General features: G+C 71.6%; 51 protein-coding genes (1 of these 51 only partly in view). 24 read left to right on the top strand and 27 right to left on the bottom strand.

Annotated features, from left to right (window positions below):
- Positions 1–309 precede the first annotated feature (309 nt).
- The 5 genes from FXF51_RS33470 to lon form a co-directional block, all read right to left on the bottom strand.
- On the bottom strand, positions 310–1845 hold the full coding sequence (locus tag FXF51_RS33470) for an AMP-binding protein (RefSeq protein ID WP_148438705.1): 1536 nt from the start codon (positions 1843–1845) through the stop codon (positions 310–312).
- 89 nt (positions 1846–1934) lie between these two features.
- A complete protein-coding gene (locus FXF51_RS33475; protein ID WP_148438706.1) occupies positions 1935–2774 on the bottom strand; it encodes a MetQ/NlpA family ABC transporter substrate-binding protein in 840 nt (279 codons plus the stop codon).
- Between the two features lie 9 nt (positions 2775–2783).
- On the bottom strand, positions 2784–3440 hold the full coding sequence (locus FXF51_RS33480) for a methionine ABC transporter permease (RefSeq protein WP_187414703.1): 657 nt from the start codon (positions 3438–3440) through the stop codon (positions 2784–2786).
- Complete coding sequence (locus FXF51_RS33485) at positions 3437–4390, bottom strand: methionine ABC transporter ATP-binding protein (protein WP_148438707.1); 954 nt, start codon at positions 4388–4390, stop codon at positions 3437–3439. Before FXF51_RS33485 ends, FXF51_RS33480 begins: the two co-directional genes overlap by 4 nt.
- A gap of 402 nt (positions 4391–4792) precedes the next feature.
- On the bottom strand, positions 4793–7153 hold the full coding sequence (gene lon / locus FXF51_RS33490) for an endopeptidase La (protein WP_148438708.1): 2361 nt from the start codon (positions 7151–7153) through the stop codon (positions 4793–4795).
- A 176-nt stretch (positions 7154–7329) separates the two neighbouring features.
- On the opposite strand from lon, the gene FXF51_RS33495 reads away from it, so the two are divergent.
- The 4 genes from FXF51_RS33495 (at position 7330) to FXF51_RS61100 (ending at position 12962) form a co-directional block, all read left to right on the top strand.
- A complete protein-coding gene (locus tag FXF51_RS33495; RefSeq protein ID WP_148438709.1) occupies positions 7330–8775 on the top strand; it encodes a sensor histidine kinase in 1446 nt (481 codons plus the stop codon).
- Positions 8772–9428, top strand: coding sequence for a response regulator (locus FXF51_RS33500; RefSeq protein ID WP_148438710.1), 657 nt, complete (start codon positions 8772–8774; stop codon positions 9426–9428). The genes FXF51_RS33495 and FXF51_RS33500 overlap by 4 nt, the downstream gene beginning before the upstream one ends.
- A gap of 36 nt (positions 9429–9464) precedes the next feature.
- Positions 9465–10850, top strand: a complete 1386-nt coding sequence (locus FXF51_RS33505; protein ID WP_148438711.1) for a phenylacetate--CoA ligase family protein — start codon at positions 9465–9467, stop codon at positions 10848–10850.
- A gap of 81 nt (positions 10851–10931) precedes the next feature.
- Positions 10932–12962 carry a hypothetical protein gene (locus tag FXF51_RS61100; RefSeq protein WP_187414704.1) on the top strand — a complete coding sequence of 677 codons (2031 nt, stop codon included), beginning with the start codon at positions 10932–10934 and terminating at the stop codon, positions 12960–12962.
- A gap of 7 nt (positions 12963–12969) precedes the next feature.
- Here FXF51_RS61100 and FXF51_RS33515 read toward each other — a convergent pair whose 3' ends face one another.
- The 6 genes from FXF51_RS33515 to FXF51_RS33540 are packed head-to-tail and all read right to left on the bottom strand — an operon-like array spanning position 12970 to position 19224.
- The gene (locus tag FXF51_RS33515; protein WP_148438712.1) at positions 12970–14538 is read right to left on the bottom strand and encodes a fused response regulator/phosphatase; all 1569 of its coding nucleotides are present in this window, start codon (positions 14536–14538) and stop codon (positions 12970–12972) included.
- The gene (locus FXF51_RS33520) at positions 14535–16217 is read right to left on the bottom strand and encodes an ATP-binding protein (protein WP_148438713.1); all 1683 of its coding nucleotides are present in this window, start codon (positions 16215–16217) and stop codon (positions 14535–14537) included. The genes FXF51_RS33515 and FXF51_RS33520 overlap by 4 nt, the downstream gene beginning before the upstream one ends.
- Entirely contained in the window at positions 16204–17625 is a 1422-nt protein-coding gene (locus FXF51_RS33525; RefSeq protein ID WP_222871579.1) for an ATP-binding SpoIIE family protein phosphatase, read from the bottom strand. The genes FXF51_RS33520 and FXF51_RS33525 overlap by 14 nt, the downstream gene beginning before the upstream one ends.
- Complete coding sequence (locus FXF51_RS33530; protein ID WP_148438714.1) at positions 17622–18023, bottom strand: anti-sigma regulatory factor; 402 nt, start codon at positions 18021–18023, stop codon at positions 17622–17624. The genes FXF51_RS33525 and FXF51_RS33530 overlap by 4 nt, the downstream gene beginning before the upstream one ends.
- Positions 18020–18385, bottom strand: coding sequence for an STAS domain-containing protein (locus FXF51_RS33535; RefSeq protein ID WP_148438715.1), 366 nt, complete (start codon positions 18383–18385; stop codon positions 18020–18022). Before FXF51_RS33535 ends, FXF51_RS33530 begins: the two co-directional genes overlap by 4 nt.
- On the bottom strand, positions 18385–19224 hold the full coding sequence (locus FXF51_RS33540; protein ID WP_148438716.1) for an STAS domain-containing protein: 840 nt from the start codon (positions 19222–19224) through the stop codon (positions 18385–18387). The genes FXF51_RS33535 and FXF51_RS33540 overlap by 1 nt, the downstream gene beginning before the upstream one ends.
- A gap of 456 nt (positions 19225–19680) precedes the next feature.
- Here FXF51_RS33540 and FXF51_RS33545 point away from each other — a divergent pair, with 456 nt between their 5' ends.
- The 3 genes from FXF51_RS33545 to FXF51_RS33555 all read left to right on the top strand — a co-directional run bounded on the left by FXF51_RS33545 (position 19681) and on the right by FXF51_RS33555 (position 22829).
- On the top strand, positions 19681–20361 hold the full coding sequence (locus FXF51_RS33545) for a heme oxygenase (biliverdin-producing) (RefSeq protein WP_148438717.1): 681 nt from the start codon (positions 19681–19683) through the stop codon (positions 20359–20361).
- A gap of 307 nt (positions 20362–20668) precedes the next feature.
- Complete coding sequence (locus FXF51_RS33550; protein ID WP_148438718.1) at positions 20669–21268, top strand: TetR/AcrR family transcriptional regulator; 600 nt, start codon at positions 20669–20671, stop codon at positions 21266–21268.
- Positions 21269–21416: 148 nt separating this feature from the next.
- Positions 21417–22829: an MFS transporter gene (locus FXF51_RS33555; RefSeq protein ID WP_148438719.1), complete on the top strand. Its 1413-nt coding sequence runs from the start codon at positions 21417–21419 to the stop codon at positions 22827–22829.
- Positions 22830–23060: 231 nt separating this feature from the next.
- On the opposite strand, the gene FXF51_RS33560 is transcribed toward FXF51_RS33555, so the two are convergent.
- Positions 23061–24290: a cytochrome P450 gene (locus FXF51_RS33560; protein ID WP_148438720.1), complete on the bottom strand. Its 1230-nt coding sequence runs from the start codon at positions 24288–24290 to the stop codon at positions 23061–23063.
- A gap of 130 nt (positions 24291–24420) precedes the next feature.
- Between FXF51_RS33560 and FXF51_RS33565 the strand changes: the two genes are divergently transcribed.
- Positions 24421–25800, top strand: coding sequence for an FG-GAP-like repeat-containing protein (locus FXF51_RS33565; RefSeq protein ID WP_148438721.1), 1380 nt, complete (start codon positions 24421–24423; stop codon positions 25798–25800).
- Here FXF51_RS33565 and FXF51_RS33570 read toward each other — a convergent pair.
- From FXF51_RS33570 to FXF51_RS33595, 6 genes are read right to left on the bottom strand one after another with little or no spacing between them, the layout of a single operon-like run.
- Positions 25785–27296: a sensor histidine kinase gene (locus FXF51_RS33570; protein ID WP_148438722.1), complete on the bottom strand. Its 1512-nt coding sequence runs from the start codon at positions 27294–27296 to the stop codon at positions 25785–25787. The two genes, FXF51_RS33565 and FXF51_RS33570, sit on opposite strands and share 16 nt — an antisense overlap.
- Entirely contained in the window at positions 27293–27985 is a 693-nt protein-coding gene (locus tag FXF51_RS33575; RefSeq protein ID WP_148438723.1) for a response regulator transcription factor, read from the bottom strand. The genes FXF51_RS33570 and FXF51_RS33575 overlap by 4 nt, the downstream gene beginning before the upstream one ends.
- Positions 27982–28581, bottom strand: coding sequence for a hypothetical protein (locus FXF51_RS33580; RefSeq protein ID WP_148438724.1), 600 nt, complete (start codon positions 28579–28581; stop codon positions 27982–27984). Before FXF51_RS33580 ends, FXF51_RS33575 begins: the two co-directional genes overlap by 4 nt.
- Before the next feature lie 12 nt (positions 28582–28593).
- Positions 28594–29853, bottom strand: a complete 1260-nt coding sequence (locus FXF51_RS33585; protein ID WP_148438725.1) for an ABC transporter permease — start codon at positions 29851–29853, stop codon at positions 28594–28596.
- A complete protein-coding gene (locus tag FXF51_RS33590) occupies positions 29850–30620 on the bottom strand; it encodes an ABC transporter ATP-binding protein (protein ID WP_148438726.1) in 771 nt (256 codons plus the stop codon). The genes FXF51_RS33585 and FXF51_RS33590 overlap by 4 nt, the downstream gene beginning before the upstream one ends.
- Positions 30617–31777, bottom strand: coding sequence for an efflux RND transporter periplasmic adaptor subunit (locus tag FXF51_RS33595; RefSeq protein ID WP_187414705.1), 1161 nt, complete (start codon positions 31775–31777; stop codon positions 30617–30619). Before FXF51_RS33595 ends, FXF51_RS33590 begins: the two co-directional genes overlap by 4 nt.
- A 146-nt stretch (positions 31778–31923) precedes the next feature.
- On the opposite strand from FXF51_RS33595, the gene FXF51_RS33600 reads away from it, so the two are divergent.
- Together FXF51_RS33600 and FXF51_RS61105 are read left to right on the top strand one after the other, a co-directional pair.
- Positions 31924–33870, top strand: coding sequence for an efflux RND transporter periplasmic adaptor subunit (locus FXF51_RS33600; RefSeq protein ID WP_148438727.1), 1947 nt, complete (start codon positions 31924–31926; stop codon positions 33868–33870).
- On the top strand, positions 33867–34043 hold the full coding sequence (locus tag FXF51_RS61105) for a hypothetical protein (protein WP_187414706.1): 177 nt from the start codon (positions 33867–33869) through the stop codon (positions 34041–34043). The genes FXF51_RS33600 and FXF51_RS61105 overlap by 4 nt, the downstream gene beginning before the upstream one ends.
- Before the next feature lie 142 nt (positions 34044–34185).
- Here FXF51_RS61105 and FXF51_RS33610 read toward each other — a convergent pair whose 3' ends face one another.
- From FXF51_RS33610 to FXF51_RS33620, 3 genes are all read right to left on the bottom strand, one after another.
- Entirely contained in the window at positions 34186–35742 is a 1557-nt protein-coding gene (locus FXF51_RS33610) for an alkaline phosphatase D family protein (RefSeq protein WP_148438728.1), read from the bottom strand.
- Positions 35743–35873: 131 nt separating this feature from the next.
- Positions 35874–36482, bottom strand: coding sequence for an HAD family hydrolase (locus FXF51_RS33615; protein ID WP_148438729.1), 609 nt, complete (start codon positions 36480–36482; stop codon positions 35874–35876).
- Positions 36479–37300, bottom strand: a complete 822-nt coding sequence (locus FXF51_RS33620; protein WP_148438730.1) for a hypothetical protein — start codon at positions 37298–37300, stop codon at positions 36479–36481. Before FXF51_RS33620 ends, FXF51_RS33615 begins: the two co-directional genes overlap by 4 nt.
- Before the next feature lie 164 nt (positions 37301–37464).
- Between FXF51_RS33620 and arfB the strand changes: the two genes are divergently transcribed.
- Together arfB and FXF51_RS33630 are read left to right on the top strand one after the other, a co-directional pair.
- A complete protein-coding gene (arfB, locus tag FXF51_RS33625; protein WP_148438731.1) occupies positions 37465–37872 on the top strand; it encodes an alternative ribosome rescue aminoacyl-tRNA hydrolase ArfB in 408 nt (135 codons plus the stop codon).
- Positions 37873–37970: 98 nt separating this feature from the next.
- Positions 37971–39674: a hypothetical protein gene (locus FXF51_RS33630; protein ID WP_148438732.1), complete on the top strand. Its 1704-nt coding sequence runs from the start codon at positions 37971–37973 to the stop codon at positions 39672–39674.
- A gap of 24 nt (positions 39675–39698) precedes the next feature.
- Here FXF51_RS33630 and FXF51_RS33635 read toward each other — a convergent pair whose 3' ends face one another.
- On the bottom strand, positions 39699–40499 hold the full coding sequence (locus FXF51_RS33635) for an SDR family NAD(P)-dependent oxidoreductase (protein ID WP_148438733.1): 801 nt from the start codon (positions 40497–40499) through the stop codon (positions 39699–39701).
- A 69-nt stretch (positions 40500–40568) separates the two neighbouring features.
- Between FXF51_RS33635 and FXF51_RS33640 the strand changes: the two genes are divergently transcribed.
- Positions 40569–41213 carry a TetR/AcrR family transcriptional regulator gene (locus FXF51_RS33640; RefSeq protein WP_148438734.1) on the top strand — a complete coding sequence of 215 codons (645 nt, stop codon included), beginning with the start codon at positions 40569–40571 and terminating at the stop codon, positions 41211–41213.
- On the opposite strand, the gene FXF51_RS33645 is transcribed toward FXF51_RS33640, so the two are convergent.
- Complete coding sequence (locus FXF51_RS33645; RefSeq protein ID WP_148438735.1) at positions 41203–41643, bottom strand: NUDIX domain-containing protein; 441 nt, start codon at positions 41641–41643, stop codon at positions 41203–41205. The genes FXF51_RS33640 and FXF51_RS33645 overlap by 11 nt on opposite strands.
- Positions 41644–41720: 77 nt before the next feature.
- Here FXF51_RS33645 and FXF51_RS33650 point away from each other — a divergent pair, with 77 nt between their 5' ends.
- Both FXF51_RS33650 and FXF51_RS33655 read left to right on the top strand, forming a co-directional pair.
- Positions 41721–42650: an acyl-ACP desaturase gene (locus FXF51_RS33650; RefSeq protein WP_148438736.1), complete on the top strand. Its 930-nt coding sequence runs from the start codon at positions 41721–41723 to the stop codon at positions 42648–42650.
- A 274-nt stretch (positions 42651–42924) separates the two neighbouring features.
- Positions 42925–43458 carry an NADPH-dependent FMN reductase gene (locus tag FXF51_RS33655; RefSeq protein ID WP_187414707.1) on the top strand — a complete coding sequence of 178 codons (534 nt, stop codon included), beginning with the start codon at positions 42925–42927 and terminating at the stop codon, positions 43456–43458.
- Between the two features lie 9 nt (positions 43459–43467).
- Here the strand turns inward: FXF51_RS33655 and FXF51_RS33660 are convergent, their stop codons facing one another.
- The 3 genes from FXF51_RS33660 to FXF51_RS33670 form a co-directional block, all read right to left on the bottom strand.
- Entirely contained in the window at positions 43468–43872 is a 405-nt protein-coding gene (locus tag FXF51_RS33660) for a hypothetical protein (protein ID WP_148438738.1), read from the bottom strand.
- Between the two features lie 155 nt (positions 43873–44027).
- On the bottom strand, positions 44028–44657 hold the full coding sequence (locus tag FXF51_RS33665) for a hypothetical protein (protein ID WP_262380015.1): 630 nt from the start codon (positions 44655–44657) through the stop codon (positions 44028–44030).
- A gap of 62 nt (positions 44658–44719) precedes the next feature.
- Positions 44720–45508, bottom strand: a complete 789-nt coding sequence (locus FXF51_RS33670) for an HAD-IIA family hydrolase (RefSeq protein WP_222871581.1) — start codon at positions 45506–45508, stop codon at positions 44720–44722.
- Positions 45509–45561: 53 nt separating this feature from the next.
- Here FXF51_RS33670 and FXF51_RS33675 point away from each other — a divergent pair, with 53 nt between their 5' ends.
- The 8 genes from FXF51_RS33675 (at position 45562) to FXF51_RS33710 (ending at position 54458) form a co-directional block, all read left to right on the top strand.
- Entirely contained in the window at positions 45562–46752 is a 1191-nt protein-coding gene (locus FXF51_RS33675; RefSeq protein WP_148438741.1) for a M20 family metallopeptidase, read from the top strand.
- A 1-nt stretch (position 46753) separates the two neighbouring features.
- Positions 46754–47719, top strand: coding sequence for a zinc-dependent alcohol dehydrogenase family protein (locus tag FXF51_RS33680; RefSeq protein WP_262380016.1), 966 nt, complete (start codon positions 46754–46756; stop codon positions 47717–47719).
- 145 nt (positions 47720–47864) lie between these two features.
- On the top strand, positions 47865–49691 hold the full coding sequence (locus FXF51_RS33685) for an ABC transporter substrate-binding protein (protein ID WP_148438743.1): 1827 nt from the start codon (positions 47865–47867) through the stop codon (positions 49689–49691).
- A 10-nt stretch (positions 49692–49701) separates the two neighbouring features.
- Positions 49702–50712: an ABC transporter permease gene (locus FXF51_RS33690; protein WP_148438744.1), complete on the top strand. Its 1011-nt coding sequence runs from the start codon at positions 49702–49704 to the stop codon at positions 50710–50712.
- Positions 50709–51608 (top strand): ABC transporter permease, encoded by a 900-nt coding sequence (locus FXF51_RS33695; RefSeq protein WP_148438745.1) that lies wholly within the window; start codon positions 50709–50711, stop codon positions 51606–51608. The genes FXF51_RS33690 and FXF51_RS33695 overlap by 4 nt, the downstream gene beginning before the upstream one ends.
- A 5-nt stretch (positions 51609–51613) precedes the next feature.
- Entirely contained in the window at positions 51614–52600 is a 987-nt protein-coding gene (locus tag FXF51_RS33700) for an ABC transporter ATP-binding protein (protein WP_262380017.1), read from the top strand.
- Positions 52597–53607 (top strand): ABC transporter ATP-binding protein, encoded by a 1011-nt coding sequence (locus tag FXF51_RS33705; protein WP_148438746.1) that lies wholly within the window; start codon positions 52597–52599, stop codon positions 53605–53607. Before FXF51_RS33700 ends, FXF51_RS33705 begins: the two co-directional genes overlap by 4 nt.
- Positions 53607–54458: a GNAT family N-acetyltransferase gene (locus tag FXF51_RS33710; RefSeq protein ID WP_148438747.1), complete on the top strand. Its 852-nt coding sequence runs from the start codon at positions 53607–53609 to the stop codon at positions 54456–54458. The genes FXF51_RS33705 and FXF51_RS33710 overlap by 1 nt, the downstream gene beginning before the upstream one ends.
- A 71-nt stretch (positions 54459–54529) precedes the next feature.
- On the opposite strand, the gene FXF51_RS33715 is transcribed toward FXF51_RS33710, so the two are convergent.
- Complete coding sequence (locus tag FXF51_RS33715) at positions 54530–55642, bottom strand: exo-beta-N-acetylmuramidase NamZ domain-containing protein (RefSeq protein WP_148438748.1); 1113 nt, start codon at positions 55640–55642, stop codon at positions 54530–54532.
- Between the two features lie 58 nt (positions 55643–55700).
- Between FXF51_RS33715 and murQ the strand changes: the two genes are divergently transcribed.
- A protein-coding gene (gene murQ, locus FXF51_RS33720; RefSeq protein WP_148438749.1) for an N-acetylmuramic acid 6-phosphate etherase crosses the window boundary here: on the top strand, positions 55701–56343 show its 5' portion. It continues 257 nt past the right edge of the window; only the first 643 of its 900 coding nucleotides appear in the window; its start codon is at positions 55701–55703; the stop codon falls past the right edge of the window.

The following is a 56343-nucleotide window of genomic DNA, read 5'->3' on the forward strand; positions in this document are numbered from 1 at the left end:
GTCCGGTACCGGAGGGGGGGGGGGGGGGGGGGGGGACGGGCGCGCACCGCCGCGCGGCCGCTCCCCCGCCGGGGGCCCCCCGGGGCGGCGGGGGGGGGGCAGCCGATCCCGCTCCCCCCGCCGGTGCCCTGCTCGCGAGGCTCGTTCGCGTTCATCTTCCATCTCCCTCAAATCCCGTTGACACCAGGGTGTCAACAGGCGCGTAAGCGCTGCTTAAGGGGGAGATTCGCGGGGGGTGGCCCGGCCTGACGACGGCCTTATCGATCGAGGTCGGAGCCGGGCCGCCCAGCCAAAAATGTGTCCAAGATTTTACTTTTTCGCCGGCCAGTACTCGTCGCGCAGCAGCCGCTTGTAGAGCTTGCCCGTGGGATGCCTGGGCAGCTCCTCCCGGAAGTCGACCGACTTGGGGCACTTGTAGTGCGCCAGCTGCTCCCGGCAGTACGCGATCAGCTCCGCCTCCAGCGCGGGCCCCGCCTCGTCCATGGACAGCGGCGCGACCACGGCCTTGACCTGCTCGCCCATCTCGTCGTCCGGCACCCCGAAGACGGCCACGTCCGCCACCTTCGGATGCACCGACAGCACGTTCTCGGCCTCCTGCGGGTAGATGTTCACCCCGCCCGAGATGATCATGTACGAGCGCCGGTCGGTGAGGTACAGGAAGCCCTCCTCGTCCAGGTAGCCGATGTCCCCCAGGGTGGTCCAGCCGCGCCCGAGCGGGTCCTGGGACGAGCGGGTCTTGTCGGGGTCGCCGTGGTACTCGAAGCGGCCGCCGTTCTCGAAGTAGATCGTGCCGTGCTCGCCGGGCGGCAGGTCGTCGCCGTTCTCGTCGCAGATGTGCACGACGCCGAGCAGGGAGCGGCCGACGGTGCCCTTGTGCCGGAGCCAGTCGCCGGGGCCGACGTAGAGGAACCCGTTGCCCTCGGTGCCCGCGTAGTACTCGTGGATGACCGGGCCCCACCAGTCGATCATCCGCTCCTTGACGGGGACGGGGCAGGGCGCGGCGGCGTGGATGGCGTACGTGAGCGAGGAGATGTCGTACTTCGCCCGGGTCTCTTCTGGCAGCTTGAGCATCTTGATGAACATCGTCGGCACGAGCTGCGTGTGCGTCACCTTGTACCGCTCGACCAGCGCCAGGTACTGCTCGGGGTCGAAGCGTTCCATCACCACCACCGTGGCGCCGAGCCGCTGGAAGGTCAGGCAGTAGCGCAGCGGCGCGGCGTGGTAGAGCGGCGCGGGCGAGAGGTAGACGCTGTCGGGCGTGGGTGCGAACAGGCCCTGAATGAGCTTGAACAGCATGCCGGGCTCGTCGAGCGGGCCGTGCGTGGCGGCCAGCTTGACGCCCTTGGGGCGGCCCGTGGTGCCCGAGGAGTAGAGCATGTCGGCGCCGGTGCACTCGTCCTCGACGGGGGTGACCGGCTGCTTGGCCACCGCCTCCTCGTACGGCTCGAAGCCGTCGGCCACGCCGTCCAGCATGAGCCGCAACTCGACGCCGGGGGTGGCGCCGGTGATCGAGGTGGCGACGGCGGCCAGGCCGGCGCTGGAGATGAAGACGCGCGCGCCGCAGTTGTTGACGATGTAGGCCAGCTCGTCAGTCTGCAGCCGCGAGCTGATCGGTGTGTAGTACAGGCCCGAGCGGTGCGCCGCCCAGGCGACGGCCAGGAAGAGAGGGTGGTTGCCGAGCATGAACGCGATGTGGTCGCCCGGCCGCAGTCCCGCCGCGCGGAACAGATGGGCCAGCCGGTTCGACTCCTCGTCCAGTTCGCGGAAGGTGATGATCTGACCGGAGCCCGCCATGATCACAGCGGGCTTGTCGGGGGTGACTGCTGCGATGGCTCCCGGATGCATGAACAGAACAGTATTCGGTTACTTGCCCGCCACGCCAGAACCCGGACGGTGGAGCCGCGGCCTCCCGGCGGGGACCGCGGCTCCGGAGATCACTCGGCCGCGATGACCGAGCCCTCGTACTTCTGCTTGATGAAGTCCTTGACCTTCTGGTCCTGCAGCAGCTTGCCGAGGGTGACGATGTTGGCGTCCTTCTCGTGGCCGGCCTGCACGACCAGGCCGTTCACGTACGGGTTGCCCTCGGTCTTCTCCAGCACCAGCGCCTGCGAGGCGGGCTTGAGACCGGCCTCGATGGCGTAGTTGCCGTTGATCACCGCGGCGTCCACGTCCTCCAGCGAACGCGGGAGCTGCGCCGCCTCAAGCGGCTTGAACTGCAGGTTCTTCGGGTTGCCCGTCACGTCGCGCTCGGTCGCGGCGGTGCCGGCACCGTCCTTGAGCGTGACGATGCCGTTGTCGGCGAGCAGCTTGAGCGCGCGGCCGAGGTTGGTGGCGTCGTTCGGCAGGGCCACGGTGGCGCCGGCGGCCAGGGCGGAGACGTCCGTGATCTTCTTGGAGTAGAGGCCGAGCGGCTCCAGGTGCACCGGGGTGACGAAGCTCAGCTTGGTGCCCTTGGTGGTGTTGAAGTCGTCCAGGTACGGCTTGTGCTGGAAGAAGTTGGCCGTGAGCTGGCCCTCCTCCAGCTGCACGTTCGGCTGCACGTAGTCGGTGAACTCGACGACCTCCAGCTTGAGGCCGGCGGCCGGGGCCAGGTTGTCCTTGACGAAGTTGAGGATCTCGGCGTGCGGCACGGGGCTGGCGCCGACCTTCAGCACGGCGTCGGCGCCCTCGGCCGCCGTGGCACCGGTGGTGCTTTCGGTCGCGGGCTGCGACGTGCCGCATGCGGCGAGCGACAGAGCCAGCGCGACGGCACCCACAAGGCGGTGGATTTTCATGACTTTTCCTTACTTATGTGAAAGGCGCCGAGCGACCCAGTCGCCCAGGCTCTGCAGGAGTTGCACGATCACGAGCAGCAGCACGACCGTCACGATCATGAGGAGCGTCTCGAACCGCTGGTACCCGTACCGGACGGCCAGGTCGCCCAGCCCGCCGCCGCCCAGCGTGCCGGCCATCGCGGAGTAGCCGATCAGCGCGACGACGGTCACGGTGAGGCCCGCCACCAGGCCGGGCAGCGCCTCCGGCAGCAGGACCTTGCGGACGATGGCGGTCCTGCTCGCGCCCATGGCCTGGGCGGCCTGCACCACGTCCGTGCCGACCTCCCTGAGCGCGGTCTCGACCAGCCGGGCGAAGAACGGCACCGCGCCGACCGTCAGCGGCACCACGAACGCGGCGGTCCCGATGGTGGTGCCGACGACGAGCCGGGTGAACGGGATGATCGCGATCATCAGCACGATGAACGGCAGCGACCGCCCGACGTTCACCACGAACCCGAGCCCCGTCTTGAACGCCGGCAGCGGACGCAGCCCGTCCCGGTCGAACACCACGAGCGCCACGCCCAGCGGCAGCCCGAGCAGCACGGTGAACAGCGTCGACCAGCCCACCATCTGCGCGGTCTCCACCGTCGCCGGCCACAGCAGCGGCAGCATCTCTTCCCAGGTCACGACGCCTCCTCCACGATCAGGCAGGTCTCCCGCAGGTACGCCAGCGCCGCGGGCGCCTCGGCGCCGTCCAGCGCCACCCGCAGGCGCCCGACGGACCCGGCGGCCAGGTCCTCGATGGAGCCGCCCAGGATGCTCAGGTCCACGTCGAACTTGCGCACCACCTCCGACACCACGGGCCGGCCCGGCTCGCCGGTGAACGTCAGCGTCACCGAGCCCGCGGGGGCCGGCTCGGGCAGCGGGAAGATCTCCCTGGTCAGGCGGGATCCGGGCGTCCTGATCAGGTCGGCGATGGCGCCGGACTCCTCGATGCGGCCCTGGGACATGATGGCGACCGAGTCGCACACGCTCTTGACCACGTTCATCTCGTGGGTGATCAGCAGGATCGTCAGGCCCAGCTCCGCGTTCAGCCGCTTGAGCAGGGCCAGGATCGACTGCGTGGTGGCCGGGTCGAGCGCCGAGGTGGCCTCGTCCGACAGCAGGACCGACGGGTTGCCCGCCAGCGCCCTGGCGATGCCGACGCGTTGTTTCTGGCCGCCGGAGAGCTGGTGCGGGCGGTCCTTGCCGCGGCCCGCCAGGCCGACCAGCTCCAGCAGCTCGCCGACGCGGCGCTCGCGCTCGGCCCTGGGCACGCCCATGACCTCCAGCGGGAAGGCCACGTTCCCGGCGACCGTGCGCGAGGAGAGCAGCGCGAAGTGCTGGTGAATCATGCCGATGCGCTGCCTGGCGCGGTTCAGGTCGCGGTCGCCGAGCGCGGTCAGGTCCTGGCCCGCGACGGTGACGGTGCCCGCGGTGGGGCGTTCGAGCAGGTTGACGCAACGCAGCAGCGTGCTCTTGCCGGCGCCGCTCTGGCCGAGCACGCCGTGGATCTCGCCTTCGCGCACGTGCAGGTCCACGCCGTCCAACGCGACGGTCGTGCCGTACTGCTTGCGCAGGCCTGAAGCCTGGATCACTGGGATTCCCCATGGCTGAGGGCGGCCGGGGCCGCGGGAACGTACATCACCGGTGGAGGAGGGCTGGAGGTCAGCGCGTGCCGGGGTGGAAGGGCAGGTGACTCAGCCTGCGCAGCACGAAAACGGGTGCGATCATGACGACCTTCGAGGAGAACGGGCGGACGGGTTGCTCTTAACGGGCCGGCATTCGCCCCATACGCATGCGTCGACACGCGGCCCCCGTCAGGGGAGCGCCGCGGCCGGTCACGTATGCCTCGTTCACGCCGTTGCTAACGCCGGAGTGATATCCCGGTATTCCTGATCTGTTTCGTGATCTGCGTCACGACGTGCGAACACCCCGCCGCGCGCCCTGGGAAGGCCGGGCGCGGCGGGGTGTTCGTCCCCGGGGTTCGTCCCCGGGGGTCAGGCCGCCACGGAGGAGGCGACCTTCGCCGGGGTGAGCGCGATGTCCAGGACCTCGCGCACGTCACTGACGGTGTGGATGGTCAGCTCGTCGCGGACCTCCGCGGGCACGTCGTCCAGGTCCGGCTCGTTGCGGGCCGGGATGAGGACGGTGGTGATGCCCGCCCGGTGCGCCGCCAGCAGCTTCTGCTTGACGCCGCCGATCGGCAGCACCCGCCCGGTCAGCGAGATCTCGCCGGTCATGGCCACGTCGCCGCGCACCTGCCGTCCGGACAGCAGCGAGGCCAGCGCCGTCGTCAGCGTCACGCCGGCCGACGGGCCGTCCTTGGGCACCGCGCCCGCCGGGAAGTGCACGTGCACCGAGCGGTCCTTCAGCGCGGTGACCGGCAGCTCCAGCTCCGCGCCGTGCGAGCGCAGGTAGGACAGCGCGATCCGCGCCGACTCCTTCATCACGTCGCCGAGCTGGCCGGTGAGCGTCAGGCCGGTCTCGCCGGTCTCCGGGTCGGCCAGGGACGCCTCGACGTACAGGACGTCGCCGCCGGCCCCGGTGACCGCCAGGCCGGTGGCCACGCCCGGCACCGAGGTGCGCTGCTTGGCCTCGGGCAGCGACGACTCCGGCACGAACCTCGGCCGCCCGATGTAGCCCACCAGGTCGTCATCGCCCACGGTGACGGGCAGCTCGTCCTTGGCCGCGACCTTGCGCAGGATCCTGGCGACCGAGCGCTCCAGCGAGCGGACGCCCGCCTCGCGGGTGTACTCGGCGGCCAGCCTGCGCAGCGCCGCGTCCTCGACCTTGACCTCCTCGGCGGTCAGCCCGGCCAGTTCGAGTTGCCTGGGCAGCAGGTGGTCGCGGGCGATCGCCACCTTCTCGTCCTCGGTGTAGCCGTCGAGCGTGACGATCTCCATGCGGTCCAGCAGCGGCCCGGGGATGGCCTCCAGGACGTTGGCCGTGGCCAGGAACAGCACGTCGGACAGGTCCAGCTCGACTTCCAGGTAGTGGTCGCGGAACGTGTGGTTCTGCGCCGGGTCGAGCACCTCCAGCAGGGCGGCCGTGGGGTCGCCCCGGTAGTCGGCGCCTACCTTGTCGACCTCGTCGAGCAGGACGACCGGGTTCATCGAGCCGGCCTCGCGGATGGCGCGCACGACCCGGCCGGGCAGCGCGCCGACGTAGGTGCGCCGGTGGCCGCGGATCTCGGCCTCGTCGCGGACGCCGCCGAGCGCCACCCGGACGAACTTGCGGCCCATCGCGCGGGCCACGGACTCGCCCAGCGAGGTCTTGCCGACTCCGGGAGGGCCGGCCAGGGCCAGCACGGCGCCGCTGCGCCGGCCGCCCACCACACCGAGGCCCTTGTCCTGGCGGCGCTTGCGCACGGCCAGGTGCTCGATGATGCGGTCCTTGACGTCGTCGAGGCCGGTGTGGTCGGCGTCGAGCACCGCCCGGGCGCCTGTGATGTCGTAGTTGTCCTCCGTGCGCTCGTTCCACGGGATGTCGAGGACGGTGTCGAGCCAGGTGCGGATCCAGCCGCTCTCCGGCGACTGGTCGGAGGTCCGCTCCAGCTTGTCGACCTCCTTGAGCGCGGCCTCGCGCACCTTCTCCGGCAGGTCGGCGGCCTCCACGCGGGCCCGGTAGTCCTCCTCCTCGGTCTCGGTGGAGTCGCCGTTGAGCTCCTTCAGCTCCTTGCGGACGGCGGCGAGCTGCTGGCGCAGCAGGAACTCCCGCTGCTGCTTCTCCATGCCCTCCTGGACGTCCTTGCGGATCGTCTCGGCGACGTCGAGCTCGGCGAGGTGGTCGCGGGACCACTCGATCAGCTTGGCCAGCCGCCCGGCCGGGTCGGCCTCCTCCAGCAGCTCGACCTTCTGCGCCGTGGTCAGCCACGGGGTGTAACCGGAGCTGTCGGCCAGCACGGACGGGTCGTCGATCGTGTTGACCTGGTCGACCACCTGCCAGGCGCCGCGCTTCTGCAGGATGGTGGTGGCCAGCGCCTTGTACTCCTTGGCCAGCTCCTGGGCGCGCTCACCGGCGGCGACGGTGTCGATCGTCTCGGCCTCGACCCAGAGTGCGGCGCCGGGGCCGGTCGTGCCGGTGCCCACGCGCACCCGGTTCACGCCACGCACCACGGCGGCGGGCTCGCCGCCCGGCAGCCTCCCGACCTGCTCGACAACGGCCTGAACGCCGATCGCGCCGTAACGGCCGTCGATGCGGGGAACGAGAAGGACCCGTGGCTTGTTGCCACCGGATGCACGTGCCGCCTCTATGGCGGCGCGCACCTCGGAGTCGGACAGGTCCAGCGGAACCACCATGCCCGGCAGGACGACCTCGTCGTCCAGCGGCAGGACCGGGAGGATCAAGCTCTCACTCATGCGAACTCCAAAGGGTTGAGTTATACCGGCTCAACTCATCGGAGCCTCGCGGTGTTCCCTTCCTTGCCGCTGTTCGCTCACGGCGATCGTAATCTTGTAAGCGGTACCTGAGGGTGACGGGAACGTCAAACCCTGGTGTGACGACCCGCCGCGCTTCCCCTCGTAAGCTTGACCAGGTGATCCGCGTCCCGTTCCGGCGGTCCGACGCCCCCCGGCGCCCGAGTCAGGGGGTGCGGGAGACCGGCCGCAAGCTCCTCCGGCCGTTCGTGCTGGCCCTGTTCGAGGGCGACGCCGATCCCCCGTTCGCCGCCCGCCGCCTCACGTTCAGGACACCCCGGTGGCTGGGCGCGCTGGTGCCCGCCAGGTCCTACGACCTCGTCCGGGCCGCCGACCTCCTGCTGGCCGTCCTCCTGTACGGCATCATGATCAGCACGGGCCTCGACTGGAACGACACCGCGGCCCGCGCCCACATCGCCAATCCGCGTATCCCCGGCCCGGCCCCGCTGATCTTCATGTACCTGATCGCGATCGGCGTCTCCCTGCCCGTCGCGCTGCGCGACCGATGGCCGCTCGCGGCCTGGCGGGTCGCCGCCGTGATGCTTCCCCTGATCGTCTACGTGACCATGACGGTCGGCGACGTCGTGCCGCCCTACCCCATCGCGGCCATCCTCATGTACCTGCTCGTCCTCTACTCGGTCGCGGTCAGGTGCGAGCGGCGGATCACGGTGGGCGTCTGGGCGCTGACGGTCCTGTCCGTCTGGATCGTGCACCCCGACTCCATGTTCCTGGCCACGATCATCGCCTCGGTCGCCGTCCTGTTCGGCTACAACGTGCGCGCGCGGCGCACCGCCACCGCCCGCCTCGTCGAGGAGGAGCAGCGCACGCGGGAGGCGGAGAGCGCGCAGTCGGTGCTGGAGGAGCGCGCCCGCATCGCGCGCGAGCTGCACGACGTGGTCGCGCACCACATGTCGGTGATCGCCATCCAGGCGGAGGCGGTGCCGCTCAAGGCGGCCGGCGACGTCGCCCAGCTCGAAGCCGGGCTGGCCGAGATCAGGGGGCTGTCCCTGGAGGCCATCGCGGAGCTGCGGCAGGTGCTCGGCGTGCTGCGCGACCCGCAGGGCCGCACCGACACCGCGCCGCAGCCCGGGCTCGACCGGGTCGACGAGCTGGTCTCCAACGCGCGCGCCGCCGGGCTGACCGTGCTGGTCAAGCGGTCGGGGGCGCTCGGCGGGCAGCCGCAGGCGGTGGAGCTGTCCGCGTACCGGATCGTGCAGGAGTCGCTGTCGAACGCGATGCGGCACGCGCCCGGCGCCACCGTCGCGGTGGACATCGCCCGGCGGGGCGACGAACTGCGGCTGCGCATCGTCAACGGGCCGGGCGCCGGGCAGGAGGCTGGGTCTGCTTCTCCGGGCGGGCCGGGTTCTGCGGGCGGATCGAGTTCTCCGGGCGGGTCAGGCTCTACGGGCGGGCCGGGTTCTCCGGGGCGTGGGGCCGGGCAGGGGCTGGTGGGGATGCGGGAGCGGGCGGCGCTGCTCGGGGGCAGGCTCGACGCCGGGCCCGTCGACGGCGGAGGTTTCGAAGTGATCGCGACGTTACCCGTCGCGGAGAGGGAGAGCGCTTGATCCGGGTTCTGATCGCCGACGACCAGGGCATGGTGCGCACCGGGTTCACGGTGTTCCTGAGCGGCCAGCCGGACATCGAGGTGGTGGGCGAGGCCGCCGACGGGCGTGAGGCCGTCGAACGGGCCGCCGAGCTGCGGCCCGACGTGGTGCTCATGGACGTGCGGATGCCCGTCATGAACGGCCTGGAGGCCACCAGGGAGCTGATGGCGCGCCAGGACACCGCGAAGGTGCTCATCCTGACGACGTTCGACCTCGACGACTACGTCTACGAGGCGTTACGGGCGGGGGCCAGCGGGTTCCTGCTCAAGGACGCCTCAGCCGCGCAGCTCGCCGAGGCCGTCCGGGTGGTGGCGGCCGGGGAGGCGCTCATCGCCCCGGCCATCACCAAGCGGCTGATCACCGAGTTCGCCCGGCTGGGCGGCCCCCGGGCGGTGACGGGGCGGCGGCTCGACGAGCTGACCGAGCGGGAGACCGAGGTGCTCGGGCTGGTGGCGCAGGCGCTGTCCAACCAGGAGATCGCCGAGCAGTTGTTCGTGGCGGAGCAGACGGTCAAGACGCATGTGGGGCGGGTGCTGATGAAGCTCGGGCTGCGTGACCGGGCGCAGGCGATCGTGTTCGCGTACGAGACGGGGCTGGTGCGGCCGGGCGAGTGAGTTTCCCTGTCACGGCGCGCGTCGTACAGTCGGCGGATGGACCCGGTTGAGCTCTTCCATCAGGTGGCGGCCACCGTGCCCGCCTACGGCAGGTTCCTCACCGAGCACGGCGTGCGGCCCGCCGAGATCACCACCCTGGCGGACTTCGCACGCCTGCCCATGACCACCAAGGAGAACTACACCGGCCGCCACCCCCTCCCCGACCTGTGCAGGAACGGCGTGATCGGCGACATGATCGCCGTCTCCTCCGGCTCCACGGGCGTGCCGTCGTTCTGGCCGCGCTCGGCGGCGGACGAACGGGTGATCGCCGACCGTTTCGAGGAGGTGTTCGCGGGCTCCTTCGCCGCCCGCGAGCGCCGCACGCTGGCCGTCGTCTGTTTCGCCCTCGGCACCTGGGTGGGCGGCCTGTTCACCGTCGCCTGCTGCCGCCACCTGGCCGAGCGCGGCCACCCGATCACGGTCGTCGCCCCCGGCACCGACCGGCGGGAGATCGCGCGGGTGATCCCCGAGCTGGCGCCGCACTTCGACCAGGTCGTCCTGCTGGGTTACCCGCCGTTCCTGAAGAACGTGATCGACACCGAGGATCTGCCCTGGGCCGACTGGGACGTCAAGCTGGTGACGGCGGGCGAGGTGTTCAGCGAGGAGTGGCGCACGCTGGTCGCCGAGCGGGCCGGGATCGCCGACCCGGTGCGCGGCATCGCCTCCCTGTACGGCACCGCCGACGCCGGTGTGCTGGGCAACGAGACGCCGCTGTCGGTGGAGATCCGCCGTTTCCTGTCCGGCCGTCCCGGCCCGGCCAGGGAGCTGTTCGGCGAGTCGCGGCTGCCGACGCTCGTGCAGTACGACCCCGGCGTGCGCTTCTTCGAGGAGCACGAGGGCACCCTGCTGTTCTCGGGCGACAACGGCGTACCGCTCGTCCGCTACCACATCGCCGACGAGGGCGGCGTCATCCCGTACCGGGAGCTGATGGAGTTCGTGCGGCGAGCCGGCTTCGAGCCGCGGGCGCGGGGCCCCGAGCGCCCCTTCGTGTACGTCTTCGGCCGCAGCCACCACACCGTCTCCTACTACGGCGCGAACATCTACCCGGAGAACATCGCGATCGGCCTGGAGCAGCCCGGGGTGAGCGCGTACGTGACGGGCAAGTTCGTGCTGGAGACGGTCGAGGACGAGGGCTACGACCGGCACCTGACCGTGACGGTGGAGCTGATGCCGGGGGAGAAACCGTCCGACGAGGTCGCCCAGGCGGTCGGCGCGTCGATCCTGGCCCAGCTCCGGCGGCTGAACAGCGAGTTCGCCGCGTACGTGCCGGTGGCGCGGCAGACGCCGTTCGTCAGGCTGCGGGAGTCGGGCGATCCGGAGTACTTCCCGCCGGGGGCCAAGCACCGCTACACCCGACAGGACGCGGCCCAGAGTTTTCCCTAGCACGATCCCTGGGGCGGACGCGGGCGGCCGGGCCTACCGTCAGTGAGTCGGCGGCGCGGCTCAGGGGGCGGGTGACGGCTCATGCTGGATGATCTCGGTCAGATGTTCGCCTGGCTGACAGCGGCGCTCGTCCGGCCCGCGTCCGGCCTGTACGGCGAGCTGGACCTGCGGCCCGGCGACAGGGACCCGGCCGCGGGGCTGCCCGCCCGCTACGGCGGTGCGGACCGGCCGGAGCTGACCGGCGCCACGCACGTCCGCGACCTGCACCGGGACCTGCGCGAGCTGGGCTTCCTGCTCGCGCCGCCGGACGCGGCGACGTTCACGACGGCCACGTGGCTGTCCGTCATGGAGTTCCAGCGCTACGCCTCCCTGTCCGACGCGGCCACCGAACGCGAGCCGCGCTCGGCACCTCTGGTGGAGGCGGTGACGCCCGAGGCAAGCCTGTTCCGCGCCGGTGCCGCCTCGGCGTTCCCGGCGCAGGGGCCGTTCCGGGTGCTCGTGGACGACGAGATCGTGGAGGTCACGTCCATGCGGCCCACGCCGCCGGACGCCGAGCTGACCGTGCTGCGCGGAGTGGAGGGCACGGCCGCCGCCGCCCACGAGCGGGGCGCCGGGGTGGAGCTGATCCGCTGGTCGGACCGGCTCGTCCCGGTGCACGTCCACTTCTACGAGCGGTACACCGACCCGGTGACCGGGGTGGTGAACGCCTGGACCAGGTTCGTGCTGCGCCGCTGGAAGGAGCGGCGGCGGCGCTGCCCCGTCGTGGTGGAGGCGTGGGAGCTGCGGGAGGGTCGTCCGGACCGGCTGCACACGACCCCCGGCGGCGGCCTGGCCGGGAACGTGTGGGGCGCCCGCGAGATCACCTCCACCGCGCCGCGCCTGTTCGTGCGCGACCTGACGCGCACCTGGGAGCGCCCGTCCAGGGAGCCGGTGGCCCCGGCGCATCCCGAGCTGGACGTGAGCGGCGACTACCGGGTGCTCGGCGACTACGCGGGCCCTCGGGCCTGGCCGGAGTTCGGGCACACCTGGCGGCCGGAGGGCGAGATGCTGCCCGAGCACCTGCTGCCCGCCCCTGAGCCGGGCGGGTTCGGGCCCACGCTGGCGCAGCTCGTGCAGGCGGGCGAGCGGGCCGTGCTCGGCACGTACCTGGTGGTGCGGGCGGTCAGCGAGGTGGAGGCGATCGGCTACTTCGACAGCCTGAACGCCTACGACCGCGGGTTCGTCTCGCTGGGCCCCTGCCACTGGACGGCCGGTCTGGCCACCGGCCCCGCGCCCGCGTCCGCCGTGGACGAGGGCGAGTTGTGGGGCTTCGTCGCCTATCTGAAGGCGACGGACCGGTACGCGTTCGCCCAGGCGTTCGGCCGGTTCGGCGTGGACGTCGCCACCGAGTGGGGCCAGAGCGGCGCGGAGCTGTTCAACCCGAGCCAGCGCAAGTACACCGGCCGCCCCACCGTGCCCAGGGAGGGCGGCGGGGTGCAGGCGCTGGGCAGGGTCGAGGAGTACGACCTGTTCCGCGACTGGCACTGGTTCTACCGCCTGCAGATGGCCGGCCGCACCGTGGACGGGCTGCGCCGCGCGATGTGGGACATGGCGCGGGTGCGCGTCCGCGACGTCGGCGAGACGCCGTGGGACGGCCCGGCGGGGCCGCCGGCCTGGACGGTCCCGGACGCCGGCGGCCCGCGTCCCGCCAGGATCAAGGACGTGATCACGTCCGAGCGGGGGATGGCGATCGTGCACCGCTGGCACATCAGGGCGCCGGCCAACATGGTATCGGCCGGGCCCGCCACCGAACCGCCCGAGACCAGGCGCATCGGGCGCGCCGGCCCGGTGCTGCGGGCCGCCTGCGACGCGGCGATCAGGGAGGACCCGGGGCTGTTCACCGGCACGCCCGACACCTGGGGGGACGCCGCCGAGCAGGCGCTCGTGGGGCAGTTGCGGGCGCAGGGCGGGGCGTCGGTCGAGTACGTGCACGAGTGGCCGCGGCAGGTGTCCCGCAATCGCGGGTTCACGCTGCCTTACGAGCTGCTGCCGGATCGCGGGGAGGGGCGGGCGCTCGACCTGTCCAGGAACTCGTTCCAGCTCGACGCCTCAGGCCTCCCACCGGCACCCTAGCCGCCGGCTACGCGTCCCGCCGCACGACCACCAGCGCGACGTCGTCCTCGCGCGCTCCGAACGCGTCCAGCATGCGCTCGGCGAACTCCTCCAGCTCCTCCTCCACGGTCTCGGCGAGCTTCCTGGCCTTCTCCAGGCTCTCGTCCAGCGAGATCGCGCGGTCCTCCACCAGCCCGTCGGTGAACAGCAGCAGCGTCCCGCCGGGCGGCAGCTTCAACCGGTCCACCGTGTACGTCTCCGGCAGCGCCCCCAGCAGCAGGTTGCCCAGATGGTGGTAGGCGCAGCCCGGCCCCGCGAACAGCGGCGGGATGTGCCCGGCGTTGGCCACCTCGACCTCCCCCGTGGCCGGGTCGATGAGCACGAGGCAGAGCGTCGCCGTCATGCGCGGGTGGTAGCGCCGCATCATCTGGTTGAGCAGGTCGAGGGACGCGCTGAGGTCCACCTGCGCGATGAACGAGGCCCGCATCGCGTGCCGCAGCTCCGCCATCACGGTCGCGGCGTGCAGCGAGTGCCCCTCGACGTCGCCGATCGCCACCAGCACCCGGTCGCCGATCGGCAGCACCTCGTAGAAGTCGCCGCCCACCTCGATGTTGTCGGCCGCCGGCTGGTAGCGCATCGCCACCCGCAGTCCCGGCACCTCGGGGATGCGGGTGGGCAGCAGGCTGCGCTGCAGGGTCAGCGCGATCGCGTGCTCCTCGGTGTAGGCGCGCAGCGCGGCCACGGCCAGCGCCAGCTCCTGGCCGAGCTGGCGCAGCAGGTTCACCTCGTCGGCGTCGAGCGGAGGGTCGCTCTCCACGCCCAGGTAGATGGGGGAGCCGGAGTTCTTCGTCCGGCAGAGCACGCCTGTGCTGCTGCCCTCGATCTGCACGTCCGGCACCAGCCCGCGCCACTGGTCCGCGTGCAGGGTGAACACGTGGGCGCGCTGCGCCTCCCGTTGCACCATCCCGCTCAGGCGGTCCAGCAGGTCGGGCCCGGCCGGATGGGCGGTGGCCCGCTCCCCCGGCCGCGCCCGGTAGCGGCGCGTACGCCCGTCGGGCAGCAATGCCAGCGTGCCGCAGAAGCGGCCCAGCACGTTCGCCGAGCCTTCGACCGCGACCGACAGCAGCTCGTCGAACGTCTCCGCCTCGTTGATGCGCAGCGTCACGTCCGCCAGCCCCGCCAGGCGCTCGGCCATCAGCTCGGCCCGCCAGCGCGCCCGGTAGTAGCGCAGCATGGCCTCCACCGTGGCGGCGAACTCGGCCGGCTCGATCGGCTCCGCCAGGTACGCGTCGGCGCCCCGCTCCAGCCCCTCCGCGCGGTCGGCCACGGTGATGGCGTTGGCCGACACCTGGATGACGGGGATCGCGGCCGTCGCCGGATCGGCCTTGATCCGCTCGCACACCTCGTGGCCGGGGATGTCGGGCAGCCGCACGTCCAGGATGACCAGGTCGACGCGCTGCTCGGCGAGCGTGCCGAGCGCCTCCTCGCCGCCGTTCGCCTCAAGCACGTCGTGCCCTGCGCGACGCAGCCAGCTCGACAGGATGTACCGCTTGGTCGGCGTGTCGTCCACCACCAGCACGGTCGCCGTCTCGCTCACGCCCGCCCCTCTCTCGCGCTCTGAATGGCCTGGAGCAGCTCCTCCCTGCGCAGCCCGTGTTTGTCCAGCACCACCATGTCGTCGGGGGCGCGTTGCGGCGCGATGGTCACCACCACCACGGGGACCCGCCTCAGTCTGTCGTCCTCCGCCATGCGCTGCAGCAGCACGTTGCCGTCCACGCGGGGCATGAGCAGGTCCACCAGGATCACGTCCGGCGGGCCCGCCGTCATCAGGTCCAGCGCGGCGGCGCCGTCGGCGGCCTCGTCCACGTTCGCGGCGAAGCCGTGCAGCATGCGGCGGGCGGCGGCGCGGAACACCTCGTCGTCGTCCGCGATCATCACCCGCTGCAGCTCCGGCGGGCCGCTGTAGTGCGGCAGCCGCAGCGTGACGGTGGTGCCCTCGCCCTCCGTGCTGGCCAGCTCCAGGGTGCCGCCGAGCGCCTCGGCGAGCCTGCGCGCGTACGGCAGGCCGAGGCCGGTGCCTCTGGCGCGGACCTGGAGGGAGCCCGGGACCTGGTAGAAGTCCTCGAAGACGCGTGTCAGGTGCTCGGACGGGATGCCGATGCCGGTGTCGGACACGACGATGACGGCCTCGTCCTTGGCGGCGTCGAGGTGGGCGGCCAGGCGCACCTCACCGTGCACCGTGAACTTGACCGCGTTCGAGAGCAGGTTGCGCAGGATGCGCAGCAGCATGACCTCGTCCACGTACAGCTCGGCGGCCTCGGGCGCCACCTCGTGGCGCAGCTCGACGCCGGCGCTCGCGCTCGTCGGGCGCAGCAGCACGTGCAGCTGATCGGCCATCCGCGCCAGGTCCACCGACGACGGCTGCGGGTCGAGGCGGCCCGACTCGGCCTTGGCCATGTCGAGCAGCTCGCTGACCAGCTCCAGCAGGGTCTCGGTGGAGCTGCCGATGAGCCGCACCTGGTGGGTCTGCTCCTCGGTCAGGGGGTCGCCACCCGGCCCCAGCAGCAGCCTGACCAGGCCGATCACCGAGTTGAGCGGGGTGCGCAGCTCGTGGCTGACCGTGGCCCAGAAGCGGTTCCTCGCCTCGTTGGCCTCCCTGAGCTGGCTGGACTTCTCATCCAGCTCGGCGTACAGGGCCACCACTCCCCTGTTGGTCTCCTCCAGCTCGGCCGAGAGCTGGTTGTACATCGCCATCACGCCCGTGTTGGTCTCCTGCAGCTCGGCGTTGAGCCGCAGGACGTCCTCCAGCGTCTCGGCCAGCTCCCTGTTCTGCTCGCGCAGCTCGTCCATGGCGGACACCGGGGACAGGTCGGCCAGCCTGGCGCGGATCTCCGCCACCGTGGCGGGCGGGCGGCGGGTGTGCAGCCGCTTGGCGAGCGTGACGCCGCCGTCGTTCAGGGTGATCTCGTCGACCAGCCTGCCCGCCAGCTTCAGGCCCTCCAGGTTCCGCAGTTTCGACGGGTCGGTGTGCTTCGACTGCTGCGAGTGCTCCAGCAGGATGAGCAGGTGGTGGTCGCTGATCGACAGGGTCGCGGTCGAGCCGGTGCCGAACAGCTCGCGGCCGGCCTCGCTGAGCGCCGTCGCGACGCGGATCTGGTCCTGCGGCTCCAGGCCGACCAGCTCGGCGGCGGCGCGGCCCAGGCGGCGCAGCACGAACACGTCCTGGTCGGCGTCCAGGCGGACGCGGATGAGCTCGGCCGCTTCAGCGGTCGCCATGCCGGGACCTCGTGCTCTCGTGCGGAGTGCCCTGGTGCTGCGTGCTCTCGTGCGGAGTGCTCTCGTGCGGAGTGCTTACGTGCGGTGTGTTCTCGCGCGGCGCGCTCACCTGCGGCGCGTCCTCGTGGAGCGCGCTCTTGCGCGGCGTGCTCTCGTGCAGCGCACTCTTGCGCGGCGTGCTCTCGCGCGGCGTGCTCTCGCGCGGCGTGCTCTCATCCAGCGGGCTCTTCTGTGGCGGCGCGGACCGCTCCAAGCCCCGTGGCGCGGGTGGCGGGCTGAGCCGGGCGCTCCCGTTCGGCGGGCTGAGCCGCAGACTCCCGTACGGGGAGCCGAACCGCACGCCCTCGCCCGGCTTCGCGTTCTCCTGCTGCTGCCCGACCCGCGCGCCTTCCTGCCCCTGCCCGGACCGTCCGCCTTCGCCCTCCGCTTCCCTGCCGGGCCTGACCGTCACCACGCAGGCGTCGTCACGCCGGCTGCCCGCCTCGCGCATCAGCCCGGCGGCGATCACGGCGGGCGTCCGGGAGAACAAGCCCGGCAGAAGAGTGGGGTCCCACCGGTCGGTCAGCCCGTCCGTGTGCAGGACCACAGCCGCATAGCGGGGCAAATCGTACGTGTACTGACGCAACCTGCCGCCCTGATGCCCGGCGATCCCCGGCACCGACACCATGCCCTGCCTGCCCTCGGCGTGCGCCACCCAGCCGGACACGTTGCCGAGCCCGGCGAAGAGCACCTGATCCGGCTCCACACGGGCCACCGCGACCGCACCCCCTCGGGTGTGGTTCATGCCGGCGTGCAGGCGTTGCACGATGGTCACCGGCTCCTGGTCCCGTACGTCGAAGAACAGCTCGACGGCGCGCTGCGCGGCCTGCGCGGCGATGTGGCCGTGGCCGAGCCCGTCACAGACCAGCACGATCGTGGACGAGCCCAGCTCGGCGATGGCGAAGCCGTCGCCGCACACCGTCTCCTCGCCGATCGGCCTGGTCAGGCCGCTGGCCCGCAGCGCCGGCGCCGGGGTGCGGCCGGCGGTGAAGTGCATGGCCAGCACCGTGCCCTTGCCGGGCAGCGAGTGCACGTCGTAGCCGGAGGCGATGCGGGAGATCGCGCCGAGGCCGATACCCAGCGTGCCGGACGTCGAGTAGCCGTCGCGCAGCGCGCGGGCCACGTCGGCCATGCCCGGCCCGCGGTCGACGGTGATCAGCTCCACCGTGGCGGGGGCCTCGGGGTGGGGGCGCACCATGACGGTGCCCTCCGTGGCATGCTTGACGAGGTTGGAGACCGCTTCGCTCACCGCCACGGCCGTCTGCCCGATGAGCACCTGGTCGAAGCCCGCCGCCTCGGCCAGCTCGACGGCCTTTCTGCGTACCGCGCCGACCGCGCTCGGGTCCTCGGCACGGACCCAGCCGGTCATCGCCGCCACTTCGTCACCGTCACGGTCGTGCCCTTGCCCGGCGCGGAGACCAGGTCGAACTCGTCGACCAGCCGCCGTGAGCCGCCGAGGCCCAGCCCCATGCCGCCGCCCGTGGTCCAGCCGTCCGTGAGCGCCTGCTCGATGTCGGGGATGCCGGGGCCTTCGTCGGTGAACACTAACTTCAGGCCGCGCCGGGGACCGTTCTCGACGACCTCGACCCGGACGTCCCCGCCACCGGCGTACACCAGGGCGTTGCGCGCCAGCTCACTGGCGGCGGTGACGATCTTCGTCTGGTCGACGAGGGACAACCCCACATCGACGGCCACGCTCCTGACGAGCTGGCGGACGCCGACGACGTCCGCACTGCCCGCGATGACGACCTCACGTTCCCCGCTCACGGGGTCGCGCTCCTGATGTGGTCCAGCAACGCCACCCCCTTCTCCAGGTTCAGGGCCGTACGGACGCCGCCCAGCGAGAGACCCAGCTCTACCAGCGTGATCGCCACGGCGGGCCGCATGCCGACCACCACGGTCTGGGCGTCGAGCATGCTGCACATGGAGGCGATCGTGGCCAGCATCCTGCCGATGAACGAGTCGACGATCTCCACGGCGGTGATGTCGATGATCACGCCCTTGGCGCCGTTCTTGACGACCGCGTCGGCGAGGTCCTCCTGAAGGGCGAGCACGCCCTGGTCCTCCAGGTCGACCTGGATGGAGACGATGAGGACGTCGCCGAGTTTGAGGATCGGTACGCGCTGCACTAGCGGCTCTCCGCCCGGATCGCTACACGCATGTCGCGTCCGCCCTTCACCTCGAGGCCGGCCCGCTTGAAGGCGTGGGCCAGCGCGTCGGCCAGCGACGCCTTCGTGACGATGTCGCCGAACTCTATGCCGAGCGTGACGATGGTGTGCGCGATCTGCGGGCGAATGCCCGAGATGACGCACTCCGCACCCATCAGCCGGGCCGCGACGACCGTCTTCAGCAGGTGCTGAGCCACCTGCGTGTCCACGGCGGGCACGCCGGTGATGTCGATGACCGCGTGCTCGGCGCCGGAGTCGACCAGCGTCTGCAGCAGCTTCTCCATCACCACCTGCGTCCTGGCCGAGTCGAGCGTGCCGACCAGCGGCACCGCCACGATGCCCTCCCACAGCTTGACCACCGGGGTGGACAGCTCCAGGAGCTGCTCGGCCTGGTCGAGGATGATCCTCTCGCGGGCTTCGGAGAACGTCTCGAACGTGAACAGGCCCAGGTCGTCGATCAGCCTGGAGAACCAGATGAAGCCGCGCGCCGCCTCGACACCTTCGGAGTCGTTCTCGACGAACTCGTACAGCGCCTCCTTCAGGCCGAAGACGGCCCTGGCGGTGTCGGCGGGGGCCCACCCGGCGCGGGCGCGCGAGCGAGACAGCTCAGCCAGCAGGCCACGGACGTCGGCGAAGTCGTTCTTGCCCTGGTCCAGTGCGGTGAGCAGCGCCTGAAAGAGCTCGTTGAGCTCCTCGGACGGCGCGTTGGCGATCTGCGCCCAGCGGCGGACGATCTGCTCCTGGTTGAGGCGGAGCAGTTCTTCGATGCGTCGCCTGGCTACATCGGCATGAACGGACAAAGATCACTCCAGAGAGGGCGGCTGGCAGTTGCTCGTATGCTAGTGCGGTTTGGCGACCACCAGGGACTTCGATCAGCTACGTGGTGCCGTTTCCGGGCGTATACCTGGGCTTCGCCGCGGCGTTTTTCGCGTTGGGCGGACCGTTCCCGAGCCCGTTCCTCACTCTGCGTCACAACCGCAACCGGCTCCGCCATCCACCACCCCGGCTCCCCCCTCGGCTCCGCCACTCACCGCCCAGCCCTCAACTCCACCGCCGCACCCAACCCCGCAGCTCCCCACCCACCGCCGCGCCCAACCCCCTTGGCCCTCCACCCGCCGCCCCCCCAAGGAGGTGACCCTCGGGAACGACGGCTCTTGACTCCCTCATTCCTGGGTACGTGTCGGGGGAGGCAGGATTTGATGACATGGTGTCGTCATCAGCTTGACGTCGCACGCCGACGTTTGTGACACTTCGTCATGAAACGCCAGCACGAGCAGAGGTGGGCCGTGACCACGCCGTTCTCCGAAATCTTGCGCAACGCCACCTGGGCCGACCACCAGTCGGCCGAGTCAGAGGGCTACCTCTCAGCGCTGATGAGCGGCCAGTTGAGCGAACACGACTACGGCGAGATGGTCGCCCAGCACTACTTCGCCTACACCGCCCTCGACGGCGTCTCCCGCCGGCTCGCCGACCACCCGGTGGCCGGCCGCTTCGTCTTCCCGGAGCTGTACCGCGAACCGGCGCTGGAACGCGACCTCACCACGATCTACGGGCCGAACTGGCAAGACCGCATAACCCCGTCGAAATCCACCCGCACCCTCGTGGCCCGCATCCAGCAGGTGGCCGACTGGCCGGGCGGCTACGTGGCCCACCACTACACCCGCTACCTGGGCGACCTGTCGGGCGGGCAGTTCATCCGGATGGAGCTGCAGAAGATCTACGGCTACGCGAAGGGCGGAGGCGTCGACTTCTACTTCTTCGACGAGCTGGGCAGCCTGCCCCGGTTCAAGAACGAGTACCGCTCGCGGCTGGACGTTCTGGGGCTGGAGCTGGACGAGGGTGAGCAGCAGCGCATGATCGGTGAGGTGCGGCTGGCGTACCAGCTCAATACGGAGGTGCTGACGGAGCTCAGGCACGTGGTCAAGGCCGCCGCCTAAGCCACGCCGGCCACCGCTGCCTCACTTCGTCGGAGAAGACCCGCATCAGGCCCGGCGTGCAGTCCTTGGTGACAGGAAGTTGCGCGAAGTACGGGCCGATGCCGGAGACCTGGCGCTCGGCGTGGCGTCGATCCTGTTGCCGCGAGTTCGCTGCCTGGAACGCCTTGACGTTCTCCTCGAAGACGGCCCTGCTGTACGTGTCGGTCGCCGCCGTTCGGGGTGAGCGGGGTGTCAGAGCCGAAGGTGTCGCCCACACGCACACGGCCTTCTGCGGAACCTGGGGCCGTGCCCGGCCTACCATGGGCATATGCCCCGCATCTCGGCCGCCACGATCGGCGAGCACCGCGCCCAGACGCGTGACCGCATCCTTCAGGCCGTTTCGCGGCTGTCCCGGGTGCAGGGCATCGACGCCATCTCCATGACCGACGTGGCCGGCGAGGCCGGGATCACCCGTACGGTCCTGTACAACTACTTTCCCGACAAGGCGACGCTGCTGCTGGCCTTCACCGAGCGGGTGACCAGCTATTTCATCGACAGCTACGAGCGGGAGTTGCCCGCCGGGGCGTCGCCCGCCGACCGGTTGCGCGCGTTCGTCCGGCTGCAGCTCACCGGGCTGCTCGCGCACCCGCACCCTGGAGCGGCCGATCTCAGCGCCGCGCTCGGGCCCGACGCCTACCAGCGGCTGGCCGAGCATGTCGCGCCGATGCAGCACATTCTCGTGGAGATTCTGGAGAACGGCATCGAGGCCGGCGACTTCCGGGCGCTCGACGTGGACGCAACGGCGCGGATGATCCTCGCCGTCATCGGGGCCGAGCGGGTGCCGCTGATCAGCGGTGACGTCACGGTGGAGACGGCCGGGGAGCTGGTGTCGGAGTTCGTGCTGAGGGCACTGGGCAACAGCGACTGAGTCAGCCGCCGCAAGTGGCGGACGGTGGGTGATTCGGGCCCACTGGCGAGGCGGCGGACGGCGGGCGAGCCGTGGTCCGCTGGTCGAGGCGGTGGGTGAGGAGAGGACCCGCAGCAGGACTGTCGGAGCCCGATGACAGGATGGCCACATGACCGACAACCCGGCCCTCCTGCACGGCGAACACATCCAGCTCAAGTCCGCGCGCGGCCGGTGGATCCTGTTCGCGACCGTGCTCGGCTCCGGGCTGGCGATGCTCGACAGCACGGTGGTCAACGTGGCGCTGCCGTTCCTGGGGCGGGAGCTCGACGCGGGCATGGCCGGCCTGCAGTGGACGATCAACGCCTACACCCTGACCCTGGCCGGGCTGATCCTGCTGGGCGGCTCGCTCGGCGACCGCTACGGGCGCCGCACGCTGTTCCTCGTCGGGACGGTCTGGTTCGCCGTCGCGTCGGCGCTGTGCGGGCTGTCGCCGAACATCGAGTTCCTCATCGGCGCCCGCGCTCTGCAGGGCATCGGCGGTGCGCTGCTGACGCCCGGCTCGCTGGCGATCATCCAGGCGTCCTTCGTCCGGCACGACCGGCCCAGGGCGGTGGGCGTGTGGTCCGGGCTCGGCGGCGTGGCCAGCGCCATCGGGCCGCTGCTGGGCGGCTGGCTGGTGCAGACGGCCGGATGGCGGTGGGCGTTCCTGATCAACCTGCCGTTCGCTGCGCTCGTCGTGTTCGTCGCGCTGCGGCACGTCCCGGAGAGCAAGGACGAGACGGCCGCGGGCCGGTTCGACGTGCTCGGCGCGGTGCTGGCCGCGCTCGCGCTGGCCGGCGTCACGTACGGGCTGATCCAGAAGGGCGTCTCGGTGCCGCTGGTGGTCGGGCTGGCGCTGGCGGCGGCGTTCGTGGCGCTGGAGATCCGCAGATCACCGGACGCGCTGGTGCCGGTCGGCATGTTCCGCGACCGCGTGTTCACGGCCGTGAACGTGGTGACGCTGATCATGTACGCGGCCATGGGCGTGGTGTTCTTCCTGCTGGTGGTGCAGCTCCAGGTGGTGTCCGGGTTCTCGCCCGTCGTGGCCGGGCTGGCGATGCTGCCGACCACGATCCTGATGCTGCTGTTGTCGGCGCGGGCCGGGGAGCTGGCCAAGCGGGTGGGGCCGCGCTGGCCCATGACGATCGGGATCCTGGTGGCGGGGTGCGGGTTCGTGCTGATGAGCACCATCGGGTTCGGCGCGTCGTACCCGCTGCAGGTGCTGCCCGCGGTGACCGTGTTCGGGCTGGGGCTGTCGGCGGCGGTCGCGCCGCTGACGGCGACCGTGCTGGCTTCGGCGCAGGAGCGGTACGCGGGCACCGCCAGCGGGGTGAACAACGCGGTGGCCCGCACCGGGAGCCTGCTGGCCGTGGCCGCTGTGCCGCCGCTGGTGGGGCTGGTGGGTGATGCGTTCGAGCAGCCTCAGGTGTTCGACGCGGGGTATCGGGCGGCCATGTTGATCAGCGCGGGGATGATGGTGGTGGCCGCGCTGATCACGTTCTTCACGATCAGGACGAACGTGCTGGCCGCCGACGACGACTGAGACCCGCCGGGCGAGCCGGGACGAACGCCCGGGCCGATGACGATCACTGACCCGCCTGGGTGGGCGGGAATCGCCAGGGTGGGCGGGATTGATCGGCGAGGTCGCGGGACGGGCAGGACTCGTAGGACTGGCGGGACCTGCGGGACTCCGGGACTCGCGACACTGGCGGGCTGCGGCGCCGGGGCTCCGGGCTTTGGGACTCGCGGCGTTGGCGGGGTGGGTGGGCTGTGGTCAGAAGGTGAAGGACTGGCTGCGGACGCTGTTGTCGAAGTTCGACAGCAACAGCTCGGGCTCCCCCACCGACCGGATGCCCGGCAGCCGGGTCAGCAGCTCGCGGAACATCGTCCGCATCTCCTGCCTGGCCAGGTTGGCGCCGAGGCAGAAGTGCGGCCCGGGGCCGCCGAAGCCGACGTGTGGCTTGGTGTCGCGGGTGATGTCGAACGTGTCGGCGTTCGGGAAGACGGACTCGTCGCGGTTGGCGGAGCCGTAGAAGAGCACCACCTTGTCGCCCTTCTTCAGCTCCAGCCCGCGCAGCGAGTAGTCCTCGGTGACCGTGCGGCGGAACTGCATGATCGGCGAGACGTACCGGACCATCTCCTCGATGGCGCCGTTGATGTGCGCGTCGAAGTCGCCGGTCAGCAGCTCGCGCTGGGCCGGGTTCTCGGTGAGCAGCCGGATGCCGTGCGCCATCGTGTTGCGGGCCGTCTCGTTGCCGGCGACGAGCAGCAGTGCGAAGAACGAGCCGAGTTCCTTGTCGCTCAGCTTCTCGCCGTCGACGTTGGCGTTGACCAGCAGGGAGACCAGGTCGCCTCTGGGGTCGGCGACGCGCTCGTGGCCCAGCTTGATGACCATGCGCTGCAGGGCGAGCAGCGCCAGCATGTTCTGCCCGGCCATCTGGACGCTGCGGGCCAGGCTGGGCCGCACGCCGGTGTAGGCGGTGGAGATGTCGACGTGCTGGTGCACCTTCTCCCGCAGCTCCTGCGGGATGTCGAGCATGTCGCAGATGACGTGGATGGGCAGCCGGGCGGCCACCTGCGTGACGAAGTCGCGCGGCCCGTCCTTGACGACGTCGTCGACGATGCGGGCACACGCGGCCTCGATGTCGCTCTGCAGCCCGGCCAGCATCTTCGGGCTGAACGAGCGCGTCACGATGCGGCGCAGGCGGGCGTGGCGCGGGTCGTCCATGTTGACCATCGATTCGCCGAACACCTGCTTCACCCAGCTCGGCGGCTCGGGGTTGGTGACGGCGGGCTCGCTGGAGAAGATCTTGGCGTTGCGGCTGGCCTCGACGACGTCGGCGTGGCGGACGAGGGCGTAGAAGCCCTTGCCGGAGCGGAGGAGCGGCACTTTCTTCTCGGGGAAGAACACCGGGTGCTCCAATTGCCGGAGCCGGGCGAACGCCTCATTTCGCTCTTTGAGGGGTTTGCGCCAGAAATCCAGATCAGCGAGGTCGATGTCCACCCGTCTATGGTGGCACGTTCCCGTGCTTACGGGACCCTTCGCGGCGAGGGGGCCGATGTGCATCCCGTCCTCCAGGCCCGTTCTCGCGCCGTTCAGACCCGGTTCGACCTGTCTGGTCATTACTTCCGGTATGAATGCGCTGCTCGCCGCCTGCCTGATCCTCCCGCTGACCTCAGTCGCGACTCCGGCCGCCGCCCGCGCGTGCGGCGGTCACCCGCTCGACTTCGACGCCGACGGCCGTCCCGACCTGGCCGTGGCCGCCCCGTACGACGCCACCAGGGCCGGTTCCGTCACCGTGATGTACGGGTCCGGCAAGAAGGTGAAGCTCACTCAGCGGGGCGCGGAGCCGGGCGACTCGTTCGGGTCGGCGCTGGCCGTGGGGGACTTCAACGGCGACCGGTGCGCCGATCTGGCCGTCGGGGTGTCGGAGGAGTTCGTGGGTGAGCGGGTGCCCGGCGGGGACGGGAACGGGGTCGTGCAGCTCTTCGACGGGTCGCCGGAAGGGCTCGTGGCCGGGAAGGAGCTGAGACTGGGCAAGCCGTCCAGCGACCGGTTCGGGGCTTCGCTGGCGGCCGGGGATCTCGACGGGGACGGCAGGGACGAGCTGGCGGTGGGGGCGCCGAGTCACCGGTCGGGCGGGGCGGTGACCGTGTACTGGATGAAGGGCCGCAAGCCGTACCAGATCACGCAGAAGACCCCGTGGGTGCGGCAGGCGGCGAACGTCACCGACCAGTGGGGTGCGTCGCTGGCGACCGGCGACTTCGACGGGGACGGGCGGGACGAGCTGGTCGTGGGGGCGCCCGCCGACAGCGTGAAGGTGGACGGGCAGGGCTCGGCCACCGTGATCGACGTGCGCGGAAGGCGGGCCGAGCTGCTCACCCAGAGCACGCCAGGGATCAAGGGCGCCGCCGAGAAGTGGGACAACTTCGGCGCCGCGCTGGCGACCGGCGACTTCAACGGCGACGGCAGGGCCGACCTGGCGATCGGCGTGCCCGGCGAGGGGCTCAGCGCCAACCAGCGGGCCATGGACTACGGCGACGGGACGGTGGACGTCCTGTACGGCTCGCGCGCCGGGCTGCGTACCGACAGGACCGAGGCGTGGTCGCAGAACACGCTGGAGGGCAAGCCCCGCTACTACGACCGGTTCGGCACCTCGCTGGCCGCCGGGGACTTCAACGGCGACGGCAACGACGAGCTGGCCATTGGGGTGCCCGGCGAGAAGGCCGTGCAGGTGCTGGCGGGGCGCTCGTCCGGCGGGCTGACGCGGGTGGGGAACCTGCTGGTGAAGGGCAAGGGGCAGGACTTCGGGGCGTCGGTGACCGCGCTGCCCGGCTGGGAGCGGTACCGGGCGCTGGACAGGAGGCGGCCGGTGTACGGGCTGGTGGTGGCCGCGCCGGACCAGGGGCTGATCATGTACGCGCCGGGGAAGCGGGAGCCGGGCCGGGTGGAGCTGGGCAAGGTGCGGCAGCTCGACAAGGGCACCGGGCTGTACGGCTACACCTTCGGCTGAACCGGCAGCACGACGCGGAACAGGGCGCCCTTGCCCGGCTCGCTCTCCGCCATGACGATCCCGCCGTGCGCCTCCGCCAGCGTGGCCGCGATCGACAGGCCCAGCCCCGACCCGCCGGCGCTGCGGGCAGGGTCGGCCCGGTAGAAGCGCTCGAACACCCGCTCCGCCACGTCCGCCGCGAACCCGGGCCCCTCGTCGGCCACCTCGACCACGGCCTGCTCGCCGTTCAGGCCCACGCGGACCTGGAACGGGGTGCCGGGCGGGGTGTGGGTGAGCGCGTTGGTGACGAGGTTGTTGATCACCTGCCCGAGGCGCGGCTCGTCGCCGATCACGGTCACGTCGCCCTCGCCGCCGAACAGCCGGACCAGCTCGATCTTCCTGTCGGGCGCCAGCGTCTGCGCGTCGATGACGGCGGTGGCGGCCAGGCTGAGCAGGTCCACGGGCCGCATGGCCAGCTCGCGCCGCTGGTCGAGGCGGGCCAGCAGGAGCATGTCCTCCACGAGCAGCCCCATGCGGGCGGCCTGCCCCTCGATGCGGCTCAGCAGCCGTACGGCCTCGGCCAGGTCCTTCTCCTCCCCCAGCCGGTACAGCTCGGCGAAGCCCCTGATCGAGGTCAGCGGCGTGCGCAGCTCGTGGGAGGCGTCGGCCATGAAGCGCCGCATCAGCTCCTCCGAGCGCCTGGCGGCCGTGGCGGACTCGCGGGCGGCGGTGGCGGACTCGCGGGCGGACTCGGCGGCCTCCTCGCGCTCGCGGACGGCCACCTCGATCTGGGCGAGCATGGTGTTGAGCGAGCGGCCCAGCTTGCCGACCTCGGTGCTGCCGGCCCAGAGGGGCACGCGGCGCGACAGGTCGCCGTCGGCGATGTCGTTGGCGGTGCTCGCGATCTGGCGCAGGGGGCGCAGGCTGCGGCGGACCAGCCCGTAGCAGACGAAGCCGAGCACGACGAGCGTGCTGCCGCCGCCGACGGCCACGATGAGGATGAGCTGGGAGACGGTCGCGTCCACGTCGGCGGTGCTGATGGCCATCATGCGGCTCTGACCGGCGCGCGTGGGCACGGCGACGACCCGCCAGCTCGGGCCGCCCGCGTCGCGGGACTCCACGGTGAAGGGCCGCCCCCTCAGCTCGATGACCTCGGCGAGGGTCAGCGGGGGCAGGTCGGGCGTGTGCTCCTCGGTGGACTCGCTGATGGTCCGCAGGATCGCGCCGTCCGGGTCCAGGACGACGCCGTGGAACAGGCCGAAGTAGCGTTGCGGCCGGCCGTCGGCGCGGGGCTCCACCGGCGGCGGGGGCGGGTCGCGCGGCGCGGTGGCCACGCGGAGCTGCTCGTCCACCCGCTCGACGAGGTAGCTGCGCAGCAGCCGCACGGCGAACAGGCCGGTCGCCGTGATGGCGACGGTGACCAGCAGGAGGGTGGCCGAGACCAGGCGCAGCCAGAGCGGCGCCCTGGAAAGCTGCTTCCTGAGCCTGCTCGCGGCCGTGGAGAGGTGCCCGCTCATACTCTCGGCGGGCGCAGGATGTAGCCGACTCCGCGCAGGGTGTGCAGGTACTTGCGTTCGCCGGTGTCGACCTTGCGGCGCAGGTAGGAGACGTACGACTCGACGAGGCCGACGTCGGTGCGCCAGTCGCCGTTCCAGACGTGGTCGAGGATCTGCGTCTTCGACAGGACGCGGCCCACGTTCAGCATGAAGTACTGCAGCAGCCGGAACTCGGTGGGCGACAGCCGCACCGGCATGCCGTCGCGCCAGACCTCGTGGCTCTCCTCGTCCAGCTCCAGGTCGGCGACACGCAGGCGGTTCGGCGGCGGGGTGCCGCGCCTGGTCCTGCGCAGCACCGCCCTGATGCGGGCGATGACCTCCTCCAGGCTGAACGGCTTCGTCACGTAGTCCTCGCCGAGGCCGAGCCCGGCGATGCGGTCCTCCGGCGTGTCCTTGGCGGTCACGAACAGCACGGGGACCCGGCGGCCGCGGGACCGCAGCCTGCCCGCGACCGCCAGGCCGTCCAGATCGGGCAGCATCACGTCGAGCATCACCAGGTCGGGTGTGCTCTCCTCGGCCACCCGCAGGGCCTCCATGCCGTCGGCCGCCGTCAGCACCTCGAACCCGGCCATGCGCAGGCTGGCGGAGAACAGCTCCCTGATGTTGGGCTCGTCATCGACGACCAGCAGCTTGGCCTCGGGCTCGCTCATCGTGGGCCTCCTCCCTGGGATCCCTGGCCCCCCTGGCTGATCGAGGTGGCCGCGACCGCGCCGTCGGCGCCCTGCCGGCCGCGCACCACGATCGTGGTGCCTGCCTCCAGGTCAGTGACCTTACCCGGCTTGGAGATCTGCACGGTGGTCTGGTCGGTGGTGGTGACCGTGACGGTGGAGCCGTCCATGGTCTTGACGTACACCTTGCCGTCCTCGATCTTCTCGACCGTGCCGACGGTGCCGCCGCCCATCCGCTGCCCGCCGCCCGGCTGCTGGCCCTGGCCGGGCTGCTGCCCCTGGCCGGGCTGCTGGCCGCCGGGGAACTGGCCGCGCTGGCCGCCGAAGCCGCCCTGCTGCTGGCCGTACCCGCCGCCGGGACGCTGGGCGCCCGCGGCCTGCGCGGGCGTCTCTGCGGAGCCGAACCAGCTCTCCGCCTGGATGCCGATCAGGATCCCGGCCACCAGGACGACGCCGGCGGCCAGCGCCAGCGTGACCTTCGAGGTGCCCTTGGCGGGCTGGACGGCGAGCTCCTCCCGCAGGTCGCCGGGGAACGGCGAGGAGTCCAGCTTGTCCGTGCTGTCGGCGCTGTCGGCCATGTCCTTGTCTCCTTACTCGTGGCGCAAGGCCTGGATCGGCCTGAGCTTGGCCGCCCTGTTGGCGGGATAACTGCCGAAGAACAGCCCGATCCCCAGCGACACGCCCAGCGCCAGCACCACCGATGACGGCACGAGGACCGGTTCGATGCCGGCGATGGTGAACCTGGTCCCCACGAACGCCACCAGCACCCCCGACAGCCCCCCGATCAGGCTCAGCAGCGTCGCCTCCATCAGGAACTGGCCGAGGATGGCGCTCCTGGGAGCGCCGATGGCCTTGCGGATGCCGATCTCGCGCGTGCGCTCGGTGACCGTCACCAGCATGATGTTGGTGATGCCGATACCGCCCACCAGCAGCGAGATCGCGGCGACGGCGCCCAGCAGCACGGTGAAGGTGCCGGTCGCCTCGCTGACGGTCTCCTGCAGAGTGGCCTGGTTGAGTATGCGGTAGTCGGGGTTGTTGTCGGTGATGCCGTGTCGTTGGTTGAGGATAGCCGTGACCTCGGCCTGCGCTGACGTGGTGGTCTGCGCCGAGGTGGCCTGCACGACGATCTGGCCGAGCGAGCCGAACCCGCTCAGGCTCTGCTGCACGGCCGGCAGCGGCGCGATGGCCACGTCGTCGGCGTCCTGCATGCCGGTCGACCCGGCCTCCTTCAGCACGCCCACCACCGTGAACGGCACCCCGGACACGCTGATCTGCTTGCCGATCGGGTCCACCGCGCCGAACAGCTCCTCCACCACGGTCTGGCCGAGCACCACGACCTTCCTGGCGGCCAGCACGTCGTCGTTGAAGAAGTAGGTGCCCTTGGCGACGGGCTTGTTGACGGCCTCGAAATAGCTGGGGTACGTGCCGACGAACTGCGAGACGGCGTGGCTGGCGGCGCCGTACGTGGCGGTGGAGGAGGAGGCGTTGACCACCGGCGAGACGCTCCGCACCGACGGGGCCAGCGTCCTGTCGGTCAGCGCCTTGGCGTCGGCCAGGCTGAGCTGCCTGGCCTGGGTGCGCGGGCCGGTGTTCCCGCCGCCACCGCCGCCGGGACCGCGCATCGCGCCGCCCCCTCCGCCGCCTCCGGAGAAGGACGGGGAGATGGTCAGCGTGTTCGCGCCGAGGCGCTGGATGTTCTGGGTGATGCTCTGCGAGGAGCCCTCGCCGACCGCGACCAGCATGATGACCGCGGCCACGCCGATGAGGATGCCGAGCGTGGTCAGCGCGCTGCGCATCTTGTTGGCCAGCAGGCCGCGCAGCGCGAAGCGGAGGATCTCGATCTGGTTCATTGAGCGACCGCTCCGTCGTTGTCCGGCAAGCGCGGCGGCGGGCCGTCCACCGGCGCCTGGCGGCGGTCCTCCACGATCTGGCCGTCCACCAGCCTGATCACCCGCTTGGCGTGCCCGGCCACGTCGTCCTCGTGCGTGATGATCACGATCGTCCGGCCGGACGCGCTGAGCCTGTCCATGATCTCCAGGACGTCGTCGGTGGAGGCGGTGTCGAGGTTGCCGGTCGGCTCGTCGGCCAGCAGCAGCGCGGGAGCGGTGACCAGCGCCCTGGCCACGGCCACGCGCTGCTGCTGGCCGCCGGAGAGCTGGTTCGGCTCGTGGTGCACGCGGTCGGTCAGGCCGACCTGCCGCAGCGCGGCCAGCGCCCGCTCGCGCCGCTCGGCCTGGCCGACGCCGCCGTACACGAGCGGCAGCTCCACGTTGGCCAGCGCGCTCATGCGCGGGATGAGGTTGAACGACTGGAAGACGAAGCCGACCCGGCGGTTGCGCAGGATGGCGAGCTGATGCTCGTTCAGCAGGCCGACGTCGGTGCCGTCGATGAGGTACGAGCCCGACGTCGGGACGTCGAGGCAGCCGAGGATGTTCATGAGCGTCGACTTGCCGGAGCCGGAGGCGCCCATGATGGCCACGTAGTCGCCCTGCTGGACGTCCAGGCTGATGCCGCGCAGGGCGCGCACCCTGGCATCGCCCTCGCCGTACTCCTTGACCAGGTTCTGCACGCGCAGGACCGGCACGGGCTCCACGACGCGCAGGCCCGCCGCCGTCATCGCCCGCCCCCGCCGCCCGGCATGCCGCCGCCTCCGGGGAAACCGCCACCGGTGCCGCCGACGCCGCGCATCCCGCCGCCGCCGTTGCCACCGTTGCCGCTCGTGCCGGTGGTCGTGGCCGGGGGCACGAGCTGGTCGCCCTCCGACACACCCGACTTGACCTCGGTCAGCGTGGCGCCCTGGACCCCCACCTCGACGGGCGTCCTGGTCTGCCTGCCGTCCTTCAGCACGGTGACCGTGGTCTGGCCGCCGCTGGTGGAGATCGCCGTGGACGGGACGGTGACGACGTTCTCCGCCTGGCCCACCACCACCTCGACGGTGGCCGTCTGGCCCAGCCTGACCTGGCTCGGCACCTTGGTGAAGGTGATCGTGACCGGGTACTGCACGACGTTGTTGCTGGTGGCGGCGACCGGCTCGATCTGCGTGACCTCGCCGGTGGCCGTGACGCCCGGCAGCGCGTCGAACGTGATCGTGGCCTCCTGGCCCTGCTTCAGCTTGCCGACGTCCGACTCGGTGAAGGTGCCGACGAGCTGGAGCTTCGCGGTGTCGGCCAGCTCGACGAAGCCGGACGACGCCGAGGACGAGCCCGTCGCGCCCGTTCCGCCCGTTCCGCCCGTGGAGCTTTGACCGCTGCTGGAGCCGCCACCCGAGGCCGAGCCGCCCACTGAGCCGTTCACCGCCGTGACCGTGCCCTTGAACGGCGCCTTCAGGACGGTGCCCGCGACCGTGCGCTGGGCCTCCCTGTAGGCGTTGCGCGCCTTGATGTAGGCGGCGTAGAGCTGGGCCGTGTCCGTCCCGTCGTCCAGGGCGCTCTGGTACGTGGCCTTCGCGGCCGACAGGCTCTCCTGGGACGCGGCGTCGTCCAGCCTGGCCAGGATGTCGCCCTTGGCCACCTTGTCCCCGGCTTTGACGTAGATCTTCTCCACGGTCCCGCTCGTCCCGAACGACAGCGCCCTGGCCTGCGAGCTCTCGACCGCTCCCGACGCGGACACCGAGGCGGTCACGGAGCCCCGGCCCGCGGTCACCGTCCGCACGGCGGTCTCACCCGCGGCCTGTCCCGTGCCGAGCTGAGCGTAGGCGAGCCCGGCACCGCCCAGCAGGAGCAGCGCGAGCGCTCCGTTGGTAATCAGCGCTCTGCGCCTGATCGACACCTTCACGAGCGAGGACCCTTGCACACGATGCTGCGCCGTAGCCGTGGGCGAGCTGAACGTCCGCTGGGAACCCCGGGCTCCGCGCGGACCTCCAGGTAACTCTGAGGGTGCTCGCAGGCTGGCGCGATCCTGCTCGGACATGATGTGCCGTCATGAGACCGACTTTCGCGCTGGGCGGCCTCGCCCTCGCCGTGCTCGTGGCCGGCTCCGGCCTCGTGCTGGCGCTGCGCGACGACACCCCGCCCACCGTCCAGGTACGGCTGGCCTCCGCCCAGCGCGGCCCGGTCACGGCCTCGGTGAGCGCGGCGGGGAGCACCGTGGACGGCTCGCGCAGGGACCTGGCGTTCGGCTCCTCGGGGACGCTGACCAAGGTGTACGTCAAGGTCGGGACCAAGGTGAAGAAGGGCCAGGTCCTGGCCAGGATCGACGGGCGGGCGGCGCGCGAGGCGTACGCGGCGGCCAAGGCTGATCTGGCGGCTGCCGAGGAGGCGCTGGAACAGGCGTCCTCGGGAACGGCGGCGGGCAGCTCGACGGGCGCCGGCGGGACCTCCTCGGCTGCCGGGACCTCCGCTGACCCCGGTACCGGCGGTGGGACTTCCGCCACGTCGTCGGCCGGCACCGGCGGGCGGGGCTCCACGCCTGGTGGTAGCGGCCGTACCGGTACGACCTGCGCGCCCGCGACGCCCGGTGCGACCTCACCCGCGAAGGGCGCCACCCCGGCTCCCTCCGGCACTCCCGCCCCGACCGGCGGCGCCGCACCCTCCGGCCCGGCCGCCACCGGTGGCGTCGTGAGCGGCGTACCCGCGCCTCAGGCGACCGGCGGGCAGGACGGCGGCAGCCCTGCCCCGCAAGGCAGCGGCAGCACAACAACAGGCGGCGGCAGCACGACGACGAGCGGCGGCAGCGCGACGACGAGCGGCGGCAGCGCGACGACGCAAGGCAGCGGTTCGGCCGCGCGGGGCGGCGGCGTGTTCGGGCCGTCCGCGCCGTCCAGCGACGGCACGAGCACGAGCCCCACGCCCGACCCCTCGCCGCACCCGACGACCACGCCCACTCCCGGCCCCACGGACCCCGAGCCCCAGCCCACGGTGACGGTCACCGTGACGGCCACCGCCACCGCCACCGCCACCGCCACCGTCACCGTCACCACGACGGTCACCGCCACCCCGACGCCCGGCGGAACCGGCACCGGCACCGGCCGTCCGGAGGGCCAGCCGGCCACCACCGGCTCCCCCACCACGTCCGCCCGCCCGTCCACCACCGCCAAGCCCTCCACGAGCGCCAAGCCGTCCACCACCCGGAAGCCGTCGGCGACCGCCAAGCCCGCGACGAGCGGAAAGGCCAGGCCGGCCGCGCAACCGTCGCAGGGCTCCTGCGCCACCCCGGGCGGCACCGGCACCGGCAGCCCGGCGGGCACCCCGGGCACGGGCCAGGCGGCCAGGGGCGGGACGAGCGAGGAGCAGGCCACCGCGAACGTGGACCGCGCCGAGGCCGCTCTGGAGCAGGCCGCCGACGTGGTGCACGGCACCCGCATCGTGGCTCCGGCGTCCGGCACGGTCCTGTCGATCGGCGGCAAGACGGGCGACACGGCGGGCACCGGCACCTTCATCAGCCTGGGCGACCTGAACGAGCTGCAGATCTCGGCCATGGTCACCGAGTCCGACGTGAACCGCCTCAAGCTCGGCCAGAAGGCGCAGATCGCGCTGGCCACCAGGAACGGCGAGAAATACCAGGGAACGGTCACGGCCATCGCGCCGACCGCGACGGTGGACGGCCAGCTCGTCCGCTACTCGGTCACCCTCGCCTTCGACGAGCCGCCCGCCGGGCTGATGCTCGGCCAGACCGCCTCGGTGACGATCACCACGGACGAGTCCGCGGACGCCGTCTACGTGCCTGCCGCCGCGGTGCGTACCAGGTCGGACGGGACCCAGGTGGTCACCGTGCGCTCCGGCGGCCGGGACTCGGCGAAGGTGGTGCGCACCGGGGTGCGCGGGGACCAGTACGTGGAGGTCGTGTCCGGGCTGACCGAGGCCGACCAGGTGGTCATGTCGGGCACCACGTCGGGTGAGTTCCCTGACGGAAGCTGGCCGGACGCATGACCTCCCGCCGTGCTGGGCACGTGACCCGCCTGACCCGCCCGACCCGCCTGACCCGCCTGACCCGCCTGACCCGCCTGACCCGCCTGACCCGCCTGACCCGCCTGACCCGCCGCACGCCCCATCGCCGCGCCGGACGCGTCCCGCCGCCGTGCGGGACCGGCCCCGGCCCCTGAACGACCGGTCCGGACGGAAACCACCCGCCCGCCCGGCCCGGTCCACCCGGCCGGACTCCACACCTGCCACTCGGAGTCCGGCCGGGTCTCATCATGTGGACAAAACGGTTGAGCGGATCCTCAGCGGGCTCCCAGCGGACGTTCAGCGAACGCGCGGAGCCGCGGCCTGACCGGCGGCGGCGGCACCGGTGACGGCCGGGATGGTCAGCCGGTGGGCGGTCCTGGCCCGCGCGCCCCTGCGGGAGATGTAATCCAACGTCCGGAAATCCACCGACAACTGATCCCGGGTCAGCCGCGCCATCAGATACCCCCGCCGCTGGTCGATGTAGGAGATGTGCGGATTCTCCTGCAACGCCTCCGAGATCCACGTCCGGTCCCGATACCCGTCCCCGTCGCTGGCGATCGACGACGCCACCAGTTCCCTGGCCACCACCGGCGAGTCAGGATCGTCGAAGTCGGTCTTCAGCTCGGCCAGGTGGTGCATGTGCGCGTCACCGGTCAGCACGACGGGGTTGGCCGTCCGGCTCAGGGACCCGAGCAGCCGCGTCCGCTCGGCCGCGTACCCGTCCCACGAGTCGAGGTTCACCTCGCGCCCCGGCCCGATCTTGTAGTCGCGGTGGGCCACCATGATCTGCTGGCCGAGCAGGTTCCAGCGGGTGGTGGAGTCGTTGAGCCCGCTCTCCAGCCAGCGCCACTGGTCGTCGCCGAGCAGCGTGCGCTGGTCCGCGAGCCGCTCGTCGCAGCCCGCCCGCACCCCGTCCAGGCACGCCTGGTCATCGCGGAACTGCCGGGTGTCGAGCAGGTGGAAGCGGGCCAGCGTGCCCCAGGAGACGCGGCGGTTGACCCGGAGCACGGCGCCCTGGATGCTGGCGCGGCGCAGCGGCATGTTCTCGTAGTAGGCCTTGAACGCCTGGGCGCGCCGCTGCTCGAAGCCCGGCGCGCCGGTGCTGGAGACGTGGCCGGCCCAGTTGTTCTCCACCTCGTGGTCGTCGAACGACATCAGCCACGGCGCGACGGCGTGCGCGGCCTGGAGGTCGGGGTCGCTCTTGTACTGGGCGTGCCGGAGCCGGTAGTCGGCGAGGGTCTGGCACTTGCCCGGCGTGTGGGTGCGTACGCGACCGGCGAGGGCGGTGTAGCCGCTGGGGCCGTACTCGTACATGTAGTCGCCGAGGAAGACGACCAGGTCGGGCTCCTGCTCTGCGAGGCGGCGGTAGGCCGTGTAGTAGCCGTGCTCGTAGTGGGCGCAGGCGGCCACCGCGAAGTTGAGCGGGGTCTCTCCTGCGGGCGACGTCCTGGTGCGGCCGGCCGGGGAGAGACGGCCCTGGCTCCTGAACCGGTAGAAGTAGTCGCGTCCCGGTTCGAGCCCCTTCAGCTCGACGTGCACGCTGTGGGCGTCGCGTGCCCTCGCGGTGGCCGTTCCGGACTTGACCACCTTGGCGAAGCGCTCGTCCGTGGCGACCTGCCAGCCGACCTCGACGTCGCGGGAGGGCATGCCGCCCCGCCCGTCGCCGCCGAGCGGGTCGACGGCCAGCCTGGTCCACAGGACGAAGCCGTCGGCGGAGGGGTCGCCGGAGGCCACGCCGAGGGTGAACGGGTCGGATCTGAGTGTCCTGGAGGAGGACACGGCCGCCGCCTGGGCGGCGGGCTGCGGGAGGAGAAGGCCGGCTGTCGCCGCTGTCAGGAAGGCTCTGCGGTCCACGTTCCCAGGTATGTCCACCTGCGCTGACTCCGCCGTGACCGCGGAGTCAAGCGTGGGTGAACAGCGTCGGTCGGTCAGCGTGCGCCCGTGGCCCACCGGGGTTGCGAGCGTGGGTGAACAGCGCCGGCCGGTCAGCGTGCGCCCGTGGCCCGCCAGGGTTCGGAACGCAGTGCCGCCCTGAGCGTGTCCGCGTCGGTGAAGGGCACCCCGGTCATGCCCGCCCGCCGCGCCCCCTCGACGTTCTCCGGCCGGTCGTCGATGAAGACGATCTCGGCGGGGTCGGCGCCGAGCCCGCGCGCCAGCTCGTCGTAGATCTCCCGGTCCGGCTTCACCAGCCCCATCCTCCCGCTGTAGAAGCGCCGTCCGATGGCGGAGATCCAGGGCAGCTCGTCCAGGCCGTCTCCGACGCACACAGGCGCGTTGGACAGCAGCGCCACGTCGCGGCCGGACTCCAGCAGCTCACCGAGCAGGGTGACGGTGCCGTGGTTGGGGTAGGCCCAGCTCGCCACGTCCATGGCGACCAGCCGGGCGACCTCGCGCTGGGCGGCGGGCCTGCCCAGGACGGCCGACCAGTAGGCGTGCGGGCTCAGGCTCGCCCGGTCGAAGTCGAGCCGGTGCTCCCAGTAGCCGCGCTTGAAGGACTCGGGCTCGGCCCCCACGGCCAGCGCCATGGCCTCGGCGTCGGACTCGGGCTGGGGCAGGGAAAGAACACCGCCGTAGTCGAAGACTATCCACGTCATGCCAGGAATGGTCGCAGATGCGGGTCGAGCTCCGGGCAGCCCAGATACTTCGCGGCGGTGTGGAAGTCGATCCAGTCGAGGTTGACGAGCTGCTCGACGTCCACGCCGGTGAAGCTGCTCGCCAGCGCGGGCGGGATGGCGGCGATGTCGTCCTTGTCGGCGATGTTCACCCAGCGCTTGACGCCCTTGGGCCGCTCGCCGCGGCCGTTGACGGGGGCGGGCAGCAGGTGTTCGAAGATGACGTTGCGCATGCCGAGCGGGCTGCCGAGCGTCATCAGCAGGTCCACCTCCAGGTCGGGGTTGGCCCACAGCGCCTCGTAGGCGACCACGCTGCCGAGCGAGTGGGCGATGACCACTTTCGGCCGGTTCTTCCTGATGCACTCGGCCACGGCCTGCCGCGACTTCTCGCGCCTGGCCTGGTCGGTGAGGTAGGCGGCCACCTCGGGCGCGAACAGCTTGGCGAACGCGGCCGACCTGCCGTCCAGCCGCTGCAGCAGCCAGCCGGTGAACGACTTGAGCGCCCCCGTGACGTGCTCGCCCACGCCGATCTGCCGCGCCCAGTCGACGAGGACCTGCTGAGCCTGCAGCTCCATCGCCCGCCTGGGGGCCGCCGGGTCGTACTCGCCGTCCCCGTCGTTGAGCAGATGGGAGAAGTAGGCGATCTCGGCGAAGTACGCGCGCGGCTCGCCGCCGAGCCCCGCGTGCAGATAGCGGTCCCATTTGCGGCGCATGGCCTCGGCCGCCCCCGTCGCGGACCTGCCCGCTTCGAGGTAGTAGTCGTACTTGCCGATCCCGTGCACGCCGACGATGACGGCCACCCGCGCCTCCCCGTGATCTTTTTCGCGGAATGCTGCCACACGCCGCTTGCAATCGGCCGTACAGGGCCGGGGCCGCGAAAAATGCCATTGCGGATGGCATATGGCAGCCGGATACGGTGACATGTCATCACAGACGCTCTCCTTGCAGAACAGGAGCTCCGCGCATGCCCGGCCCGCTGGTCGTCAACGACTCGATCGTCATCCCCGACATCGAGCTCGTCTGGCGTTTCTCCCGCTCCTCAGGCCCGGGTGGTCAGGGCGTCAACACGACGGACAGCCGGGTGGAGCTCACGTTCGACGTGGCAGGCAGCACGGCGCTGCCGCCGGCGCTGAAGGCGCGCGCCCTCGAGCGGCTGGGGTCGGACACCATCACGATCGCCGCATCGGAGTACCGCTCGCAGCTCCGCAACCGGGAGGCCGCCGCGCACCGCCTGGCGCAGCGCCTGCGCGAGGCGATCGCCGCGCCGCCCAAGCGGCGGCGGCCGACCAAGCCGAGCCGCGGGTCGGTGGAGCGGCGGATCGCCGCCAAGAAGCACCGCTCGGACGTCAAGCGCCTGCGCCGCGACCCCTGAGCCCGCTGTTTTCGGCATCCGGCACATAACCGGTAGGACCTCCAACTACCCTGCTGTCACGATAAGCATCTCACTCATCACCCTTTGTGAGGACCTTCGTGCGCCGGTCGATCCGAGCCAGCAGCAGTCTGGCGCGCCCGTACCGTGACCTGGTCTGGCTCGCCTACCTGACCCTCCCTCCCTCCATCGGCGAGGAGCGCCGGCTGGTGCTGGCGCACCGGCTGGCCGCCGCCGTGCTCGCCCGGCACGCCGCCCGCGACCAGCTCGCGCTGCGCAGGGCGCTGCTGCGCAGCGCGCTGCACCGGCTGATCCTGCCCTGGTCGGGCCGGCTGGCGCGGATGGAGGCGGTGCCCGCGGTGACCCGGGGCGCCGACGTCGCCTTCACCGAGGAGCTGAACGCGTTGCGGCCCGCGGCCCGCGCCGCGTACGCGCTGCTGCGGCTGGAAGGGCGGCCCGAGGCGGAGGTGCGGGCGATCCTGGACGGCGCGCGGGTGCCGAACCCGCGAGCCGCCCTGGATGCGGTCGCCGATCTGGAGGCCAGGTTCGGCGAGGCAGCCGCGACGATGTTCCGGCCCGCCACCGACCCGACCCTGGCCCGCTGCTACGCCCGGCCACTGGACCGGCGGATCCGGCTCGGCGTCCCGGTGGTCGCGCTCTCGTGCGTGCTGACCGCGGCGGCGTCGCTGCCGCTGCTCGGCGACACCCCGAGGGTCGCCGGGGCCGCGCGCCCGCCCGCCGGGCCGCGGGCCGTCTCGGCGCCGCCCGGCGCCTGGCGCGCCGGCACCGACCTGGACCTGGCCACGTGGGAGGCGCGAGGCTCGCTCACCGGCGACCGCGCGCTGATCATGCGAGCGCTGCGGGCGTGGGGGCGCGACGACGGGCAGGTCCTGTACGCCGGCCGCCTCGACGGCACCACGGTCGTGCTGATCCGCCACGGCGAGCAGGTCGCCCGCTACACCGAGACGGGCGGGACCGGCGCCCTCACCGCGTTCCCCGCCCCGCGCGCCAAGCCCGACGGCGCCAGCCCGCTCAAGCTCGTCACCACCGCCCAGGGCAGCCGCTACCTGCTGCCGCCGTGGGTGCGGGAGGTCTCGGCCGCGCCGCTCACCGGCGCGGCCCCGAACTGGCGGCGGGTCGGCGCCCAGGGCGGCGTGACGGCGCCGGTCAAGGCGCTGCGGGGCAAGACCTGCTGGCAGGGGCCCGTGCTGCGGCTGCGGGCGCCGGAGATCGCGCACGGCATGCCGTACACGATGCTGGACTTCGGGCGGCTGTCCCTGGCCAACGCCTACTACCAGCCGCCGCCGCCCGCCGAGATCAACCGGTACGGCCCGTACGAGCTCGACACCCTGCCCGACGGCTTCACCGTGTGGAAGGCGCTGGCGTGCGCGGTCGAGCTGCCGCAGGGCGAGCTGGAGGCGGCGACCGCGTGGGAGTTCTGGAGCGGCGGGCTGCCCGAGGGCGCGCGCGGGCGCTGGGTCTGCCTGCGGACGACCGAGGCGACCGGCGGCAGCACGGTGCGGGGCGTGCTGTTCAGCACCGCGGGCGGACGCACCTCCGCCACCCCGACCGGCACCAGGGCGAACTCGTGGGACTGCAGCCGGCTGCGCCGTGACGTGGTGTCGGGGGTCTGGTGGCGGGCGCCGTCCGGCAAGGGGTACTACGTGGCCGCCGGGAGCCGGCGCGTCATTCGGATCACCGTGGACGGGCGGGCGGTGGGCGGCACGTACGCGGTCTCCAGGAAACGCGACCCGGCGCTGGCGGCGGTCAACGAGCTGGGCGAGAAGGTCGAGGTGCTGCGTTGACCGCCGGCGCCCATGGATGCACTGTCAGTGCACGCCGCGCACGGTGCCGCCGTCCACCCGCAGCGTGGTGCCCGTGACGTAGCCGGCGTGCGGCCCGCTGAGATAGAGGACCGCGGCGGCGATCTCCTCGGGCCGCCCCATCCGGCCGACGTCGTTCGGCACCAGCTCCTCGATCGCGTTGCGTTCGATCTCCTCCCACGTCTCGCCCCACCCGCGGGCGGGCGCGAGATCGGTCAGGAACCGCTGGACGCTGTCGACCAGGATGGCGCCAGGGGCGACGGTGTTGGCGGTGATGCCGGTTCCCTTGAGCTGACGGGCCAGGGAGACCGTCAGGTTGTGGCGGGCGGCCAGGGTGGCGTTGTAGTGCGGCAGGTCGGCGCCGGGCTGGACGGCGAGCCCGCCGCCGATCTGGATGACCCGGCCCCAGCCGCGCTCGTGCATGCGGGGCACCACGCGCAGGATCATGCGGACGGCGGAGACGACGTTGACCTCGTAGGTCCGGCTCCAGTCGGCGGGGGTGGCGTCCTTCCAGCCGCGGTGGGGGTAGGCGCCGGCGTTGTTGACCAGGATGTCGATCGGCCCGCCGGCCAGTGCGGCCCCGGCCACGGCGTCGGCTCCCTCGTCGGTGGCCAGGTCTCCGACGGCGACGCGGGCGCCGCCTCCCGCCTCCTGGATCGCCTGGGCGACGGCTTCTGCACGGGCGCGGTCGCGGCCGTGGACGACCACGTCGGCGCCTTCGGCGGCCAGCGCCTTGGCGATGGCCTCGCCCAGCCCGGAGCTGGAGCCGGTGACCAGCGCGCGCTTGCCTGTCAGTTCGAGATCCATGGAGTGCTCACTTCGTGTCGCAGTTATGTCTACATCTGTAGACTTCGCTCCAAGTATACACTCGTAGACATGACTGAATCCGCCGACGCACAGACCGGCAAGCGCCGCCGCGACGCCGCCGCCACCCGGCAGGCCATCCTGGACGCGGCGGTCACCGCCTTCACCAGGTTCGGCTACGACGGCGTGGGGGTGCGGGACATCGCCCAGGACGCGGGCGTGACCGCGATGCTCATCAACCGCTACTTCGGCTCGAAGGAGCAGCTCTTCGCCGAGGCCGTGGACGTCTCCTTCGCGCCCCGCACGGTGATCGCGGGCACGGGCGCGGAGCTGCCCGGCGAGACCGCGCGGGCGCTGGTGCGGCGGACGGAGCCGGGGGCGGGGGAGCTGGGGCCGTTCCTGCTCATGCTGAGGTCGGCGGCCAGCCCGCAGGCGGCGCGGATCATGCGCGAGGCGATCGGGCGGCACGCCGGGCGGCATCTGAACGAGGAGCTGTCCGGTGCGGGGGCGGACGTGCGGGCCGAGCTGATGCTCTCGGTGCAGGCCGGGGTGTGGCTGATGCGCAGCGTCCTGGGGACGGCGGCGCTGACCGACGCGCCGCCGGACGAGCTGGCCGGACGGCTCACCGCCCTCTTCGCCGTGCTGACGACCCCCGGCGAGGCGGCGGCCGGCCTCGCGTCCGGGGCGCCGGCGGAGCCCGGCGAGGTCAGCCGATGAGGCGCGGCAGGGCCGCGATGTTGGCGGAGAGGTAGCCGGCCACCGCCTGCGGGATCAGGTTGCGGGAGAAGATCTCCGACCGTTCCAGCGCAACCCGCTCCACCTCGAACAATCCACGCGAAGGATCCTCGAACTCGGGCCCGTGCCGCAGCTCCGGGTCCATGGACACCAACCGGCACCCGAAGACATGTTGCGTCTTGACCTCACCGCGCCACGGATATGAGACGCTGACCAGGAACGTCACGTCGGAGACCGTCGCACCCAGCTCCTCGAGCAGCTCGCGGTGCAGGGTGTCCTCCAGGGAGCCGTCCTCCGGCTCCACGTGGCCGCCCGGTACGGACCAGTAGCGGGCACGCCCGGGCACCGTGCGACGGAAGAGGACCAGACGCTCGTCGTGGTCGAGTAGGACACCACGGACACTAGGTCGCATACGTACACCCTATTTGACCGGTATGTCCTTCGGGTAGCCTAACCTACGGTACCGTAACCTGAAGGAGAAGATCTTTTATGGCGATGACTCAGACGGAGCTCCTCCACGCCCTCGAGCCCGTCGTGGAGGTAGAGCTCAACCGCCACGAGAAGGTGGCGAAGGAGTGGTTCCCGCACGAGTACATCCCGTGGAGCGAAGGCCGCAACTTCGACGGCATCTACGGGGGCGAGGCGTGGGAGGAAGGGCACTCCAGAATCCCGGAAGCGGCGCGCGTATCGCTCATCGTCAACCTCCTGACCGAGGACAACCTCCCCAGCTACCACCACGAGATCGCCACCACGTTCGGCCGCGACGGCGCCTGGGGCACCTGGGTGCACCGCTGGACCGCCGAGGAGGACCGGCACGGCACCGCCCTGCGCGACTACCTCACCGTCACCCGCGCCGTGGACCCGGTGGCGCTGGAGCGCGCCCGCATGGCGCACATGGAGAGCGGCTTCATGACGGAGTACGACACGATGCTCCAGCAGCTCGCGTACGTCTCCTTCCAGGAGCTCGCCACCCGCATCGCGCACCGCAACACCGGCAGGGCGTCCGGTGAGGAGGGCTGCGAGCGGCTGCTGGCCAGGATCGCCGCCGACGAGAACCTGCACATGCTCTTCTACCGCAACCTGCTCAAGGCGGCGTTCGAGCTCGACCCGAACCAGACCATGCGCGCGGTGACCGACGTGGTGACCACCTTCCAGATGCCCGGCCAGGGCATGGACGGCTTCGCCCGCAAGGCGATGATCATCGCCAACGAGGGCATCTACGACCTGCGCCTGCACCTGGACGACGTGCTCATGCCGGTGCTGCGCCAGTGGTCGGTGTTCGACAAGACCGGGCTGGACGCCGAGGGCGAGAAGGCGCGCCTGGAGCTGTCGGAGTTCCTGGAGCGGACGGACGCCACGGCCGCCAGGTTCGTGGAGCGCCGCGAGGAGCGCCGCGCCCGCGCCGCCGCCCGCCAGTAGCCCCACCCGGCAAGCCCACCCGGCAAGCCCACCCGGCAAGCCCAACCCCGCAAGCCCACCCCGCGAGCCCATCCGTCAGCCCGTGACCGGCACCCGGCGCCGCAGCATGCCCCCCAGCGCCGGTGTCCCCCCGCCTCGCGCCGGCGGGGTGCCGTGACGGGCCGGGCGAGGGCGGGGCGGCAAGGCCTGTGCGCCTCTTGACCCGCAGATGGTCTTGGACATCCAAGACATCGGGCAGGTTCCCGGTAACACCGGAACCCCTGGGGAGCAGAGGGTGAAAATCATCGGGATCGCCGCCAGCCTCCACGCGGGGTCATTCATCACCAGATTGCTGGACGCGGCGGGCGGCGAGCTGCCGCCCGGCGTCGGCTTCGAGGTGTGGCGGGGAATGGGCGAGATCCCGGCATACCGCCCGGGACCCGTCCCGGCGCCGGCGAGGGACCTGGTCACGCTGGTCGCGGGCGGTGACGCGGTCCTGCTGACCGCGCCCGAGCACAGCCTGCTGCCGCTGGAGCTGATGCACGCGCTGGACTGGATGACCGCCAGGGACGGCCTGTCGGGCAAGCACGTGGCGGTAATGAGCGCGAGCGCGCGGGCCTGCGGGGCCATGTGGGCGCAGGCGGAGCTGTACAAGCAGCTCCTGAGCGCCGGCGCGGTCGTGATGGGCGCCGAGCTGGTGATCTCACCGATCTGGCCGCACTTCGACGAGGACGGCCGCCTGGCCGCTCCCGCCCTGCGCGCGCAGGTGCGCGACGTGGTCCGCCAGTTGTGCCCGGCCGAGGTGATGGAGCCCGCTCTCTCCTTGTGAGACCCGCCGTCACTCCTGCGCGGCGTTGAGCCGGTCGAGCTTGACGGCCAGGTCCATGACCTCCGAGCGGAGAAAGTTGAACTCGTGCTCGATCTCCGACCGGATGACCGAGAACTCGACGGCGATCTCCTCGCCCACCTTGCCCTCGCCGCCATGCCCGCCCCGGGGCGATGACACCGCTCTTCTGACCCCCTCGACCTCGGTGCCGACCGCCGCCACCTCCTCCCCGAGCCCGCTGCGGGCCTCGGCGAGCTCGGCTCTCAGGGCGGCCATCTCCGCATGCAGCTTCTTCGAGCGGTCGATGACCTCGCGCAGGAGCTCCTCCTGCTCCCGCGACTCCCTGACGTGCTCGGTGGTCGCCTCAAGGTCCTCGACACGCAGTTTCAGATCGAGGATCTCCGCCCTGATGTCCACGCGCTTCTGCCTCTTCCCGCTGTACGGCCTCGCGTCAGAACAATCGTCCCAGGCCGTCAAGAACCCGGTGGGGCAGGAGGAGAAACGCGGGTGTGGTTCTTTCCACCGGACCCGCCCGGTCCTGCGAGAAGGGCGTGCGCGAGGGGGAGAATCCTCTACCGCTCGCGGCGGTCCTCGATCTCCCACAGGTGGTCGGCGACGTGCCAGACGATGCGGCGCAGCGCGTAGCGGGGCGGCCAGTCAGTGCTCGCCGGCGGCTCCCAGGGGCGGGACAGGACCTGCGCCAGCTCGGCCCGCATCGCGTCGCGGTCCTCGACCGACTTGTACGGCCTGTGCCGCACGCCGGCCTTCCTGGCGAAGGCGCGCTCGGCGTCCGTCACGTGGTCGACGATCTTCGTCCGGTCCCGTCCGCCGCCGCGCGGCCCCTTGCGCAGGCCCTCCGGCGAGCCGGCGGCGACCTCGTCGAACAGCTCCCAGGCGGCGCGCATCAAGGCGACCGAGCGCTCGGCCTCGGCGGCCGTCAGCGGCTCCAGGTCGAGGCCGGGCACCTCGTACGGCACGCCGAAGTCGGTCGTCGAGGTGCCCCGCACCCGGGCCACGACCTCGGGCTCGCCCGGCTCGAACGCCAGGCCGGCCCGTTCGGCGATCACGCGGTAGCGGGGCGCGTAGTCGGCGAGCCGGTCGAGTGCGGGTTCCTCGCCCTTGTCGATCCGGCACCAGCCGGGCCAGTCGAGCGAGCAGGCGAACACCTTCTTGGGGCCGATCTCCAGGTAGACACGGGTCATGGGGCTCAGCCTGCCACGCGTACCTGTCAGCGGCCGTCAGGTACGCGGTGTGGTCAGCTGGGTCAGACGAGGTCGATGAGGTCCGCGACCGAGTCGACGACCAGGGAGGGCCGGTAGGGGAAGCGGTCGATCTCGTGACGCTGCGTGACACCCGTGAGCACGAGGATCGTGAACAGCCCCGCCTCCATGCCCGAGACGATGTCGGTGTCCATCCGGTCGCCGATCATGGCCGTGGTCTCGCTGTGCGCCTCGATCTCGTTGAGCGCGCTGCGCATCATGCGCGGGTTGGGCTTGCCCACGAAATACGGCTCGACCCCGGTCGCCTTGGTGATCATGGCGGCCACGGCTCCGCAGGCGGGCAGGGAGCCCTCGGTGGAGGGGCCGATCGGGTCGGGGTTGGTGGCGATGAAGCGGGCGCCGCCCTCGATGAGCCGGATGGCGCGGGTGATCTGGGTGAAGCTGTAGGTGCGGGTCTCGCCGAGCACCACGTAGTCGGGGTCGAGGTCGGTGAGCACGTAGCCGACCTCGTGCAGCGCCGTGGTCAGGCCGGCCTCGCCGATCACGTACGCCGAGCCGCCGGCGCGCTGGTCGTCCAGGAACTGGGCGGTGGCCAGGGCGGAGGTCCAGATGGACTCGGGCGGCACGGCGAGGCCCGCGCCCGCCAGGCGGACCGACAGATCGCGCTGGGTGTAGATCGAGTTGTTGGTCAGCACCCGGAACTTCCTGTCGGATTCGCTGAGCCGCTTGATGAATTCGTCCGCACCTGGGACCGGCCGTCCCTCGTGGACGAGGACGCCGTCCATGTCGGACAACCAGGAGTCGATCCGCTTACGCTGAGTCACGCGGCCCATCGTACCGAGCGCGCCTTGTCGACTTCCCGCCCGGCACATGAACAATGTTTCTCATGTCGTTCATTGAATCCGCCCAGGACATGCGGGACGAGCTCGAACAGCTCCGGCACTCGCTGCACACCACCCCCGAGCTGGGGCTCCACCTGCCGCGCACCCAGGAGAAGGTGCTCGCGGCGCTGGAGGGGCTCCCCCTGGAGATCAAGACGGGCTCCGCGCTGAGCTCCGTCACCGCCGTGCTGCGGGGCGGCAGGCCCGGCCCCGCCGTGCTGTTGCGGGGCGACATGGACGCCCTGCCCGTGGCCGAGAAGAACGACCTCTCCTACGTCTCCCAGCTTCCCGGCCAGATGCACGCCTGCGGCCACGACCTGCACACCACGATGCTGGCGGGCGCCGCGCACCTGCTGAGCGCGCGGCGCGAGGAGCTGGCCGGCGATGTGATCTTCATGTTCCAGCCGGGTGAGGAGGGGCACGAGGGCGCCAAGTACATGATCGAGGAGGGCGTGCTGGACGCCGCCGGCGCGCGGCCGGTGGCGGCGTACGGCATGCACGTGGTGTCGGCGATGTTGCCGCCGGGGCTGTTCGCGTCGCGGCCAGGCCCGATCATGGCGGCGGCCGACACGTTCAGGGTGACGGTGCGGGGGCGGGGCGGCCACGGGTCGAGCCCGCACCGCTCGCTCGATCCGATCCAGGCGGGCTGCGAGATGGTGGGCGCGCTGCAGACGATGGTGACCAGGACGTTCGACGTGTTCGACCCGGTCGTGGTGACGGTGGGCAGCTTCCACGGCGGGTCGGCGGACAACGTGATCCCCGACGAGGCCAAGTTCGAGGCCACGGTGCGGACGTTCAGCAAGGAGAACAGGACGCTGGTCAAGCGGCGGCTGGTGGAGGTCGTGCAGGGCATCGCGGCGGCCCACGGGCTGCAGGCGGAGCCGTCGTTCGGGATGGGCTACCCGGTCACGGTGAACGACGGGAGCGAGGCGGACTTCGTCGGCAGGACGGCGGACGAGCTGTTCGGGCCGGGGCGGTACTTCGTCTCGCCGCAGCCGGTGATGGGGTCGGAGGACTTCTCGTACGTGCTGGAGAACGTGCCCGGCGCGTTCGTGTTCCTGGGCGCGTGCCCGGCGGACCGGGACCCGGCGACGGCGCCGTACAACCACTCCCCCGAGGCGATCTTCGACGACTCCGTGCTGCCCGATGGGGCGGCGCTGTACGCGCAGCTCGCGTACGCGCGGCTGTCGGCCTGACGTGCGCGCCTGGGTGGTCGGGCGGCCGGGGCCGATGGCGTCGGGGCCTCTGGAGCTCGTCGAGCGTGAGGTGCCGGAGCCGGGGCCCGGCGAGGTGCTGGTGAAGGTGGAGGCGTGCGGCGTGTGCCGTACGGACCTGCACCTGGCGGAGGGCGACCTGGAGCCGCGCCGCCCCCGCACCGCGCCCGGCCACCAGGTGGTCGGCAGGGTGGTCGCGACCGGCGAGCGGGTGGGCGTGGCGTGGCTGCGCTCCACCTGCGGCACGTGCCGGTACTGCCTGCGGGGTATGGAGAACCTGTGCCCCCGGTCGACCTACACGGGGTGGGACGCGGACGGCGGGTACGCCGAGTACGTCGTCGCACCCGCGGACTACGTCTATCCCCTGCCCGGCGACCGCCCGGCCGGGGAGCTGGCGCCGCTGCTGTGCGCCGGGATCATCGGCTACCGGGCGCTGGCCAGGTGCGACCTGCCGCCGGGCGGCAGGCTGGGCATCTACGGCTTCGGGGCGTCGGCGCACCTGACGGCGCAGGCGGCGATCGCCCAGGGCGCCGTGGTGCACGCGGTCAGCAGGTCGGCGGCGTCGCGGGAGCTGGCCATGGAGCTGGGCGCCGCGTCCGCCGGGGACCGGCCGCCGGAGCCGCTGGACGCGGCCATCCTGTTCGCGCCGGTGGGCGACCTGGTGCCGCCGGCGCTGGAGGCCCTCGACAGGGGCGGGACGCTCGCCGTGGCGGGCATCCACCTCACGGACATCCCGGCGCTGAACTACGAGCGGCACCTGTTCCAGGAGCGCACGCTGCGCAGCGTGACCGCCAACACCAGGGCCGACGGGCGGGCCTACCTGGAGCTGGCCTTGGCGCATCCGCCGCGCGTGACGACGGCGCCGTATCCCTTCGCGGAGGCGGACCGGGCGCTGAGCGATCTGGCGGCCGATCGGGTGAACGGCGCAGCCGTCCTGATCATGGGCTGAACTGGCACTTGATGGAGATAAGCACCAGTCCATACACTCATGAAGGAAAGTTACATTAGCCTCACAACCTCTGGAGATTATTGACGCTGATCAAACGCGATCGTAATGTCCGGTCAATCCCTAGAGACATCCCCCGGAGCGGCAAATGAAGCGACTGGCAGCGGTAGTGGCGTTGCTGGGCCTTGCCTCCGCGACTGCGGCGTGCAGCGGCGGTGGTACGACCAACACACCCGGCTCGGGCGGCGGTGGCGGCGGCGGGCTCTTCACCACGATCGACGTGACCAGGCCGGGCCTCGACGCATCGGGCCCCGCCAACCCCTGGGCCCCGAAGGGCAACTCCTTCCTGGGCTACAACGCGATGAAGCTGGGCTGGGTCAAGAACCACCTGACCGATCCCAACCAGTTCTACCCGGGTATCGCGGCCAGCTGGGAGATCGCGCCCGACAACTCCTCGATCACCATCCACCTGCAGCCGAACGGCAAGTGGTCCGACGGCAAGCCCGTCGTCGCCGAGGACGTGCGCACCTCCATCGGCCTGGCCTACACCACCGGCAGCACCGCCTTCGCGATCACGCCGGGAGCGGCGGGCGCGGCGGCCGAGGTCACCGTCGTGGACGACAAGACGGTCAAGGTCACCCAGGACATGTCGAACCCGAGCATGAAGTTCGCCCGGGGCGTCATGGACACCTGGGTCGTGCCGGCCCACGTCTGGGGCAGCATCCTCCCGGCGAACTTCTGGGACACGCTCAAGACCTCCAGGGGCGAGGGCGCCGACGCCGAGAAGGCCCGCGAGGAGGTTCTCGCCCTCGGCCAGAAGGTGCTCGCTTTCGCGCCGCCCAAGGATGTCTCCGCCGGCCCGTTCGTGCTGGAGCGCGTCAACCCCGGCGAGGCGCTGCTGCTGAAGAACAAGAACTTCTACAACGCCGCGAACGTGGCGCCCGACCAGGTCAAGTTCCTCAACTACAGCGGCAACGAGCAGATCTGGAACTACCTGAGCGCCGGCAAGCTCGACCACTCCGGCTTCGTGGCGGCCCCGGCCGACGTGATGAACCGGATCAAGCAGGCGCCCGGCTCCAACACCATCAAGGGCTTCTCGCCCGTCGCCGTCGGCATGGCGTTCAACCAGTCCAAGAAGCCGTACGACAACGTGCACGTGCGCCGCGGCCTGGCCTACCTCATCGACCGCGACCAGGTCACCAAGGTCGCCTCGCCCGAGGGCGGCACGCCTGCCGTGACGACCTCCGGCATCCACCAGAAGCCCGCGCAGGAGTGGATCGGCGCCGAGCTGAACAACCTGGAGCCGTACAAGCACGACGCGGCCAAGGCCGAGGCGGAGTTCAAGGAGGCCGGCCTGCAGAAGAAGGACGGCAAGTGGACGCTGGCCGACGGCTCGCCGTGGAAGGTCACGATGAACGCGCCGTCCGGCTTCTCCGACTGGATCTCCGCGCAGGAGAACATCAAGAGCCAGCTCGTCGAGGCCGGCGTGGACGCTGAGGTCGTCACCGTCGCCGACTACCCCGTCTACCTGGAGGAGATCGCCGCCGGCAAGTACGACGTCGGCTTCTGGCTGATGGCGCTCGGCCCCGCGCCGTACGACATCTACCAGCGCCTCTACGGCGTCTCCAACGGCTGGTCCAACGTCGCCGGCAAGGTCAAGCACAGCGCCCCCGGCAAGAGCGGCAACTGGATGGGCGGCGCCGAGGAGATCGACGTGGAGGGCGTCGGCAAGGTCAACCCCGGTGAGCTGACCGCCAAGCTGAACGCCGCGTCCGCCGAGGACGCCAAGCCGATCATGACGCAGCTCGCCAAGACCGCGAACCAGGATCTGCCCGCCATCCAGCTCTGGGACTACGTGAACACCCAGTTCACCAACACCGCCCGCTTCACCGGCTGGCCCGAGCAGGACAGCGACCTGCTGCGCCTGACGGCCGGAGTCTGGATCCAGCTCGGCATGATCAAGGCCAAGCAGTGAGAAAGAACGTATGACGATCATCGCACGGCGACTCGCGGGCCACCTGGCCCGCGGGGTCGTCATGATCCTCGTCGTCGCCACGATCACTTTCTTCATCGTCAGGAGCATCCCCGGCGACCCCGTGGCGGCGAACGTGCAGAAGCTCATCGAGCAAGGCATGTCGCCCGAGGCGGCCGAGCAGGCCACCCGCGTGCTGTACGGCTTCCAGCCCAAGGGCTCGCTCTGGGACCAGTACCTCGACTACATGACCGGCCTGCTCACCTTCGACCTGGGCCAGTCGGTCACCCACGCCGGCGCGCCGGTCACGGGCGTGCTGGCCGAGGCGGCCAAGTGGACCGTTCTACCGGTGCTGGCGGGGACGCTGCTGAGCTTCCTGGTCGGCATCATCCTGGGCGTCTACGCGGCCGTCAAGCGCACCGGCAAGCTCGGCGACGTGCTGGCGATCTCCGGGTCGCTGCTGCACGGCGTGCCGCAGTACGTCCTCGGGCTGCTGCTCAGCGCCATCTTCGCGACGCTGATCCCGATCCTGCCCGACGGCGGCCCGGTGTCCATCCTGTACGAGCCGGGGTTCAACGCCGGTTACCTCGCCTCGCTGTTCGACCACGCGGTGCTGCCGGTGGCGACGTACGCGCTGGCCGCGTACGGCGGGTGGATCCTGGCGATGAAGTCGAGCGTCGTCACGGTGCTCGGCGACGACTTCATCCTGGCGGCCGAGCTGCGCGGGATGAAGCGCTCGATCATCTTCAGGTACATCGCGCGCAACGCGATCCTGCCGCTGTTCACGATCCTGGCGCTCTCGCTCGGCCTGCTGCTGGGCGGCGCCGTGTTCATCGAGCGCATCTTCAACTATCCCGGGCTCGGGCTGCTGCTCATCGAGAGCATCACCATGCGCGACTACGCGCTGATGGGCGGCGCGTTCCTGATCATCACGGTGGCCATCATCGTCGCGAACATCGTCGCCGACCTGTTCTACAGCGTGATCGACCCGCGGGTCCGCAGCGGGGAGGAGGTGTCGGCATGAGCGTGCTCCTGGAGAGCTCCTCGACGAGCGCCGCCATGCGCCGCAACTTCTGGGCGGGCGTGTGGCGGGTGATGAAGCGCAAGCCCAGCCGCCTGGTGGGCGCGGTGCTCATGGCGGGCTTCGCGTTCATGGGCGTGTTCGGGCCGATGTTCTACCCCGATCCGCTCCCCCGAGATCCGAGTCAGCTCACCAGGCCCCCGAGCTGGGAGCACTGGCTGGGCACCGACGACCAGGGCCGCGACGTGATCGCGCTGGTGATCACCGGCTCCCGGTACGTGCTGCTGGCCGCCCTCGTGACGGCCGTCATCACGGTCGTGGTGGGCACCGGCATCGGATTGTTCTCCGGCTTCAAGCGAGGCCGCTGGGACAGCGTGCTCATGCGGCTCACCGACATGAAGCTGACCATCCCCGGCCTGCCGCTGCTGCTGGTGCTGTCCACGGTCTGGCAGTTCAGCAGCGCCGTGCAGATGGGCCTGGTCCTGGGGCTGCTGAGCTGGGGCAGCGTGGCCAGGGCCGTACGGTCGCAGACGTTGTCCCTGCGCGAGCGGGGCTTCATCGAGGCGGCGCGCGGGCTGGGGCTGTCCACCACGCACATCGTGGGCAAGGAGCTGCTGCCGAGCATGGCGCCGTACATCGCGATGAACACGCTCATCGCGATCACCGCCGGCGTGTACGCGCAGGTGGGCCTCTTCTTCCTGGGCGTGCTGCCGTACGAGTCGAACAACTGGGGCCAGATGCTGAACACGGCCGTGTTCCGCTCGGCCGCCCTGACCGTCCCCAGCGCGCTGGGGTTCCTGCTGGGGCCGCTGCTGGCGATCCTGCTGCTGACGCTGGCCATCGTGCTCGTGGTGGACGCGATGGACGAGATCTTCAACCCCCGGCTGCGCGAGGAGTAGTGCACGTGGTCAAGCAAGCGCCGGGAGTGCGCATCGGCGGCCTGACGGTCGTCTACAAGACCCCCGCGGGCGAGCTGCCCGCCGTCCGCGACGTCAGCCTGACGCTGGAGCCCGGGACGATCACCGGCATCGTCGGCGAGTCCGGCTCCGGCAAGTCCACGCTGGCGCTGTCGCTGCTCAACGCCGTCCAGCCGCCCGGCAGGATCGCGGCGGGCAGCGTGGAGATCGACGGGCTCGGTGACGTGGCCGGGCTGCGGGGCGAGGAGCTGCGCAAGGCCAGGGGCGCGCACATCGGGTACGTCTTCCAGGCCGCCCAGAACTCCCTGAACCCGCTCAAGACGGTCGGCAAGCAGTTGCTGGACCTGGGCCGCTCGCACGGCGTGGACGACCTGCGCGGCCTGGTGCGCGAGGCCAGGGAGCTGCTGGGCAGGATGGGCCTGGACGGCGCCCGGGTGCTGGACTCGCACCAGCACGAGCTGTCCGGCGGCATGCGCCAGCGCGTCGGCATCATGCTGGCCCTGGTGCTCAACGCGCACCTGGTGGTGCTGGACGAGCCGACGACCGCGCTCGACATGATCACCCAGGCGAACATCTTGAAGATCGTCCGCGAGGTGCACGCGGAGCGCGGCCTGACGACGCTGGTCATCACGCACGACATCGGCGTGGTGGCCGAGGTGGCCGACCGGCTGGCCGTCATGTACGGCGGCCGACTGGTCGAGCAGGGCCCCACCAGGCAGGTGCTCGGCGCGCCCCGGCACCCGTACACGCGGGGGCTGATCAGGGCCATCCCCCGCCTCGTCGGCGACATCGACGAGGCGCGGGCGCTGCCCGGCCGGCCGCCGACGCTGGCGACCGTGCCGAAGCAGGGCTGCGTGTTCAGGGAGCGCTGCCCGCTGCGCATGGACGTGTGCGACACCGTGGACCCCGAGGCCGTCGCCGACGGGCCCAGGACCGTGGCCTGCCACGCCGTGACCGTGAAGGAGCACGCATGATCACCGGAACCGGGGTCGTCAAGACCTTCAAGCAGCGGGGCAAGCTGCTCGGGGCCCGCGAGGTGCGGGCGCTGCGGGGCGTGGACTTCGCCATCCCCAAGGGCGGCGCGGCCTCGTTCATCGGCGAGTCCGGATGCGGGAAGACGACGCTGGGGCGGATCATCGCGGGGCTGGAGTCGTACGACGAGGGGGAGATCGCCATCGACGGCGTCTCCCTGTCGGAGCTGAAGCCCAAGCAGCGCCAGCCGCACTTCCGCAAGATCCAGCTCATCCACCAGGACCCGTACTCGGCGCTGAACCCGACCAGGACCATCCACCAGACGCTGCACGCGCCGCTGACCCTGCGCGCCAGGCAGACGGGGCGGTCGCGGTCGTGGATCGACGAGCGGGCGGCCGAGGTGCTGTCGCTGGTGGGCCTGGACCCGGGCACGGTGCTGTCGCGCTACCCGCACCAGCTCTCCGGCGGCATGCGGCAGCGCGTGGTCATCGCCCGCGCGCTGACCGTCGACCCGGAGATGCTCGTCGCCGACGAGGCCGTCTCGATGATCGACGTCTCGCTCCGGCTGGGCATCCTGGCGCTGCTGAAGGACCTGCGCGAGCGGCTGGGCGTCAGCGTGCTGTTCATCACGCACGACGTGGCCACGGCCCGCTACATCGGCGGCGACGGCGAGCTGTACGTGATCTACCGGGGCCAGGTCGTCGAGCGCGGCCCGGTGGACACGATCATCGCCGATCCCGTGCACCCGTACACGCAGTCGCTGCTGTCCGCCATCCCGGTGCTGCACGGCCTGGAGCAGCCGGGCGAGCAGCCCGTGGTGCCGCTGGAGTCGCTGGACGAGAGCCAGGCGGACGAGGGCTGCCTGTTCGCCCGCCGCTGCCCGTTCCGGGGCGAGCGGTGCGCGGACGAGCGTCCGCTGCTGCAGATCACCGACGGCGTCCCGCAGGAGCACGCGTGCTTCCACCCCGCGCGGCGCAGCGTGATCGCCCGCCCGATGAGCGAGGTCTGATGTCCTCCGTCCAGGCGGCGGATCTCGCCGGAGCGGCCGGGATCGCCGAGGCCGCGCTGACGCTCGACGCCGGGGAGGGCGCCGCCCTGGTCGGGCACCTGTCGCGCCCGCCCGCCGGTCGGCGGTGGACGGCGCTGGCCGTGGACGGCGGCGTGGTGATGGCCTCCATGTCGGAGCAGGACCCTGGCGTCGGGCACCTCGACCTGCTCGCCGTGCACCCGGACGCCAGGGGTGAGGGGCGCGGCAGGACGCTGGTGCGCGCGGCCGAGGAGTGGCTGCGCGAGCAGGGGGCGCGCCAGGCCCGCTTCGCCGGGAACCCGCCCTGCTACGCCTGGCCCGGCATCGACGTGCGCTACACCGCCGCCGCGTGCCTGGCCGAGAGCCTCGGCTACGAGCGCTACCACGTGGCCTGGAACATGACGGCCGACCTGGGCGTGGACCTGTCCACCGAGGACGAGGTGGCGCGGCTGGAGAAGGCGGGCGTCACCGTGCGGGCCGCCGTCGGGGACCGCGAGCGGGTGGCCGCGTTCGTCGAGGAGCACTGGAACGAGCGGTGGGCCTGGGAGGCCTCCACCGGGGCCGGGCTGCACTACGCGGAGCGCGACGGCGAGATCCTCGGCTTCGCCGCCTGGGGCTCGCGGCCCGCCTGGTTCGGGCCGATGGGCACCGCTCCCGGCGCGCGCGGGCTCGGGCTGGGCCGGGTGCTGCTGCGCAGGTGCCTGGCCGAGCAGCGGGCCGCCGGGCAGGACAGCGCCCAGATCGGATGGGTGGGGCCGTTGCGGTTCTACTCGCGCGCCGTGGGCGCGCGAGCGGAGCGCGTCTTCTGGCTCTACCGGCGCGATCTGGCGTGATGGCCTCGGCGGTAGAGCAGCGATCCCCCGGGACGGCCTCAGCGGCGAAGCAGCGGCCCCTCGGGACGGCCTCAGCGGTAGAGCAGCGGCCCCTCGGGACGGCGGGGCGGCGGGCACAGCTCGCGCGGGTCGGCCCCCTCGTCCAGGCACCTGATCAGGGTGTCGGACCCCCACAGGTGGTGCAGGAACAGGTCAGGGCCTGCCCATCGCAGGTCGTCCGGGTAGAGGGTGCGGGCCACGTGCAGGAGCGACAGGCCCGTCAGCACCGGCCTGAACGTGTCGCGGTCGTACACGTGGAGCTGCACCCCGCGCACGGGCACGCCGGCGTGCTTGTGGAACGTCGGCGTGAACCACGCCTCCCTGAACCGCACCCCGGGCAGGCCGAGACCGTTCAGCGCCGGGGCGAGCCGCGCGTCGGCGTACGGCGCCCCGATCAGCTCGAACGGCCTGGTCGTGCCGCGCCCCTCGGAGAAGTTCGTGCCCTCGACGAGGCCGGTGCCCGGATAGACCAGCGCGGTGTCCGGGGTCGGCATGTTGACCGAGGGCATCACCCAGGGCAGCCCTGTCTCGGCGTACGTCATGTCCCGCCGCCAGCCGTCCATCGTGACGACCGTCAGGTCCACGCCGAGCCCGAACAGCCCGGCCAGCTCCCCCACCGTCCTGCCGTGCCTGATCGGCAGCGGGAAGCGGCCCACGAAGCTGGCGAACGCCGGGTCGAGCGGCGGCCCCTCCTCGACGGTCCCGCCCAGCGGGTTCGGCCGGTCCAGTACCACGAAGCGCAGGCCGAGCCGGGCGGCCGACTCCATCAGGTCGTACATGGTCCAGACGTAGGTGTAGAAGCGGGCGCCCGCGTCGGCGATGTCGAAGACCAGCGTGTCCACGCCGGCGGACGCCACCACGCGGTCCAGCCTCTGCCCGGAGAGCTGGTAGGTGTCGTGCACCGGCAGCCCCGTCCGCTCGTCCACCGCGTCGCCCTCGGACCCGGCCGCCTGCGCGGTGCCGCGCATGCCGTGCTCGGGGCCGAACAGCGCGGTCAGTCTCACCCCCGCGGCCAGCAGGGCGTCGGCTGTGGGGGTCAGGTCGGGCAGGACTCCGGTGGAGTTGGTGACCAGGCCGAGGCGGGTGCCTCCCGCGAGGGCGGGGTCCCTGGCCAGCCGTTCTGCTCCGGTTCTCACATGTGGCATGGAACCCATTGTCTGAAAGATATTTACAAGAGAGAAGTAGAGGGTGGAAATTAGCAACATGATTGATCCGCTGCCCGAGCCGTCCACCGAGCAGAGCGATCCCCGCTACAGCCAGATCGACCGGCTGCCGACCGACCGGATCGCCCGCCTGATGAACCAGGCCGACGCCGCCGTGCCCGCCGCCGTGGCGGTGGCCATCCCGGCGATCTCGGCCGCCATCGACGCGATCGCCGAACGGATGGCCGCCGGAGGGCGGCTGTTCTACGTCGGCGCCGGCACGTCGGGGCGGCTGGCCGTGCTCGACGCCAGCGAGTGCCCGCCCACCTTCGGCACCGACCCGTCGCTGGTGCAAGGCGTGATCGCGGGCGGGCTCGACGCGCTCACCCGATCCGTCGAGGGGGCGGAGGACGACGCGGAGGCGGGCGCCGCCGCGCTGAAGGACCTGGAGGTGGGACCGCTCGACTCGGTGGTGGGCGTGTCCGCCAGCGGGCGGGCCCCTTTCGTGCTGGGCGCGCTGGCGGAGGCCACGGCCCGCGGCGCGCTCACCGTCGGCCTGTCGTGCAATGACGACGCGCCGCTGTCGGCCGCGGCCGAGCACGCCATCGAGGTGGTCGTGGGGCCCGAGCTGGTGACCGGCTCCACCCGGCTGAAGGCCGGCACGGCGCAGAAGCTCGTGCTGAACATGATCTCCACCATCTCGA

Origin of the sequence: Nonomuraea sp. PA05, assembly GCF_008086045.1 — a bacterium.
GTDB classification, from domain to species: domain Bacteria; phylum Actinomycetota; class Actinomycetes; order Streptosporangiales; family Streptosporangiaceae; genus Nonomuraea; species Nonomuraea monospora.

What these genes read in the sequence shown, in the direction of transcription:
- FXF51_RS33670 (WP_222871581.1), bottom strand. Translation starts at nt 45,508, where the DNA reads ATGGGCCGCGTGACTCAGCGTAAGCGGATCGACTCCTGGTTGTCCGAC.
- FXF51_RS33685 (WP_148438743.1), top strand. Translation starts at nt 47,865, where the DNA reads ATGAAGCGACTGGCAGCGGTAGTGGCGTTGCTGGGCCTTGCCTCCGCG.
- FXF51_RS33715 (WP_148438748.1), bottom strand. Translation starts at nt 55,642, where the DNA reads ATGCCACATGTGAGAACCGGAGCAGAACGGCTGGCCAGGGACCCCGCC.
- FXF51_RS33565 (WP_148438721.1), top strand. Translation starts at nt 24,421, where the DNA reads ATGAATGCGCTGCTCGCCGCCTGCCTGATCCTCCCGCTGACCTCAGTC.
- FXF51_RS33570 (WP_148438722.1), bottom strand. Translation starts at nt 27,296, where the DNA reads ATGAGCGGGCACCTCTCCACGGCCGCGAGCAGGCTCAGGAAGCAGCTT.
- FXF51_RS33690 (WP_148438744.1), top strand. Translation starts at nt 49,702, where the DNA reads ATGACGATCATCGCACGGCGACTCGCGGGCCACCTGGCCCGCGGGGTC.
- FXF51_RS33555 (WP_148438719.1), top strand. Translation starts at nt 21,417, where the DNA reads ATGACCGACAACCCGGCCCTCCTGCACGGCGAACACATCCAGCTCAAG.
- FXF51_RS33575 (WP_148438723.1), bottom strand. Translation starts at nt 27,985, where the DNA reads ATGAGCGAGCCCGAGGCCAAGCTGCTGGTCGTCGATGACGAGCCCAAC.
- FXF51_RS33645 (WP_148438735.1), bottom strand. Translation starts at nt 41,643, where the DNA reads ATGCGACCTAGTGTCCGTGGTGTCCTACTCGACCACGACGAGCGTCTG.
- FXF51_RS33550 (WP_148438718.1), top strand. Translation starts at nt 20,669, where the DNA reads ATGCCCCGCATCTCGGCCGCCACGATCGGCGAGCACCGCGCCCAGACG.
- FXF51_RS33475 (WP_148438706.1), bottom strand. Translation starts at nt 2,774, where the DNA reads ATGAAAATCCACCGCCTTGTGGGTGCCGTCGCGCTGGCTCTGTCGCTC.
- FXF51_RS33705 (WP_148438746.1), top strand. Translation starts at nt 52,597, where the DNA reads ATGATCACCGGAACCGGGGTCGTCAAGACCTTCAAGCAGCGGGGCAAG.
- FXF51_RS33650 (WP_148438736.1), top strand. Translation starts at nt 41,721, where the DNA reads ATGGCGATGACTCAGACGGAGCTCCTCCACGCCCTCGAGCCCGTCGTG.
- FXF51_RS61105 (WP_187414706.1), top strand. Translation starts at nt 33,867, where the DNA reads ATGACCTCCCGCCGTGCTGGGCACGTGACCCGCCTGACCCGCCCGACC.
- FXF51_RS33665 (WP_262380015.1), bottom strand. Translation starts at nt 44,657, where the DNA reads ATGACCCGTGTCTACCTGGAGATCGGCCCCAAGAAGGTGTTCGCCTGC.
- lon (WP_148438708.1), bottom strand. Translation starts at nt 7,153, where the DNA reads ATGAGTGAGAGCTTGATCCTCCCGGTCCTGCCGCTGGACGACGAGGTC.
- FXF51_RS33640 (WP_148438734.1), top strand. Translation starts at nt 40,569, where the DNA reads ATGACTGAATCCGCCGACGCACAGACCGGCAAGCGCCGCCGCGACGCC.
- FXF51_RS33615 (WP_148438729.1), bottom strand. Translation starts at nt 36,482, where the DNA reads ATGACGTGGATAGTCTTCGACTACGGCGGTGTTCTTTCCCTGCCCCAG.
- FXF51_RS33520 (WP_148438713.1), bottom strand. Translation starts at nt 16,217, where the DNA reads ATGGCGACCGCTGAAGCGGCCGAGCTCATCCGCGTCCGCCTGGACGCC.
- FXF51_RS33525 (WP_222871579.1), bottom strand. Translation starts at nt 17,625, where the DNA reads ATGACCGGCTGGGTCCGTGCCGAGGACCCGAGCGCGGTCGGCGCGGTA.
- FXF51_RS33675 (WP_148438741.1), top strand. Translation starts at nt 45,562, where the DNA reads ATGTCGTTCATTGAATCCGCCCAGGACATGCGGGACGAGCTCGAACAG.
- FXF51_RS33545 (WP_148438717.1), top strand. Translation starts at nt 19,681, where the DNA reads ATGAAACGCCAGCACGAGCAGAGGTGGGCCGTGACCACGCCGTTCTCC.
- FXF51_RS33585 (WP_148438725.1), bottom strand. Translation starts at nt 29,853, where the DNA reads ATGAACCAGATCGAGATCCTCCGCTTCGCGCTGCGCGGCCTGCTGGCC.
- FXF51_RS61100 (WP_187414704.1), top strand. Translation starts at nt 10,932, where the DNA reads ATGCTGGATGATCTCGGTCAGATGTTCGCCTGGCTGACAGCGGCGCTC.
- FXF51_RS33635 (WP_148438733.1), bottom strand. Translation starts at nt 40,499, where the DNA reads ATGGATCTCGAACTGACAGGCAAGCGCGCGCTGGTCACCGGCTCCAGC.
- FXF51_RS33505 (WP_148438711.1), top strand. Translation starts at nt 9,465, where the DNA reads ATGGACCCGGTTGAGCTCTTCCATCAGGTGGCGGCCACCGTGCCCGCC.
- FXF51_RS33710 (WP_148438747.1), top strand. Translation starts at nt 53,607, where the DNA reads ATGTCCTCCGTCCAGGCGGCGGATCTCGCCGGAGCGGCCGGGATCGCC.
- FXF51_RS33695 (WP_148438745.1), top strand. Translation starts at nt 50,709, where the DNA reads ATGAGCGTGCTCCTGGAGAGCTCCTCGACGAGCGCCGCCATGCGCCGC.
- FXF51_RS33590 (WP_148438726.1), bottom strand. Translation starts at nt 30,620, where the DNA reads ATGACGGCGGCGGGCCTGCGCGTCGTGGAGCCCGTGCCGGTCCTGCGC.
- FXF51_RS33600 (WP_148438727.1), top strand. Translation starts at nt 31,924, where the DNA reads ATGAGACCGACTTTCGCGCTGGGCGGCCTCGCCCTCGCCGTGCTCGTG.
- FXF51_RS33580 (WP_148438724.1), bottom strand. Translation starts at nt 28,581, where the DNA reads ATGGCCGACAGCGCCGACAGCACGGACAAGCTGGACTCCTCGCCGTTC.
- arfB (WP_148438731.1), top strand. Translation starts at nt 37,465, where the DNA reads ATGCCCGGCCCGCTGGTCGTCAACGACTCGATCGTCATCCCCGACATC.
- FXF51_RS33470 (WP_148438705.1), bottom strand. Translation starts at nt 1,845, where the DNA reads ATGCATCCGGGAGCCATCGCAGCAGTCACCCCCGACAAGCCCGCTGTG.